We start from the raw sequence: 56,515 nt of genomic DNA on the forward strand, positions 1-56,515 counted from the left end.
GGACACGGATTATAAAGTCGAACTGGCTGCGCCGGGAATGACCAAGGATGATTTTTCGGTGAAAATCGACGCCGATAACCAGTTGGTCGTTTCGATGGAGAAAAAAGAAGAACACAAGGACGAGGACAAGAAGGGCAGGTACCTGCGTCGCGAATTTTCGTACAGTCGTTTCCAGCAGGTGATGATCCTGCCGGAGAACGTCGAAAAAGATAAGATCGACGCGAAAGTGCAGAACGGCGTGCTGACCATCGACATTCCGAAAAAACAGGAAGCCGTCGAAGCGAAGAAGGTGAAGGAGATCGCCGTCAAATAACGGCCGGCGGTTTCCCTGTACCGAAAGCGGAGAAAATTTCCATGCGGAAGTTTTCTCCGCTTTCCGTTTTCGGCCGGAGAAGTCGCGGGGCAGGGACGGGAGTGCGGCCGGCCGCGCGATCTGTGCAGGAAGAAGCTGTGGGAGACGGGCGGTCCGCCCCGGAAAAAGATCGGACGGAGACGGAATAATGTATTGCATTTCCGTATTTTAATTATTAACTTCGCCAAAAGGCGGTGTGCGTTTGAATGGGGGCGGGAATTGCCGCGTAAGAATTGACGCTAAAACCTATAAACCTGAAATACGATGAACAATCAAGAACGCATTTCGCGAAGCGAATTTCTGAAACGCTCGTCGCTCGGATTGTGCGCCCTGTTTGTGGGACTCAATGAAAAAGTGTTTGCCGGAAGCGCACCGGCGAAAGCCTTGCCCGAACCGGGCGAACATCTCTATAACTGGGGGCAGGCGTGGCATCCCGAATCGCCGAAACGTCTCAGCGATATCACGCACCACTTGGCGCAAATGGGGCTGTCCGGTCAGCACGGCCGCAACATGCCTACCGTCGACTGGGAATTTCCCGAAGGGCGCGATGAAAAATTGTCGAATAACCGCAAATACGGCTATGCGGCTCTGAGCGTGGCGCGGAATGCTCCGTTGCGTATTCTGCCGGGCGAACTGATCGTCGGGTCGGCCACGCTGCGCGAAGCGGCGCAACACCGCATTCCGGCGCTGAACATGGGCTCGGTCAGCCATACTACCGTCGGATTCGCCAAAGTGTTGCACCAGGGGTATAAGGGGCTACGGGCCGAGATCGACGAACGGCTGAGCCGGGGCGGGCTGGATTCGCACGGAACCGACCTGCTCGAATCCATGCTGATGACTCTCGATGCCGCTGCGCTGTGGCAGCAGCGCAACATCGCTCTGCTCAAGGAGATGAAAGGGAATGCGCCGGACAGCGAACGCCGGTTTTACCAGAATATCATCGATACGCTCGAAAACGTCCCCGAGAATCCGCCGCGTAACTTCCGCGAAGCGGTGCAGTCGCTATGGTCGCTGTACGCTTTTCACCGGTTGATGGGCAACTGGTCGGGGATCGGGCGTTTCGACCAGATGTTGTGGCCTTATCTGGAGGCCGACCTGCAGAAAGGGAAGATCACGCTGGACGAAGCCCGCGAACTGATCGCCCATTTTTGGATCAAAGGAACCGAGTGGATCGGCGAATTCAACGGTTCGGGGGATGCCCAGTTCTATCAGAACATTATCCTCGGCGGGATCGACAAGGACGGGAACGAAGTGACCAATCCGATTACCTACCTCGTCCTGGATGTCGTCGAAGAGTTGCATATCAGCGATTATCCGATCGCCGTGCGTATCGGCGACCATACGCCCGAGAAACTGTTCCGTCGGATTGCCGAGGTGCAACGTTTCGGTGGCGGGATCGTTTCGATGTACAACGAGAATACCGTGATCGACGGGTTGGTGCAGTTCGGCTATCCGCTCGAAGAAGCCCGCGAGTTTACCAACGACGGTTGCTGGGAAGCGATCATTCCGGGCAAGACCGCGTTCATCTATTCGCCTTGCGACATGATGCAGCCGTTGTTCCGCGCACTGAACCTCGATAAGGACGTTCCGCTCGAAGCGGACGATTTCGAAACGGTCTACGGCCGTTTTACGGCGGAACTCGGCCGGGAGATCGACAATCTGCAAAAAGCGCTGGACGGCAGTTGGAACGATCCGAACAACCCCAATCCGCTGGTGTCGATGTTCGTCGAAGGATGCATCGAGAAGGGACGCGGTTATTACGAGCGCGGCCCGAAATATACGGTCAACGGTATCCACTACGGCGGAGTCAGCGATACGGCCAACAGCCTGCTGGTGCTGAAAAAGCTGGTTTTCGAAGAAAATTACATCGGGCTGAACCATTTCGTCAATATCCTTCGTCACAACTGGGAGGGCAACGAGGGCCTGCGGCGACTGGTGCAGAACCGTTTTACGTTTTACGGCAACGACCACGCCGAGGCCGACGATATGATGAAACGGGTGTTCGACGACTATACCTCGATCGTCGGCCGGGTCAAGGAGCGCAACGGACTGAAACGTCCGTGCGGAATCAGTACGTTCGGTCGCGAGATCGACTGGCGGATGGCGCGGCGGGCGACACCCGAAGGCAGTCGCGTCGGGGATATCCTGGCGACGAACTGTTCGCCGACGCCCGGCAGCGACCGCAAGGGGCCGACGGCCGTGCTGAATTCGTACTGCAAACTCGATTTCACCCGCTGTCCGAACGGCGCTACGGTCGAACTGAAAGTCCTGCCCGATTCGGTCAAGGACGAGAACGGGATCGCCGCGCTGGTCGCGCTGGCCAAGACGTTCCGCGAGAAGGGCGGTTTCTACATGCACATCGACGTAGTCGATTCGGCGACGCTGATCGACGCGCAGATGCACCCGGAGAAGTACCCGAACCTACCGGTGCGCGTAGCCGGATGGTCGGCCCGTTTCACGACGCTCTGCAAAGAGTGGCAGGACATGGTCATCCAGCGGACGCAGCAGATCGTGTAACGGGCGATGTTTGTGAGCGGCGATTAAAAACGGTATGTTGTTGATCCGTATTGTTTTAAGTGTCGGGTTAAAAATATTCCGTCGAAGAGACTGAGTGTAAATCGCATAAAAGGCTTTTTTCTTGATAGAAAAAGCCTTTTATGCGATTTTTGTTGACAAAATATTGTTCAAGAAATATTTCGATGCTATATTTGATAGTATAAATACGATATTTTACCTTATTCAATAATCTTAAATTTTACAAAAATGAAAAAGAATTTACTCTTTGCCGTTATGGCTGCCGGCGTTGTCGCTTTTTCTGCGACCGTTTATTTTCAGGGCAATTCCGCTTCTTCGGATCTGCTGCTTGCCAATGTCGAAGCGTTGAGTGGAGATGAAGGGGTGGATGATTGTGATATCTTTACATACGTGCGTGATGCCGTGGAAAATTATTCCGAGCCCACGAGAGTAACTACTTCCTTAAGTACAGGTGGAACAATTGTCGTTACTATTGGAGGAATAGATTTTCCCATCTCTGGAGGTGGAGAAGTCGGTGTTACTAAGACAGTGCGTTATGGGATATGTCCTTCTAAAGACAATAACTGCTGTGCTAAATCACATTTGAGTGTAATACAGGAATTATAATTCATAAATTAATGAAACAATTTCTTATCATCGTGAGCCTGTTTTTACTCGGATGTAATGATTCAGTAAAAACAGGCTTATTGGAGGTCAGCGTTATTGATGTAGCAGAATGTCCTGTTAAAAATCCTTTTCTGAAAGACAGCGTTCCGCATAAATGGCGTTTCGTAAAGCTTGAAACCAGCGATAGCTGCCTTATCGGGCAGATCAAAAAAGTTGCTATTTGTAAGGATCTTATCTTTATTCAGGATGATCAGCATGTTTTCGTCTTCGATTCCGCGGGAGTATTCCGAAATCGGATCGGGCAAAAAGGAAGAGGCCCCAAAGAACAGTTGAGTATCGACGCTTTTTATGTGGATAAAGAACGGGAATTCGTAGGTATTTACGATGCTTTGCTGCACAAAATTTTCCGTTATGCTTTCGACGGCGATTTGATCGAGAAGGTCGATTGCGATAAAGAGTTGGATTTTATTGCGGATTTATGCAAAGCCGACGATAAGCATGTAGTCGTTCAATTCAGGAATGCCAATGATTATCCCAATGAATATGCGGTTTTCAAAGAACGGAACTATGCGTTCCGTTCTTACGCATTGCCTTTTCGTGTCATGAGTGAAATAGCATCCGACGTGGCGAGACCCTCTTTCGGTAAAAACGACGCGACTCTTATGGTCACAGCCGTTTTGTCGGATACTCTGTACGCTTTTTCGCAGGGAAAACTGGTGCCTTCGCTGTTGGTTAAAACAGGCAAAAAAACGATTCCGCAGAAACTGATAGATAACGGAGGGCCTTACACCTGCTATCAGAAAGTGGTTGACAAAGCCCAACGGGAAGGTTATTCCAGCGGAATTGAACGGGTCTGGTTGACCGAGAAGTTCGGTTGTGTGGAATATCACATCTATCGAGGGACAGGGTCATTTTATATGAATAACCAATTGCACGAAATGATATTTCATGCCGTCAATTATCTGATTTGGGATCTGAAGACCCATCGGGCCATTCATTACTCCCCGGCGGGGACGTGGGGCATCAACTTGTTTTATCCCGGCCAAAAAAATTTTTGCACGGCTACCGAAAATGAGTTGGTGAGTTGCATCCCCGCTTACGAGATTGCGGGGATCGACCGGGCGAAGATGGACGGCGACCCGATTTATTCCGATTCCCGGATCCGCGAGATCGTTGATTCGACCGAAGAGAACGACAATCCGGTTATCGTTTATTATCCTTTGGACAGTATCTGATGAAAACGGTGAAAATCGCATGTTTTTTTGAAGAATGACCGAGTTGGTCGGAAACTCTAAATTAAAAGAGATTGTTATTGTGAAGTATGCCGTATTGGTTTTAATATTATTAGCAGTAGGATGTAATCAACCGAACGATCGGGTTCTTTCCGGGGTGACGGTCTTCCGTACGAAAGATTGCCCGGTAAAAAATCCGTTTTTGAAAGACAGTCTTCCCGATAGGTGGAGATTTGTGAAATTAGAGACCTCGGACGATTGTCTGATCGGTCAAATCCAAAAGGTTGCCGTCCATAAAAACTTTATTGTCGTTCAGGATGACAAACGTACTTTGGTTTTCGATTCGACCGGCGCATTCAGAAATCGGATCGGGCAGATCGGCAGAGGTCCCCAAGAACAGTTGAGTATGGGGGCTTTCTATGTCGACGGTCAAGGCGAGTTTATAGGCGTATATGATATTTTGCGTAAAAAGATTTTCCGTTACGGCTTCGATGGAAAATTGCTCGAAAAGGTCGGTTATGCCGAGGAGATGGATTTTATCAAGGATATGTCTCTGGCCGACGATCAGAACCTGGTCGTACTATTCACGAATGCTCAGGATTATCCTAATGAATACGGGGTATTTAAGGCGGGTAATTACGCGTTTCGGGATTATGCGTTGCCTTATCGGGTGACAGGTGCGACGTCATGCGGAGTAGCGCAACCGTCGATGGCTAAAAACAACGGTATGTTCTTGATGACTTCCGTCCTGAACGATACATTATACACGTGGCACGACGGACGCGTAGACCCTTTGTATGTAATACAGACCGGTAAACAAGCGTTCCCTCAAAAGGCGATTGACGATGGCGGTCCCTATGATTATTATCCGGAAGTGGTCAGTAAGGCTCAAAAAAAAGGTTATTCCAGCGGAATCGAACGGGTCTGGTTGACCGAGAAGTTCGGTTGTGCGGAATATCACATCTATCGAGGAACAGGAACGTATTATTTGAATAACGAATTGAAAGAGATTACATTCCATGCCGTCAATTACCTGATTTGGGATCTGAAGACCCGCCGGGCCATTCATTACTCCCCGGCGGGGACGTGGGGGAGCAGTCTGTTTTATCCCGGGCGGAAAACTTTTTGCACGGCTACCGAGAATGCGTTGGTAAGTTGCATCCCCGCTTACGAGATTGCGGGGATCGACCGGGCGAAGATGGACGACGACCCGATTTATTCCGATCCCCGGATCCGCGAGATCGTTGATTCGACCGAAGAGAACGACAATCCGGTTATCGTTTATTATCCTTTGGACAGTATCTGATGAAAACGGTGAAAATCGCATGTTCTCTTTTGGGGATTGCCGGGGTGTGTCTGGGCTGGCCGGGATGCGGGAACGGTGCGGCGTCCGCGTCTCCGGAGATCGAAACCGATACGTTGATCGACTTGGGGAAGTTCCCGATCAGCCGGGATACCGTGTTTAACGTGGTTTACAGAAACGCCGGTACGGAGCCTTTGCAGATCGACCGGATCGAAACGACCTGCGGCTGCCTGTCGGTAGTGAGTCTGCGTCCCCGTCCGCTGGCTCCCGGCGATACGGCTTCGGTGCGTTTGCGCGTACACCCGGTCGTTCCGGGGTACTTCGAGCAGGAGGCCGATTTGATTGCGGAGGGGTACGATCTGCCTGTCAGGATATCGGTAAAAGGATTCGGACAGAACAAATAAAAGCATCGTTTCTATATCGTATTTACGCTACGGCCGGTCGGTTCGGCGTCGGGAAGTGAAGCCGTGGAGATCTCGGATAAGGGGGAAATGACTTTTAATCTATTTGTGGAACGTTTGAAAACGCCTGCCGTGGAAAATGACGTGTAAAAGTTTTGCAGAATGACTTTTTTATGCTACATTTGCACTGCTTTTACGGCTACGGGGTGTAGCTCAGCCCGGTTAGAGTACACGTCTGGGGGGCGTGTGGTCGAAGGTTCGAATCCTTTCACCCCGACAAGTTAAAAATCAACAGGTTAGATTAGGTTTCTAACCTGTTTTTTTATTCTTATTTTTTTATTACTGACGTTTTACTGACGCTATTGCGTAAAACAAATACAAATGAAAACGAACAAAAAATCATCGTAGATACTTAATACATAATGGAAGGTTTATTTCGCTCCGAGAGGAGATGACTGGACGGATGCGGAATTTTCACCTGTTTTATGATAAACTATACTTTTCATAGAGACTGTTCGTCGTTTGTAAATCGGTACTGCACAGCAAGCTACTAAAGCCGGAAGCATTGGAGAAAAATATGATTAAGGTCTGAACTGAATAGAAGAGCTCCAGAATTTGCTGTTCTCGAAGTGTTTTATTGCCTTATTATCAGTTGTTTGATAGTGTGAATCCAAAAGCAAAACACGGAAAATAGAACCGTTGCTTTTTCGTTACCTCGTCCTATTATAAAAAATGTAACAGCCCTATTTATTAGGCTGTTACATCAATTTTAAGGCGTTCCGGAAAGGCGGCGGAATCTTTTTTCGAACTCCTGGCCAGAGCCGGCGTCAGCCGTGTTTTACAGCGGATATTCGTCGAATGCGTAGAGTAGGGTCGACAGGTAGCGTTCGCCGGTGTCCGGCAGCAGGACGACGATGTTTTTCCCTTTGTTTTCGGGCCGCAGAGCGAGTTGCGTCGCCGCCGCCGCCGCCGCTCCGGCCGATATGCCGACGAGCAGTCCTTCTTCGGCGGCCAGCTCGCGGCTGGTGCGGATCGCATCGTCGTTGCTTACGGGGATTATTTCATCCACTACGCCAGCATCGTAAATTTTGGGGACGAATCCGGCCCCGATGCCCTGTATTTTGTGCGGGCCGGGCTTTCCGCCGGAGAGTACCGGTGAGTCCTGCGGTTCGACCGCCACGATCCGGACGGCCGGATTGTGCTTCTTCAACGCTTTCCCGACACCGCTGACGGTTCCGCCCGTTCCGACTCCGGCGACGAACAGGTCTACCTTTCCGTCCGTGTCGCGCCAGATCTCTTCGCCGGTCGTGGCGACGTGGACAGCCGGATTGGCCGGGTTTTCGAATTGTTGCAGGATGATCGCCCCCGGATGCTCCGCTTTCAGCGCTTCGGCTTTTGCGATGGCTCCTTTCATGCCTTCGGCCCCTGGCGTCAGGACGATCTCCGCGCCAAGGGCTTTCAGCAGGTTTCTGCGTTCGACGCTCATCGTGTCGGGCATCGTCAGGATCAATCGGTATTTGCGAACGGCGGAGACGAGCGCCAGGCCGACTCCGGTGTTGCCGCTGGTCGGCTCGATGATGACGCTGCCCGGTTTGAGCAGGCCTTTTTTCTCTGCGTCGTCGATCATGGCCAACGCTATGCGGTCTTTCACGCTGCCGGCCGGATTGAAATATTCGAGTTTTGCAATGATCCGGGCGGGAAGGTCGTGTTTGCTGCCGTATTGGTTCAGTTCGAGCAGCGGAGTGTTGCCGATCAGATCGGTCAGTCGTTTGGCAATTTTTTCCATCGTATTGTTTTTTATGTCGTTTATTCGTTGGGCGGCCGGGCCGCCGAAACATTACAGTCGCAAAACTGCTATTTTCATACCATAAATCGGTTCCGCCGGAAAAATCGGCCGGGGTTCGTATTTTTGACCGGTCAGAGATCCGCGATCGTTTCCGGGTCTCCGCCTTCGGGCGGCCGGGGCGGAATCGTAAACCAGAAAGTCGTCCCTTTTCCCTCCTCGGATTCGACGCCGATTTCGCCTCCCAGTTTGTCGATGATCGTTTTACAGATAGAAAGCCCCAATCCCGTTCCCTGAATGAAAGCGTCGAACTTGGCGAACCGTTCGAATACGTGAGGAAGATTTTCCGGGGCGATGCCCTTGCCCGTATCCGTGACGAAACAACGGATGAGACCGTCGGAGCATTCGTATCCCATCGTGATCGATCCTTCCGTCGTGAACTTACAGGCGTTGCTCAGGAAGTTCGACACGACCTGCGTGAGCCGGTTCCTTTCCGAATGGGTGACGAACGTTCGTTCGGGCAGGTTGCAGATCAATTGCACCGTTCCTTTGAGTCGGAAAAGGTAAATTTGCTCCAGGTTCCGGAACAGTTCGTTCATGTCGATGTCCGAGTAGACGAACTCGAGCTGTCCGGCTTCGATTTTCGACAGGTCGAGGATATCGTTGATCAATTGCAGCAACAGTTCGTTGTTCGTTTCGATAATTTTGCAGAATTCGGCGATCTCTTCGGGATTCCGCGTTTGGGCGATCAGGTTCGAAAAACCGACGATCGCGTTCAGCGGAGTGCGTATCTCGTGACTCATGTTGGCGAGGAACGCCGTTTTGAGACGGTTCGCTTCCTCGGCCCTGTCGCGCAGAACGATCAACTCGTGCGTCATGTTTTTCAGGTCGGTGATATCGCGCCGCAGCCCGGTTATCTTGGTGATCCGTCCGTTCGGGTCGCGTTCGAAAGCTACGCCGTGAATATCCGCCCAACGATATCCGCCTTCCTGTTGGATATTGATTCTAATTTGGTGGTGAATCGTTTCGTCTCCCCGCTCGATCATACCTTGTAGGGCTTCTTTGAAGCGGTTCGCATCTTCCGGATGGATCAGTTTCAGATAAGTTCCGATCGGCAGGCCGTCGCGCAGGAATGCATTTTGGTTCGGCGAAGAGATGATGCCGGTCTGAACGTCGTAATCCCACTGGACGATGCCGCTCGATTTGATCGCCAGATCCGATTTGAAGTTGTAGGCTTTCAACTTTTTTTCCGCTTCGAACGATTCGGTGATGTACTTCCGGGTTCCGACGATTTTCCGGGCCCGTCCGTTCGAATCGCGTTTGAAGGCTTTGGCGGCGATCTGAGACCACTCTTGCTTTCCGGAGGCCTGCTTGAACAGGAAAACGGCGTCGATCGCCTGTGTCGTGCCGTCGATCAGGTGCCCGATCGCTTCGAGGAAAGAGGCCCTGCGGTCGTCGGGCATCAGCACCTGCACGGCTTCCTGCAACGAATACCGGTGTCCGTACAGTACCGATTTATCGCTCGGAGAGGTAAATTCGTCGTTCTCGACGTCGTAAGACCACGGCGTAATGCCCGCGGCGTCGAATGCCAGCTCCAATTGGAGCCGGTACTCCTCTTTTTTCTGTTGCTGCTCGATTTCGTCGCTGATGTTCCGTTCGGTTCCGACGATCCGCACGACGCGTCCCGTACGGGGTGATTTCTGGGCGATGGCGTACGTTTCGTACCATCCGTACTGTCCGTTGCGCATGAAACGGAATACGCCCCGGCGCTTCGGCTCCCTGCCCGAAAGCAGGGCTTCCATGAATTGGTCGAGGTCGGCGCGGCTTTCCGGATGCGCCATGTGTTGAATGACGTCCGGATTGGGCGAACCGTCGGAAAGCGTGTTGCTGTACAGCGACATGAATTTCGCCTCCTCCACATCGTAAATCCATGCGGACAGCGATCCCGCATCAAGGGCGATCGAGAGTTCGTTGCGGATGTTGTCCAGTTCGGTCTCCTTTTTATGCAGGTCGGTCATATCCGCGATGGTCGTGATGATATACCGCGAACCGTCGTCGCGGATCAGCCTCGATTTGGTTGCGACGCCGAACCGGTAGGATTTCGTCTCTTTATCGTACATAACCCGATCGAACACCAGCGGCGTTTCGCTTTCCAGCGCTTTTTCGTCCTCTTCGCGGTATTGCCGGGCTACCGGACTGTCTAGTTCGTAATCGTTCTTACCCAGCTTGACCTCCTTCTCCTCTTTGTAGAAGTCGTTCGCTTTTTTGTTGTAGAACAGGTAGCGGAACTGGTCGTTGGCGTCCTTTACGGATACGCCGACCGGAAGGCTGTGGATGATCGACTGCAGGAAATCTTTCAGCATGACCGCTTTTTTCTCGGCCGCGACCCGTGTCGTCGTATCGTGGACGAAAAGCAGCACCTTGCGGTCTTCGAACGGTACGGAACGGGCCTCGAAGTACAGCGTTTTGTTCCGGGTCGTGGTGACTTCGTAACTGAAATCGCGGGCCTGTTTCGTTTTTTCCGTCGAAGTTACATGGGAAATCAATGTGTCCGCCGCTTCGGAAAATGTCGGAAAGTTTTCTTGCAGACGGTATAGGTTGTTGCCTTTCAGTTCGTCGACCGTCTTGCCGAGCATGATGACCCGGTCGGGATTGAGGATATCGACGATGTTCATCTCCCGGTCGAAGATGACGACCATGTTGGGCATCGATCCCAGCAGGTGCTGCATCTTCTGCGAGTTTTTTTTGTATTGTTGCTCGCGTTTTCTGCGGTAGACCAGCGCGAAGATCGCGCTGGCGGTCAGTAGCAGCAATAGACAGCAGACGAGAGCGACTTCGACCGGATATCTCTCCAATAGCGTGGGGTCGGTGTTGTGCAGTACCGTGTCGGCGGGGAGCCGCGACGGATCGATCCCCATTTTGAGGAGCGTTTTGTAATTGACGTGATGCCGGGGCGACGACGGGGTGGGGCCGAATGCCGGGCTGTTTTCGATCCCTTCGGTCAGTACGCTGTAGGTCAGTCCGGCGATGTCTCGGCCGAGTTCTTTGCCGGAAACGAAGTAGCCCCCGATGTAGTTGGCTTCCGTCAGATCCTGCTCCTGCAGTTGGTACATGTTTTTTGTCGAATGTCGGGTCAGTTCGTTGTGAAGCATCGAATAGGCGTGCGGGTAACGGTTCCGGTCGGTGTACCATCCTCCGGTCAGCAACGCGTAGCTGCTGTCCATCGCGAAGATACTTTTCAGCAGTTCCTGGGTCGACAGCCGGCTGCCGACCAGGTAATCCAGTTCGAGCGGCGGGTGGGAGGCGACCAGTTGCGACAGGTACGGTTCGAAAAAATCGTGCGCGTAACGGTCGTCGTAGCAAAATGCGATGCGGGTGACCTCGGGTTGCAACCGTTTGATAAAATCGATGTTCTCGTTGAAATAATCGGCGTAATAATAACCCGTCACCCGGAAACCGTCGAACGTCGAATCGATGGGGGAGATCTGCCGTATATCGGTTATTTTCTTTTTCTCCCGGGCTACGTAATCGATGTACCCTCTTTTTACCAATCCCAGGACGACCGGAACGTCGCGCCAGGTATCGGGGACGCATTCCCGATAGGTCGTCCATGCTTCCCCGCCGAGGATCACGACCGCTTCGGGCGTTTCGTCGTGCGCCCTGAACATCGAGTTCATCCATGATTTCCACTCCGCCAGTTCGGGCGAATTTTCACAATCCATGTATTCGACGAACAGGTTCCTGTCGGTTTCTTCCCGGAGCGCGCCGACCAGGGACGCGATGACGTGGTTGCCGTTTTCTTTCAGCGGGGAATAGGAGCTGATGACCAGGATACCGTCTTTCGAGCGAGCGGAGCCGTGTATGCAATCGCCTGTCAACAACGCAATACACAGCAGCAGATATATTCTTATACGCATTATCGTCCGAGTTAAAATAGCAATGAACGGTATCTTCCTGTCTGTCGGCGATATCAGTCGGATAGAAAGTATCGTTTAATATAGCAAAGTAATGATTTTTTTTGCATTTTAAAAAATGCGGAAAGGGGGCGTCCGTGTCTTTTTCGATAATTTTCCGCAAATAGGAACGGTTTGTTTATTACCGGAATAAAAAACCGGAACAGTAATCTATACTGTTCCGGTTTTCGAATATGCAAAGTCCGACGGAATTTTCGCCGGTTGCGGACGATTTTACAGTTCCTTAACGCGGATGTTGCGGAACCATACGTTGTTGCCGTGATCCTGCAGACCGATGTATCCTTCGTGGTTTTCACCGCCGCAGTTCAGCAGCAGTTCGTAGGCTTCCGGCCATTTGTCCTTGCTGAATTTGCTGTTGTCGAGCATCTCTTTCCACTTCGGGGTCCACAAGTGGTATTCCACGACCTGCGTACCGTTCTGGAAGTGAGCCACGGTTCCGTCGTATACGAGGATTTTGGCCGTATTCCATTCGCCGAACGGTTTCGAGTTCTGCGGTTTCGCAGGGATCATGTCGTACAGCGAAGCGGACTGGCGGTTGCCGTCGACGCCTAATTTGGCGTCGGGATGGTTCTCGTTGTCCAACACCTGGTATTCCGGAGCGGAGATGTAAATCGGTTGGTTCGGAATCTCCTGAGCCAGGTAGAAAACGCCGCTGTTTGCTCCCTTATCGACTTTCCAGTCGAATGCCAGTTCGAAGTTCTTGAACTTCTTGTTGGCGAAAATGATATCGCCTCCGTCCTTGGCGCCGGCTTCGCCCATGCCCGACTCGTTGATCTTGATGCAGCCGTCTTCGATGGTCCATGCCGAGGGCACGTCGGTACGGTTGTAGCCGCGCCATCCGTCGAACGTTTTGCCGTCGAAGATGGCAACGAAGCCTTCTTCTACGTCGGCAGTCTGGGCTGTGGCCGTGCTGTCGGCCGCGGCTTTCTTATTCGGATTCGATACGCAGGAAGCTGCCATTGCGGCAACGGCCATGCAACTGATAGCACACATTAATCGTTTCATTTTCTTGTCTTCGTGTATTAATTAATAATTCGTTGATTACTTGGGCATGGCCGGCAGTTCCCAGCCGTCGCGGTAATTGTGCTTGATCATCTGTTCTGCAAACTCTTTCGCGTTGAACGGATCGGTGTAGCGTTTGTTGAAGGTCGGGTGCCCGTTGTGGATCGTGAACCCGTCTTCGATCATGATCTGCATCGTTTCGTTCGCGCCGATGTTCTTGAACTTCATCTTTTCGCCGTCCCATTCCAGTTCGCGGTTCAGACCCTGCAGACGTACTGCCAGCACGCCCATTACGACCATTTCGTTGAACGGACCCGCTTCGCTGAAGTCGGACGAGGTCTGTACGCGCGATTGAGGATTCTCTTTGCAGGCGCGGATCCAGTCCTGTTCGTGGCTGGCGGTGATTTCGCGGTTCATCTTCGGAACTTCCGGTTTGCGGCCGGATACCAGCCACGGGTTCACGCCGTAGCAACCGCAGATCAGCGTATCTTTCGTTCCGTAGAAGATAGCGCCGCCGCCGCTGTCGTTCAGCGATTTGCCTGCCGGTACGCCTGCCGGACGCGGCGGGGTCAGACCGCCGTCGTACCAGGTTACTTCCACTTCGGGCATGTTGACTTTCTCTTTTTTCGCACGGGCCGGGAAAACGTATTTCACCATCTGGGCGTTCGGGGCGCAATCGGTCAGCAGGGCCGTCGAACTGCCCTGTACGCGGTCGGGATAACCCAACTGCAGACCTTTGAATACCGGGTGCAGGATGTGGCAGGCCATGTCGCCGAGGGCTCCGGTGCCGAAGTCCCACCAACCGCGCCAGTTCCACGGGGTATAGATTTTGTTGTACGGACGCATCTGAGCCGGTCCGATGAACAGATCCCAGTTCAGCGTTTCGGGAATTTGATCCACTTCGCTCGGGCGCATCAGCCCTTGCGGCCAGATCGGACGGTCGGTGAAGGTGTCCACGCGGGTCACTTCGCCGATCTCGCCGTTCCAGATCCAGTCGCAGACCTGGCGTACGCCGGCTCCCGACGCGCCCTGATTGCCCATCTGCGTAGCTACTTTGTATTTCTTGGCCAGTTTGGTCAGCAGACGCGATTCGTAGACCGAATGGGTCAGCGGTTTCTGTACGTAAACGTGCTTGCCGAGGGTCATGGCTTCGGCGGCGATGATACAGTGGGTGTGGTCGGCGGTAGCCACCAGCACGGCGTCGATGCTCTTGCCCATGTCGTCGAGCATCTTACGGTAATCCCAGTACCGTTTGGCTTTCGAATAGCGGTCGAAAGTTCCTTTCGCATATTGCCAGTCCACGTCGCACAGGGCCACGATGTTCTCCGTTTCCATGTTCGACAGGTTGGCTGCGCCCATGCCGCCGATACCGACGGCCGCGATGTTCAGTTTGTCGCTCGGGGCGGTTTGTCCGGCCGCTTTACCGAAAACGGAACTCGGAACGATGGTCAGTCCGGCCAGGCCGACTGCGCTCGTGCGCAAAAAGTCTCTCCGGGATATTTTTTCTGCCATAAGATATAAAGGTTTTAGTTTGGTTGGTTATGTCGATTATTTAACGAATTTAGCTGCGCTGAGGTATTCGGCGCTCTTTTCGGCGCACTCCATCGGCGGGATGTCGTTGGCTTCGATCTCCACGTAGTAAGCTTCGAGCCCCTGTTTGTAGGCGGCATTGAAGATCGCTTCGAAGTCGATGGTCTGGCTGGCTCCGATGACATTGTCGTCCTTGATGTGCAACAGCGGGAAACGCCCTGCGTATTTCTGGATGTAAGCCGACGGGTTGACGCCGCCCTTGCTGGCCCAGTAAACGTCCAGTTCGAACATCACTTTCTCGGGATCGGTATGTTCGAGCAGGTAGTTCTCGATCACGTATCCGTCCTGTTTGTTGAATTCGTGGGCGTGATTGTGATAGCCGAATTTCAAGCCGGCGGCATTGGCGATGGCTCCCACCTTGTCGAAGTATTCGCAGGTTCTTTTCAGATCGGCTTCCGTCTTCCCGAAATCGATGCCCGGCAGTACGATGTACTTGCCGCCGACGGCAGCCTGCGCGTCGCAAGCCTGCTTCCACCAGTCTTCCCATCCGGCGTCGTATCCGCGGCCGAGGTGCGCTCCGGTGACCCGGATGCCGACGTCTTCGGCCATCTTGCGGAATTCGGCGGGCGTGCGGCCGTAGAATTTACCGTCTCCGTATGAAGCGGTTTCGGCGGCCGAATAACCCATGTCCGATATTTTTTTCAACGATCCGGCGGCGTCTTTGCCCATATCGCCCCCGATCGAATAGAGCTGGAGCCCGATCGTTTTTTTCTTCCCGGCGGCGCTTCCGCTTTGGGCGGCCGACAGGGTCGCTTCGGAAAACAGGGAACCGCCGACCATGGCTCCGGCGGTCAGCAACATTGATTTCTTGAGGAATTCTCTTCTGTCCATAATGGCTTCAAATATTTAGGTTTTGTTTTAAAGTTAGCAAGTTAAGTCGGGTCGTTGAAACTATCAGGCCTTTAACCTATATACATATAGTTGTGTAAAGGTATAAAAAAAAGTTTTTGATGCAAAAAATATTTCGGCATTAATTTAATAAATTTAAAAACGGCCTTTTCTCCGGCCGGCGGAATTTCCGTTTCACATGCGGGATACGGTTCTGCGGGCCGGCGGGCTGGAACATTCGTTCCGGAAAGCGCAAACGTAAAAAACGCAGGCGTTTCGCGGCGGATGCCGGATGCCTGCGTCGTTTTTCGTACGGAGATCGTTAACGGATGTCTATCTCGACTACTTTACTGCCCGGAAGATCGGGAACGTACAGTTTTTTGCCGTCGGTCGACAGCCGGGCCGGCCCTTCGATTCCGACGCCCGGAGTCAACAGTTCGGTCTTTCCCGTTCCGAGATCGTAATAGCCGACTTCCGAATCGACCCAATTGGTGAAATACAGGCGGCCCCCGTCGCCGCTCAGCGCGAGGCCGTCGTACTGTCCCGGACGGTCGAACAACTTGGTGGCTACCGGAGTGGATATGTTGTCGATGCGGTAGATCACGTTATCCTGCGTGGTGACGCCGTCCGGCGGATACGATGCGATATACATCGTGTCGCCCCGGATGACGATCCCGTTCGCTCCGGGTACCGTCACGTAGGGTTTCAGTCCCGCGGTGTCGAGTTGCGACGGCCGGGCGACGTTCAGCGCGTAGATGCTGCCGGTGTTGGTCACCGTCACGTAAAGGGTGTTCCCGTGCAGGGCCATGTCGTTGACGAACAGTTCGCCTTCGGGGAACGGAACGATTTTCGGCTTCTCGTTCGGCGCGGCGAGGTTGTAGACCGCCATTTTGCCGACGTCGGCGATGAACAGGTAACCGTCTTTTACGAGCAGTCCCTTGGGCGCCGACAGCGTGCCGTCGGCCGGAATCAGCACCCGCGAAACCGTGTCGGTGAATTCGAGGATATAGCCTTTACCCTCGGTGTTCAGCGGATTGAACTCGTCGGAGCCGAAGCTGCCGACCAGCAGTTTGCCGTCCAGCGGCAGCGTGGCTTCGCAGAATACGATCTTATCGGTGAGAACGGGCGTTGTCGGCGTTTTTTCTGCGGACGAGCAGGCGACAGCCGCTACGGCAACCGCCGCAAGGAAAATGCGCTTTTTCATAACTTTTATTTTTCGGTAAACGGTTCGTATTGCGAAAACAGATCTCGGAAGTCTTCGTGCTGTGCGGCCAGGTAGGTGTTGAATCCCAGCGAAGCGGCCGTTCGGATGTTGGCTTCGGAGTCGTCGATGAACAGGCTTTCGGCAGGCAGGATACCCGATTCGTCGATCATTTTCCGGTAAATCTCCGGATACGGTTTCACCAGCTTCATCCGGTAAGAGAGGAACAACCGGTCGAAATAGGCGTCGATGGTCAGCCCCTGTTGTTTGAAGCGGTGTTCCATCATGAAGCGCATCATGATCGGGTTCGTATTGCTGAGCATGAAGACCCGGTAGCCCTGCCGGCGCAGGTCGAGCAGCATGTCGAGCTTGTACTGCGGCAGGTCGAGCAGGAAACTGCACAGCGCGTCGTCGATCGCCTGCGGGTCGACCGGGCGTCCGATTTCCCGGATGATCGCGTCGTGGAAATCTTCGGGGCGGATCTCCCCGCGTTCGAGTTGCAGCAGCACGCCGGACTGTTTGTACGGATTGATGAATTCGGCGGCGTTCATACAGCCGATCTGTTCGAATTTGCGGACGGTCGCTTCGATGCTGTAATTGATCAGTACGCCGCCCAGGTCGAATATGATGGTTCTTATCTTTTTCATTGGATTATTCGCTGTTACCGGACAAAGATAGGAAATTTCGAAATAATTCATATATTTGACTTTCGGTAAACCGTATAGACAAAGACATCATGAGCCGCAACGTGTTCGTTCGTATTTTCCGTTTCTACCGGGATGGTTTTCGCGAGATGACCAGCCTGGGGCGGACATTGTGGGCGGTGATCCTCGTCAAACTGTTTATCATGTTCGCGATCCTGCGGCTGTTCTTTTTCCCGGACGTGATGGGAAAATTCGATACCGACCGGGAGCGGAGCGAGTATATGATGGAACGATTGTTGAATACAAATCATTGATATTATGATTCTTACTGCAAATGAGTTGGCGGAGGTGGTGGATTGGTCGCGGGCCCAGTTTGCGATGACGGCCATCTACCATTGGCTGTTCGTGCCGCTGACCCTCGGGCTGGGTTTCATCTGCGCCATCATGGAGACCGTTTACTACCGTACCGGCGATCCGTTCTGGAAACGGACGGTCAAGTTTTGGATGCGCATTTTCGGGATCAATTTCGCGATCGGCGTGGCCACCGGACTGATCCTCGAATTCGAGTTCGGGACGAACTGGTCGAATTACTCCTATTTCGTCGGCGATATTTTCGGAGCGCCGCTGGCAATCGAAGGAATTATGGCCTTTTTTCTGGAAAGTACATTCATCGCCGTGATGTTTTTCGGCTGGAATAAGGTGTCCAGAGGTTTTCACCTTACGGCGACTTGGCTGACGGCCATCGGCGCGAACCTGTCGGCGTTGTGGATTCTGGTGGCCAACGCGTGGATGCAGTATCCGGTCGGAACGGCCTTCAACCCCGAAACGGCCCGCCAGGAGATGACCTCGTTCTGGGATGTGCTGTTTTCTCCGGTGGCGATTAACAAGTTTTTTCATACGGTGACTTCGGGTTATGTGGTGGCCGCCGCGGTGGTTATCGGCATCAGCGCCTGGTTCCTGTTGAAAAAACGCGAGCGGAAGATGGCCCGCAAAAGCATGGCGATCGCTTCGTGGTTCGGCCTGTCCGCTTCTCTATTGTTGGCGATGACCGGCGACGGGTCGGCCGTACAGGTGGCCCGGACGCAACCGATGAAACTGGCGGCGATGGAAGCGCTCTACGACGGTAAGAAAGAGGCCGGACTGGTCGCGTTCGGGATATTGCGTCCGGAAGTGAACAACCGGGAGCTGATCATGTCCAACGAAAGCGCTTTTTATTTCAAACTGGAGATTCCCAAGATGCTGTCGCTGTTGAGTTTTCGGGATGCGGATGCCTATGTCCCGGGCATTAATGACCTTGTATACGGCAATTTCGATCCGTTGATCACTCCGGTCGGCGTGAAGATGGAAGCCGGGCGGGAGGCTGTGCGGGCCATTGAAGATTATCGGGAGGTCATGGCCGGGGGCGATGCGGTCGCCAAGGCCCGTTACAAGGCCCGATTCGATCCTCAGACGGAAGAGGGGGCCAGGTTTTGTAGCTGGGAACTGAAATATCTCGGTTACGCATACCTGAAAAATCAGACGGACGTGATTCCGAATGTGCCGCTGGTGTTCTATTCGTTCCGCGTTATGTTCATGCTGGGCGTCTATTTCATTCTGTTTTTCGCCGGGGTGCTTTTCTTCGTGTACCGGAAGGAACTGTACGACAGGCGGTGGTGGTTCCGCGTGATGATGTGGTCGGTTCCGCTGGCCTATTTGGCTTCGGTTTCCGGATGGATCGTCGCGGAGGTTGGTCGGCAGCCGTGGACGATCCAGGATTTGCTGCCTGTTTCTGCGTCGGTGTCGGATATCGCTCCGGGGCCGGTCAAGGCGACCTTCTTTATCTTCCTCGCACTGTTTACGGTGCTGTTGATCGCCGAACTGATGATCATGTTCAGGCAGATCAAAATCGGGCCTAAACCGGCGGAAACGGCGGAAACGGCGGCCGAAAACGAATTGACGGAATAAAAAAGAGCGATTTTATGGATACGGTATATATTTTTCTGCAACACTACTGGTGGTTTATCATTTCGTTGCTCGGCGCGCTGCTGGTGTTTCTGCTGTTCGTGCAGGGCGGCCAAGGGATGCTCTACCTGATCGGGCGTACCGATACGGAACGCAACCTGATCGTCAACACGCTGGGACGTAAATGGGAGTTGACTTTCACGACGCTGGTCACGTTCGGCGGCGCGTTCTTCGCATCGTTCCCGCTGTTTTACAGCACGAGTTTCGGCGGCGCGTTCTACGTGTGGATGTTGATCCTGTTGGTTTTCGTAATCCAGGCGGTAGCCTATGAATTCCGGCGCAAACCGTCCAATTTCCTTGGCGAGAAAACTTACAACTGGTTCCTGCTGATTAACGGCGTGCTCGGAGCCTTCCTCCTCGGAACGGCCGTGGCGACGCTGTTCACCGGCGCTCCGTTCACGGTCGACCGCGCCAACTTCGGCAATCTGGAAGGTTTCAATACGATTTCGCGTTGGTCCACTTCCTGGTACGGGTTGGATGCGCTGGCCGATCCGCGCAACATCCTGCTCGGCTTGGCGGTGCTGTTCTTGTCGCGGGTGCTCGGCCTGCTCTATTTTATGAACAGCATCGACGACGAAACGATTTTCGCGCGATCGCGGCGTTACCTGAAGTGGAATGCGGGGCTTTTCCTGTTGTTCTTCCTGCCGTTTCTGCTGTTGCTGCTGCTGTCGGAAGGCGCAGCGGTCGATCCCGTCTCCGGCGTGATTTCCGTCGAGCCGTACAAATACCTGCACAACCTGCTGGCCATGCCGCTGGTGCTCGTCGCACTGCTGGCCGGCGTGGTCGGGGTGCTATGGGGTATCGGAGTCGGTATTTTCAGAGGGTGTCGCTGCGGGATTTGGCCTGCCGGAGCGGGAACCGTACTGACGGTGCTCGCGCTGCTGCTGACCGCCGGATACAACCATACGGCCTATTATCCGTCGCTCACCGACCTGCAGAGTTCGTTGACGATCTACAACAGTTCTTCGAGCCGGTTCACGCTTTACGTGATGGCGATCGTGTCGATACTCGTCCCGTTCGTGGCGGGGTACATCTGGTACGTATGGCGCGCGATGGGCCGTAAACGCATCTCCGAACAGGAACTGCAAGAGGAGGGCGACCATCTGTATTGATTTGCGGGCCGTTCGGCCCGGATCGCTGATACCCGAAAGAGGCCGCATTCGGATTTCCGGTCGGAAATCTCGTTTTGTCAGTATATCAGCGAATCGGGCAGCACGGGCGTGCCGCCTGCCTGAGTACAGACGAAGGCGGCGGTTTCGGTCGCCCGACGGTGCGCTTCGTGTAGCGGCCGGCCCTGCAGGATGCCTGCGACGAAGGCGGCGGTGAACGAGTCGCCTGCGCCGACCGTGTCGGCGACTTCGACCTTTGCAGTTTCCATGACGGAAAAGTCGTCCGGGGCCGTCACCCGGCTGCCCCGGCTGCCGAGCGTGTAGACGATGTACCGCAGGTCGTAGCGTTGTCGGAGTTGTTCCAGTTGGCTGTCGGCATCCCCGTGCAGCGACAGCATCCCCGCCACGACGGGCAGTTCGTCCTCGTTCAGTTTCAGGATGTCGGCCTGTTCGAGCGAGGCGCGGACGGTCTCTTCGCTGTAAAAATCCTGCCGCAGGTTGATGTCGAACACTTTGAGACACTGCTTATTCACATGCGACAGCAGTTTTCGGATCGTCGCGGCGGACGTTTCGCCGCGTTGCCCGAGCGTACCGAAACATACGGCGTCCAACTGCGGAGCCAGTCGTTCGAGTCCTTCGTTCCATGCGATGAAATCCCAGGCTACCGGCTTGTGGATCGTGTACGACGGAACGCCCCGCGCGTCGAGCCGCACGTCGACGGTGCCGGTCGGATAGTCGTTTTGCTGTACGTATGCGGTGCCGAGCTGAGCTTCCTGGAGCTTTTCGAGAATTTGGAGGCCATACGGATCGTTGCCGACCGCGCTGACGACTGCCGACCGGCAGCCGAACTGCGCCGCATGGAATGCGAAGTTGAGCGTCGCTCCGCCCAGTTGCTTGCCCGAAGGCAGCAGGTCCCACAGGAGTTCCCCGACGCCTGCTATGGTGAATGTCTGTTTCATACCTGCAAATTTAGCAATCCGCGAGGGAACTGCAAGCGTCGGCCGACTTTTCTGTTTACCGGTTTTTGCGGTAGCTCAGCACGGCCCATAAGTTGATCGTCACCGTGAAGACGGCCAGCGCTGAGAACTGCGTCAGCAGATCGGCGAATCCGCTCCCTTTGAGGTAAACCATTCGCATGATCTGGATGAAGTACCGCAGCGGATTGAACAGCGTGATCTTTTGCGCCCAGCCCGGCATACTACTGATCGGGGTGAACAGTCCGCTCATCAGAATCAGCACGATCATGAAAAAGAACATCACGAACATCGCCTGCTGCATCGTGTCGGAAGTGTTCGATACGAGCAGGCCGAGGCCCGACACGGTCAGCACGTACAGCGCCATCCCGGCGTAGATCGTCAGCAGGTTGCCCGCCGGTACGAGCCCGTAGACGAGCCATGCCAATACGAAACTGATCGACAGCACGACGAATCCGATTACCCAATACGGAATCAACTTGGCGAGGATGAACTGGAATTTGCCGACCGGCGACACGTTGATCTGTTCGATCGTCCCGATCTCTTTTTCGCTGACGATGTTCAGCGCCGGCATGAATCCGCAGACGATCGTCAGCAGCATTACCATGAGCGCCGGAACCATATAGACTTGGTAATTCAAATGCGGGTTGAACTTGTACTGCGGGGTGATCCGAACGGCCGGCGCGGCCGAAATCCGAGACTGCGCGGCGGTTTCGTTGCGCAAGTCGGCCGAGAAGTCGTTCACGATGGCCGTGAGGTACGAACTGCCCAGCCCCCCCTTCGTTCCGTTGACCGCATTGGCCGCAATGAGCACCTGCGCGGCGCCTTCGGTAGTCAGCCTGCGTTCGAATTTTTCCGGGATTTCGAGGATGATGTCGGTTTGTCCCGATTCGACGCCTTTCATCGCTTCTTCGTACGAGGACGCGACGTCGACGAGGTTGAAATAGGCCGACGCCGAGGCTTTTTCGGTCAGTCGCCCGGAGTAGGCCGAGCGATCGTTGTCGACGACGGCCAGGTTGATGTTGCGTACCTCCATACTGGCCGCCCACGGCAGTACCAGCATTGTCAGGCACGGCATGAACAGGATCAGCCGGGGCAGGAACGAGTTGCGGCGGATCTGTTTGAACTCTTTTTCGATCAGGTATTTCAACATGGCTATTCGAGTCTGTATTTGAATTTCTTAAGACTTACGACGACCAGCACGACGGCCATTGCGCTGAGGATCGCCACCTCTTTGAGCGCGTAGGTGATGCCGAGTCCTTCGATCATCACTTTTTTGACCGCTTCGATGTACCAGCGCGCCGGGATAACGGCCGACAGTCCCTGTAATACGCCCGGCATACTTTCGATCGGAAACATCATGCCCGAGAGCAGCGTGGTGGGCATCATCAGCACCATCCCCGAAGCGAGCATCGCGGCTACCTGCGTTTTGACGAGCGTCGAGATCAGCAATCCGAGCGCCAGCGCCGTGATGACGAACAGCAGTGAGATCACCGACAGCCAGAACAGGCTGCCCGCTACCGGAACCTGCAGGATGTAAACCGCCACGAGAATGATCGTCGCCAGGTTTACGGCCGACAGCGCGAGGTAGGGGACGGCTTTGGCGAGGATGATGTAGATCGGTCGCATCGGCGACACGAGCAGCACTTCCATCGTTCCGCGCTCTTTTTCGCGAACGATCGAAATGGCCGTCATCATCGCGCAGATCAGCATCAGGATCATACCCATCACGCCCGGCACGAAGTTGTACGCCCCTTTCATCTGCGGATTGTACAGCAGTTTCACTTCCGGAACGATTTGTAGCGGGGCGGGGGTGCCGGCCGACAGCTCGGCCTGGTATGCGGCCAGGATGTTCGATGCGTAACTTGTCACCAGCGTCGCGGTGTTCGGGTCGGTTCCGTCGCAGATCAACTGGACGTTCCCCGTTCCGCCGTGCAGCAGGTTTTGTTGGAAATTCTCCTCGAAGACCAGCGCGAGGTCGGCCCGGTTCGAACGGAACGCTTCCTCGATCTGTTGCGGGGTGCGGAGCGTTTCGACCAACGAGAAGTAGCGGTTTGCGTCGAAACGCTCTACGATCTGCCGCGTGGCGTCATCGTTCGACGGGTCGTAGACGGCCAGCCGGACGTTGTTGACGTCTGTTGAGATAGCGAATCCGAACAGGATGATCTGCACGATCGGCATTACCAGCAGAATCAGCACCGTGCGGCTGTCGCGCAGGATGTGGCAGAACTCTTTATAGACGAAAGACAGAAATTGTTTCATGGCGTTATTCTCCCCGTTTAGCTTCGCGGGCGAGGCGGTGGAACACCTCGTCCATATTCGGCGCGTCGAAAGTTCGTTTCAGGTTGGCCGGAGTATCCAGCGCCCGGATCGCCCCGTCGACCATGATCGAGACGCGGTTGCAGTACTCCGCCTCGTCCATGTAGTGCGTCGTGACGAAAACCGTGATGCCCCGTTCCGACGCGTCGTAGATCAGCTCCCAGAACTGCCGCCGCGTAGCCGGATCGACCCCTCCGGTCGGCTCGTCGAGGAAGACGATGCGCGGCTCGTGGAAGATCGCTACCGAGAAAGCCAGTTTCTGCTTCCAGCCGAGCGGCAGCGCGCTTACCAGCGTGTTGCGTTCTTCGGCGAATCCGAGCCGGCGCAGCACCCGGTCGGTCTTTTCGGCGATCTGCCGGCTTCCCATGCCGTAGATGCCGCCGAACAGCCGGATGTTTTCCCACACTTTCAGGTCTTCGTACAGCGAAAAGCGCTGGCTCATGTAGCCGATGTTGCGTTTGATCTGCTCGCTTTGGCGCACGATGTCGAACCCGGCGACCGTACCGCCGCCCTCGGTCGGGCGGCTCAGGCCGCACAGCATCCGCATTGCGGTCGTTTTGCCGGCGCCGTTCGCGCCGAGGAATCCGAAGATCTCGCCGCGCCCGACCTCGAAACTGATGTGGTCGACCGCCGTGAAGCTGCCGAACCGCTTGGTCAGTCCTTTCGTTTCGATTACTTTATCATTCATTGGTACGGTCCAGTTTCATGTAACAATCTTCGATACCCGGTTCGATCGCCTCGATCCGCAGATTGCGGTATCCTTCCGCGGTCAGGTAAGCGGCCAGTTGCTCTTCGGTCAGCGTCGCGTCGGGCGTCGCGTGGTGCGTGTCGCCGAACGCGAAGGCCGAGGTGATCTGCGGATGACGGCGCAGCGTTTTCAGCATGGCCGGCATCCGGTCGCCCGATACGGCCCACAGCCGCTCTCCGAATTTTTCGATGATGCGTTTCGGCGTGTCTATATCGAGGAACCGGCCGCCGCGGATCAGCGCGATCCGGTCGCAGCGCGACGCCTCGTCCATATAGGGCGTCGATACGAGGATCGTGATGCCCTGGCAGCGCAGTTTGGCGAGCATCTCCCACAGTTCCTTGCGCGATACCGGGTCGACGCCGGTCGTCGGCTCGTCGAGGAACAGTACCGACGGTTTGTGGATCAGCGCGCAACTGAGCGCCAGTTTCTGCTTCATACCGCCCGAAAGCGCTCCGGCCCGCCGCGTGCGGAACGGTTCGATCTGACTGTAAATGTCGCGGATCAGGTCGTAGTTCGCCTCGATGGTCGTCCCGAAAAGCGTTGCGAAAAAGCGCAGGTTCTCTTCGACGCTCATGTCCTGGTACAGCGAGAACCGTCCCGGCATGTAACCGACCCGCCGCCGGATCTGTTTGTAGTCGGCCGCCACGTCGAGTCCGTCGACCGTCGCCCGGCCGCTGTCGGGCAGCAGCAACGTCGTCAGGATGCGGAACAGTGTCGTCTTGCCGGCCCCGTCTGGGCCGATAATTCCGAAGATCTCGCCGCGTTGCGCATCGAAGCTCACTCCGCGCAGCGCTTCGATGCGCCCGTAGCTTTTCGTGAGGTCGCGTATGGTTACTGCGGAAGCCATTATTCGGAGAATTTGACGTCGGCGTACATGCCGATTTTCAGTAGGCCGTCGTTGTGGACGGCGATTTTGACCGGATAGACCAGGTTCGCGCGTTCGTCGCGGGTCTGGATCGTTTTCGGCGTGAACTCGGCTTTGTCCGAGATCCAGATCACTTCGCCGTCGTATTCGCGGCTGCCTTTGTCGCCCGAATCGGCGAACACGCGCACCCTGTCGCCGAGTTTCAGGCCTGTCAGTTGGCCCGATGTGATGTAGGCGCGGAGTTCCATGCGATCGACGTCGGCGATCTTGAACAGCGGTTTGCCTTGGGCGGTCACTTCGCCCGTTTCGGCGTATTTGACCAGTACCGTCCCGTCGATCGGGTTTACGATGCGGCATTTGGCGAGCTGGTCTTCGATCTGAGCCACCTGGATTTCGATGGCCGAGCTCTCTTCGTTGACGCCGCGGTTGCTGTTTTCGAGCGTCGAGAGCTGCGCTGCGAGCTGTTTTTCGAGTACGGCGATCTGCGCGTCGATATCGTCCAGTTGTTTGGTGTTCGCGGCGTCGGCTTTCAGCAGGTTTTCGACGCGCCGTTTTTCGCGCTGCTGCGTGGCGATCTGCTGTTGCGTGGCGGCGATCTGTTTGCCGATGTCGGACGTGCGGCTGCGCGTCGCCCCGAGCTGTTTTTGGAGTTGCAGCTTTTTCAGGTAGAGCTGGACGCTGTCGACCGTGCCGACGGTTTGTCCGGCCGCGAGCCGCCGGCCTTCTTCCACGCCGAACGAAGTAATTCGTCCGTTGGCTTCCGAGGATACGATCACTTCGGTCGCCTCGAACGTCCCGGAGGCGTCGTAACCGTTTTTATTGCCGCCGCAGGCCGTCGCCCCGGCGCAAAGCGCGAGAATCAGAAATCGTTTCATATCAGTTGTTGGTTATATTTTTCAGGTTGTATGTCGTCATGATCAGTTGCATCCGGTGCAGTGCGCGGTTCTGCCGCGCCGTTTCGGCTTTGGTTACTTCCTGCATGTAGTCGGTAACGCTCATCGTGCCCTCCGCGACCTTCGCCTCCGACGCGCGTTTGATATTGTCGCGCAGCGCTACGATCCGGTCGTCGTCGGAGAGCGTGCGGCGGTATTTTTCGAGTTCGCTTTGCGAGGATTCGACCTGCTGGTTCGTATTGAACAGGAACGTTTCGCGTTGTGTGCGGAGCGCGTTGCGCGCGACGTCTATCTTGGCCGCGTCGCTTTTATGCGTGTAATAATTGCCGAAATTCCATGAAAACCGCACGCCGCCGATCGCGAATGCTTTGAATTTGTCTTGCAGCATGTTCAGTCCCGGTTTGCCGTAGGCTCCCTGTACGAACAGACCGAGGGTCGGGCGGTTCCGGGCGTTCAACTGTTTCAGTTGGGCGTCCAGCAGCGTGTTGCGGGCGTCGAGCAGGCGCAGCTCCGGACGGTTCACGTCGGTAGGCGCCGGCTCGCTTCCGACTTCCGGGCAGATCAGTTCGGCGCTGTCGGCGTTTTCGCCGATGAAGGCTCCCAGCATCTGCCGGTACGCGCGGTTGGTCGCTTCTAGCGAGACGCGCTGCTGTCGGTTCGAGAGCTGTTCGACCTGCACCGCGTCGAGGTCGGCTTGGTTGGCGACCCCGTTCTCGATGAAGCTGCTTATTTTGCGGTAGTTGCGTTCGAGCTCCTCGTCGTACAGCCGGTTCAGTTCCAGTTGTTCCTCGGTCAGTAGAATGCCGAAGAACAGCGAATTGACCCGTTCGCGGATCGCGTACATATCGACCTGCTGCTGTTGCAGGTCGACTTCGGCGGACGCTTTGACATTCTGTTTTTTCGCACGGATGTTCCCGCCGTCCCAGATTACCTGGTTCACCTCGGCTACGACCTGATACTGGTCTTTGCTGAGGGTCGGGATGTCGATGCCCGGCAACGAGAACGGGATTTTCGTCACGTCGGTCTGGTAAGAGGCTTTGGCCGACAGCGACAACTGAGGCAGGTAGCCTTTGTTGGCGTTTTCCAGGTCGTACTGTTCCGATTGTCGGATCAGTCCGTACTGGGCCACGAGCGGATAGTTGGCCTGCGCTTTCTGCTGGCAGGCGTCGATGGTCAGTTGCGCCTGTGCCGGCAAAGTTCCGAAACCGACGGCCAGCAGCAGGATGGATCGGATTATTTTCATCGTTTTACTGAATTTATGCATGAGTGAAGTGAAGGTTTTCCGATGTTTTACGGCTTGAGGCTTTGCAGGATGATTTTCACGTTCTCCTCTTTGCGGTGCTCGAGGAAGCCGTCCATCGCTTCGTCCGTCAGGCCGAGAATGTTCTGCAGTACCGGTCGGACCAGGAACGTGGCGAGATTCAGCGACAGCGCGCTGAACATCAGGTCGAGCGCATTGGTTTCGCGGACTCGTCCCTGCGCGATCTCTTTTTGCAGATCTTGTTCGAATGTAGCGTAAACGCTCAGCGGCAGTTCGCCGATGCTGTCGCGCAGCGATGCGATCCGTTCCGGGTTCGTCGTGATCTCGTTGATGACCAGAAAGGGGATTTTCGGATTCTTTTTCAGGATTTCGAAATGCGCTTCGATTTTGCGCCGCAGTTTCTCTTCGAAAGTTCCGCCTTCCCGGTCGATCGAAAATATGTTCGAGATCAGCATCCGTATTTTCTGTTCGAAAATTTTCTCGAAAAGGTTCTCTTTCGTGCGGAAATAGTAATGAACGAGCGCCTGGTTGCAGCCCGCTTCCCGGGCGATCTCGGTCGTTGAGGTCAGTGCGAACCCTTTGTCGAGGAACAGCCGTTCGGCCGCCCGCAGGATCGCCTGTTCCATCGGTTCGGTTTCGTTTTTCGCCGTTTTTTCCGTCTGTTTCATGTGTTAATAGTTTAATTTAATATATCTATTAATACCGCAAATGTAGGAATAAATACGAACCTTGCAAATTTCAACGCTGTTTTTTTGTGGATAAATCGTTCAATGTATTTATAATGAATGCTTTGAATCTGTGTGTTTCCGGGCTCTACGCAAACGGGCCGGAATATGTGCCGGCAGCCGGCAAACGGCGCGACTTACCGTATTTCAGGTTTCCGAAATCGTCGTCCGGTCTGTTGCAAGAATCAGACCTATATTGCTTTCTCGGGCCTTTTCGCTTTTGAACCGAGGCCGTTGCGGGTGTTGCGACCGGGGTTCTTCGCGTAAAAACGGAGCGGTAAGGCGGCCGGCGGAATTGCCGGAAAAGTTTCTTTTAGTTATATTTGAAAGTACCCGGTCGGACGCATCGGGCGTTCTAACGTTATTCTATCGTTTATGAAAAGGTTTTTTTTGTGGTCGCTGACGCTCTTTTCGTTCGTTTTCGGAGCGGGCGTATGCAGTGGCGCTGCGGGCGGCGGAATCCGTCTGGACAAGGCGGCGTTTATGATCGACAGCGGGGATAAGATGAAAATCCGCCTGGCGGAGGCTCCTGCCGGCGGCGTGCAGTGGACGTCGAGCGATGAAAAGGTGGCGACGGTTTCCCGGAGCGGCGTGGTGACCGGCGTTTCGAAAGGCGATGCCGTAATTACGGCTTCAGCGGCCGGTTCGAAAGCCGAATGCATCGTGTCGGTCGGTTACGAGGGACAGAATCCGATCCTGCCGCCGACGTGGGGACTGTTTATCGCCGACGGCGAGCCGCACGTTTTCGACGGACGGATGTATATTTTCGGGTCGCGGGACGTGACGAACGGTTTTCTGCCGAACGGCGAACGGGATTTCTGTTCGACCGACTACCATGTGATCTATTCCGACGACCTGATCCACTGGACGGACGCGGGCGTCAGCATCTCGATCGACAGTATTCCGGCGGAGATCCGCGGAAATACGCGGCGGCTGTGGGCGCCGGACGTCTTCAAAAGCCCGACCGAAAAAGACAAGTATTACCTGCTGTTTTGCGGCAACGGCCAGCCGGTGTATATCGCCGAGGGGACGAGCCCGACAGGGCCTTTCGGCAACGTCCGGCTCGTAACGCTGAACGGCGAGCCCATCCCGCAGATCGATCCGGGCGTACTGGTCGACGATGACGGCAAGGTGTACCTGGCGAGTCCGAAATTCTTTATCTGCCGGCTCGACCCGTCGGACTACTCGCGGGTGATGCCCGAAACCTGCCGCGACGTGACGCAGTATATGCCGGTCGGCGACGAGCCGTTCGAAGGGCCTTCGCTGCGGAAACGCAACGGTATTTACTATTACATCTATATTCAGAATAAAGGCAATATCGAACGCGACGGCGCGGTTCCGACGCTGATGGGGTATATGACGGCCGAAAATCCGCTCGGCCCGTATACCTACCGCGGCGTGATCGTTACCAATTACGATTATCCGGCTTCCGGAAACATACACGGCTCGATCGAACCGTTCGACGGACAGTGGTACGTGTCGTACCATATGCCGGTGTCGGAGCTCGGTCTGACCCGTGCCGCCTGCCTCGACCGGATCGAATTCGACGATGACGGGACGATCCGGCGGGCCGAGCCGACTTCGTCCGGCGTAAAGGGCTGTTTCGTACCGGGCGAACGGATCCGCAGCTCCAGCGGGGTCGTCTATTCGGGCGGCCGCAACGACCGCAGGCTGGTGACGCGGCGCGAGCCGACTGCCAATCCGTATGTTTTCCGGTATGTCGGTTATCCGTACACTTTTTACAACGAGCCGGGACAGTGGATCGGATACCGTTTTATGGATTTCTCACCGGAAATTTCGACAGTCGGCATGAGCGTCTGCACCGAAGCCGCCGGCGGGTCGCTCGAAATTCGCCGGGGCTCTGCGGACGGAGAGTTGATCGCCGCCGTCGATCTGCCGAATACCGACGGCGAATGGAAGAAGGTCGAAGCCCCGGCTTCCGTAACCCGCGACGGGAAGGATGCGTTCTATATCTTTCTGAAGACGAAGCCCGGCAGCGGGGATGTTCGGGTCGATTGGCTGGAATTCGGCGCGCGGCGGTAATTTTTTCGACCTCTGTCCGGCAACCGGCGTATTCGGCCGGAATATATCTTATGAAAACGCTTCCGTTGCGAACAGTTTCTTCGCAACGGAAGCGTTTGGCGGAAGCGCGTTTCGGTCAGCTCTTTTTGGCCAGCGAGAACAGGAATTCGAGTCCCCCTTCTTTCCGGTTTTTGGCCGAAATGCGTCCTTTGTGGTACAATACCGAGTTGCGGACGATCGACAGTCCGAGTCCCGATCCTCCGTTTTTGCGACTCCGACCTTCGTCGACCCGGTAGAAACGGACGAATATTTTTTCCAGATCGGCCTCCGGTACGCCGCAGCCGTTGTCGTGGAACGAGAAGTAGTAGAAATCGTCGTCCTCGGCGTATTGCTCGATCGTGATCGTGACGCCTTCGCCGGCGTAATTGACCGCATTGTCGGTCAGGTTCCAGAAGATCGAGTAAAGCAGCGTGTGGTTTCCTTCGACCGTCGTTCCGCGGCTGATGCGGTCGACGATCTGCACGCGGTGAGCGTCCAGCGTATTTTTATGGTCGGCGATCACCTCTTCGACGACCTGTTTCAGGTCGACCGGTTTGCGCTCGAACAAGTCGGTCGCCTCTTCGATCTTGGTGATTAGCGCGACGTCGCGGATCAGGTCGGACAGTCTCAATGCCTGGGTATAAGCCCGGTCGAGAAAGAAGCGCTGTTTGTCCGGACTGATCTCGTGCTGTTGCAGCAGGGTTTCGAGGTATCCCCGGATGCTGGTGACGGGGGTTTTCAGTTCGTGCGCGATGTTGTTGGTCATCTCCTGTTTCAGCAGCCGATTTTTCTCCTGCGCGGTGATGTTATCGAGCGTGATTTCGAAACTGTTGTCGTTGAAAATCAGTAGCCGGACGGCGAAATGACGGCCTTCCCGGGTAAGCTTGGTTTCGTAGATCGGGATCGAGGCCGACTGCGGGTTGACCGGCCGGTGCCGTTGCAGGAATTCGCGCAGGTCGCCGAAATCTTTGGCCCGGAGAATTGCGGTCGCGTCGGAGGTCGGTTCGTCGAGGATCGTGTTGAGGTGCTGTATGAAGTGCGAGTTCGCATAAATTTTGTCTCCGTCCGGCGAAAAGATGCAGATTCCCTCGTCCGAATAGTGGAAGTGGCGGATCAGTTTTTCACGTTCCGTATCGAGCAGGTTGCGGCTTTCGCGCAGCAGCCGGTAATTGGTGACGATGCGGTTGCCTATCTCGCCGAGTTCGGTATCCGGGAATCTGACCTTGTCGAAATCGGGACGGTTGTTCTCGGTCGAGACCAGAAAGTCGCGCAATCCGCTGACCGCCTTGCCGAAACGGTCGGACAGGTACAGCAACGAGATCAGCGCGACAAAGAAAAGCAGCAACATGAAATAAAGAAAGAAATCGTCCGCTTTCAGGCTCAGTTTCGCCGCGTTGTCGTAAGGCAGCGCCACCCGGACGAAATCGTTGCCGAACAGCCGCGCATAGTAATAATAAGTTTTTCCGGTGGTTGCCGAGTGCCGAATGTGGCTTCCGCCGCCGCGGATCAGCGCTTGGGCGATTTCGGGCCGCGACAGGTGGTTCTCGACGATCGGTTTTCCGTCGGAGCCGTTGTCGAACAGCACGTTGCCGCGCCGGTCGATGATGCTTATCCGCAGATCCCGGGGCAGCAGCGGCAGCAGGCTGTCAAGCCGGGACATCGAATCCGGAGCGGTCAGATGGTTTTCGGCGATGTATTTCGAGATCAGCGTCGCGTAAACGTCCATTCCCCGTTTGAACTCGTCGTTTCTGAAGGTTCGTTCGCGGTTTTGCTGGACGAAGACGACGATCGCCGCGAAAACGGCGAATACGATCAGGAAGTAAAAAAACAGTTTTTTTCGATAGCTCAGGCGCATGGCGGTATCGGTTATCGGGTTAAAATTCGATGCAGTATCCATATCCGGAACGGTTCGTCAGGCGTTCGCCGAACGTTCCCAGTTTTTTACGCAGCCGTGTGATGTGCACGTCTACGGTGCGTTCGAGCACGTAGGACTCCTTTTTCCAGACGCGTTCGAGAATATCCTCCCGCGAAAAAACCTTGTTCGGAGTCCGCGCCAGCGTCATAAGGATTTCGAACTCCTTTTTGGTCAGCAGGATGTGTTCGTTGCCGAGCGTCGCGCTCTTGGTTTCGGGATCGATCGTCAGTTCGCCCAGTTCGATCGTACGGTTCGTATCGGCCGGCGCTGCGGCGCTCCGTTTCAGCACGGCCTTTACGCGGGCCGTCACTTCCTTGATCGAGAACGGTTTCGGAATGTAGTCGTCCCCTCCGAGGCTGAATCCGGTGAGCAGGTCGTTTTCGGTGTCCTTGGCCGTCAGGAAGACGATCGGAACTTGCAGTTTCTGCTCCTTGCGCACCTTTTCTGCCATCCGGAATCCCGACATCCCTTCCATCATCACGTCCAGCAGGATCAGGTCGTAGCCGTCCGGCAGCATTTTCAGGGCCTGCTCGGCCGATTCGGCCGTTTCGACGGCGAACCCTTCGCATTCGAGGTTGAAGCGCAGGATCTCGCACAGATCCTGTTCGTCGTCCACGACCAGTATTTTCTCGCGTTTTGCCATTTTTACAACAGGTTTTTGTCCGTGTGCTTGATGTCTTTCCCTTCGGTAACGAAAATCACCGCCTCGGCGATGTTCGTCGCCTGGTCGCCGATGCGTTCGAGGTTGTTCGCGATGCCGAAAACCGACAGCATCCCTTCCATCTCTTCGGCCGTCAGCGTCCGCTGGGTTCCCGTGCTTTTCAACTCGCCGGAAATCCGCCGCCACCATTCGTCCACGCGGTCGTCGCTGCGGATCACTTCGCGCGCCAGCCGTTCGTCGCTGCAGTTCATCGCAAAAATAACGTTTTTCACCATATCCGCCGCCAGGTCGAACATTTTGAGCAGTCCGTCGCTTTTGCGGCGGTACAGTCCGGTGCTGACGGCCGTGCCGCCGGTGAATTCGTAGACGTTGTGGATCAGGTCGCCGATGCGCTCCAGATTCGAGGTCGTATCGTAGCAGGCCATGATGATCCGCAGGTTCGAGGCGCGCGGCGCGTGCAGTACGATCACGTTGACCACTTCGTCGCGGATCGAGACTTCCAGGCCGTCGATCGCGCTTTCGTTGCGGTTCAGTTCGTCGCGCAGTTCGGCGGACGAATTTCCCGCGAGCAGTTGCCGGGTGATGGAGAGTTGTCTCAGGATGAGTTCGGTTAGCCGGTCGAACTGGTCGCCTACCGGTTTTAAAACGGTGTCTTTCAATCGGTTCATAATAGGTGTGTTTTTATCCGAACTGGCCGGAGAGGTACTCTTCGGTCCGTTTGTCTTTCGGTGTGGTGAACAGGGTTTGCGTGCGGCCGGATTCGACCAGCTCGCCGAGGTACATAAACAGCGAGTAGTCCGAGATCCGCGCCGCCTGCGCCATATTGTGCGTTACGATAACGATCGTGAACTCTTTTTTCAGTTCGAGCATCAGCTCTTCGACGCGGTGCGTCGCGATCGGGTCGAGCGCCGAGGTCGGTTCGTCCATCAGCAGCACTTCGGGTTTCAGCGCGATCGCGCGGGCGATGCACAGCCGTTGCTGCTGTCCGCCGGAGAGGAATCCTCCTTTGCGGAACAGCGAATCGCGCACTTCGCTCCAGAGTCCGACGCTCGTAAGGCTCGTTTCGACGATCTCGTCCTTCTGCGCTTTCGACAACCGGATGCCGTTCAGCTTGTATCCGGCCAGCACGTTGTCGTAAATGCTCATCGTCGGGAACGGGTTCGGCCGCTGGAACACCATGCCGGCCATCCGTCTCACCTCCATCGGATTCATTTTGAAGATATTTCGTTCGTCGAGCAGGATTTCGCCCGTCACGCGGATGTCCGGATAGAGCTCGTGCATACGGTTGATCGCCCGCAGCAGCGTGCTTTTACCGCAGCCCGACGGGCCCATGATCGCCGTGATCGTCCGTTCGAGGATACCCGTCGTGACGTGTTTCACGGCCAGTTTCTCCGGAGTGTAGGCGACCGACAGGTCGTTTATTTGCAGTTTCAGATTTTCCATTTTGCAGCGATTCGTTTGGCAATGATATTCAGCAACAGCGTCAGGATCAGCAGCAGCAGCGAGCAGCCCCAGATCAGGTCGACGAGGTTCGGATCGTTGTAGAACTCCCAGATCAGCAGCGGAACGGCCGAAGTGGGGTGCAGCGGGTCGAAGTTCAGCGTTGCGCAGCCCAGCGCGGTCAGCATCAGCGGGGCGGTTTCGCCCATCGCCCGCGATACGGCCAGCAGGATGCCGGTGAACATCCCGCCGAAAGCCGACGGCACCAGAATACGCATCACGACCGAGCGGTAAGGCGCTCCGAGCGCCAGCCCGGCCTCTTTCAGCGGTGAGGGCAGCATATTCAGCGTCTCCTCGGTCGAGCGGACGATCAGCGGCAGCATGATTCCGGCAAGCGCCACGCTGCCGGCCAGCATCGAGTAACTGCCCAGCGGTACGACGATCCAGGCGTAGGCGATGATCCCGATCACGATCGACGGGGTGCCTTGCAGCAGTTCGGTCAGAAAACGTACGATGCCTGCGAACGCCGTTTTACGCTTTTCTGACAGGTAAACTCCTGCGAGAATCCCCGACGGGATCGCGATCAGCGCCGCGATCAGCGTCATCGACAGCGTGCCGAGGATGCCGTTCGCGATGCCTCCGGGGATCGACTCGCCGGCCGTTTTGGCCAGCATCGCGTCCAGCGTGCTCGGCGCGTTCTCGGTGAAGAACGACAGCGAGATCTGACGGTATCCCTTGCGTACCACTTCCCAGATAATCAGCAGCAGCGGGACGGCCGTGAGCAGTGAGAATCCGCAGACCACGTAGAAGAACGCCCGTTCTTTCGCCTTGCGGAACCGCGTCCGCGATTTAGGAACCGTTATCGTCATAGTTATCGGAATTTACGAAGAATGAGCCGCCCGATCAGGTTGATTACGGCGGTGATAATGAAAAGCAGCAGCCCGATGGCGACGAGCGAGCTGAGCTTCAGCCCGTCGGCCTCGCCGAACTGGTTGGCGATGACGCTGGCCATCGTGTTGCCGGTGGCGGTCAGGCCGGTCGGAATCAGGTTCGTGTTACCGATCAGCATCGTGACGGCCATCGTCTCGCCGAGCGCACGCCCGAGCGCCAGTACGTAACTGGCGAAAATACCCGACCCGGCGACCGGAAAGACGACGCGGCGGATCACGTCGAGCCGCGTTCCGCCGAGGCTGTACGCTCCTTCTTTCAGTTCGCGCGACACCATCGAGATAAACTCCGAACTGAGCGACGCGGCATACGGGATCACCATGATCGCCAGTACGACCGATGCGGTCAGGATGCCGAATCCCTGCGACGACAGTCCCAGGTCGACGATCACCGGCCGGATCACGTAGAATCCCCACAGCCCGTAGACGATCGACGGGATGCCGGCCAGCAGGTCGATCACCGTACCGATTATTTTCGCGATCCGCCGGCCCCGGAAATATTCGCCGGTGAAAAGGGCGACCGGCAGCGACAGCGGAAGGCAGAACAGCATGGCCAGCAGCGAAGTCAGCACGGTCCCCGCGATGAACGGCAGCGCCCCGTAGCTTTCGGAGCCGGTCTTCGGGTTCCAGTCCGACGAGGCGATGAAGCGGAAAAAGCCGAAATGGTCGAACGCCGGCGCCGCTCCGCTGATCAGCGAGTAGAACATTCCCCCGCAGATCAGTATGATGGCGGCCGCCGCCGCCAGTAGCAGTCCTTTGAAAATACGGTCGCGTGCGGCTGTGCGGATCATTACTTCAGCAGTTTTTCTCCTTTATACGTAACTGTGCCCAGTTGTGCGCGCCCGTTGTTGATCACCTGTTGCGGCAGCGGGGCGTAATTGACCTTGCCGGCCAGATCCTGCGCTTGGCTGCCGAGCATCCATCCGAGCAAGTCGACGAGGGCTTCGCTCTGTTCGCGGGTGCGCTTGTCGTAGCCTTGTTCCTTGTACAGCAGAATCCACGTAAAGCAACTGATCGGGTAAGCGTCCGCCGCGTCCGGATCGGTAATCATGCAACGCGTGTCGGTCGGCAGGTCGCCCGCGGCCGCTGCCGAGATGCTTTCGAGGGTCGGGTCGATGAAGCGACCCGCCTTGTTTTGCAGGCTCGCGTAGCTGATATGCTGTGCAAAAGCGTATTCCGACCCGATGTAGCCGACGGCCCCTTCGGTCTGGCTGACTGTCCCCGATATGCCGGGATTGCCTTTGGCGGCGAGGCCGGCCGGCCATTCGAGCGATTTGCCGGCCCCGATCGTCTCTTTCCATGCGGGGCTTACTTTTGTCAGGTAATCGCTGAATACGAAAGTCGTGCCGCTGCCGTCGGAACGGTATACCGGATGGATCTCCAGATCGGGAAGCTGTACGCCGGGGTTGATCCCGCGGATGCGGGCGTCGTTCCAGCGGGTAATTTTACCCAGGTAGATATCGGCCACCAGTTCGCCGGTCAGTTTCAATTTTTCCACGCCCGGCAGGTTGTAGGCCATTACCACGGCGCCCATGCAGGTCGGGATGTGGATCACGCTGTCGGGCATCGCGGCCATTTCCGCATCGGTCAGGTAGGCGTCGCTGCCGGCGAAATCGACGATCCGGTCTTTCAGGCTGCGGATGCCGCCGCCGCTTCCGATACCGCCGTAGGAGACTTCCGCCGGAACGCTGTCGCGATAGGTCTTGAATGCAAGATTATAGTACGGCAGCGGGAACGTTGCGCCCGCGCCGGCCAGTTTTTCCCGGCCGCTCCCTTTCGGAGATTGTCCGCAGGCGGCCAGAACGGCGGCCAATGCGATGAGAATCAATTTTTTCACTTCTCGAAATTTTAGTCGTTAAATTGATGTTGCAATATTAGGGGTTTGTTGTTACGCTCCCGTTAAGCGATTGTTACGAAACGGTTACTTTGCGAAACGCCCTTTTTACGGCACTCTTTTCTAAGGCGTTGGTAATGCAAGGAACGGACCTCGGTTGACGGTTTTAGGTATCGGGGCTCTCTTTTTTCGCTTTTTCTGGGTATTTTTCCGCCGGGGCCGGTTTGCTACTTTTGCATCAAACGAAAAACAAATTTGGAAATGAAAGGAATATTTTACGGAAGCACTACCGGGACTACCGGTTCTTTGGCCGGCCGCATCGCGGAGGAGTTGGGAATCGCCGCGGCGGACGTGCACGATGTGGCCGGCGCGGCGGCGGATGCGGTTCAGCGTTACGATTGCCTGCTGCTGGGCTCCTCCACATGGGGATGCGGGGAGTTGCAGGACGATTGGTTCGGTTTTCTGGAAGGGCTCAAAGGGCAGGATCTGTCCGGGAAGAGCGTGGCACTGTTCGGATGCGGCGACAGCAGCATGTATCCCGATACGTTCTGCGACGCCGTCGGGATTCTGCGCGAGGAGCTCGCCGGGACGGGATGTCGGTTCGTCGGAGCCTACGCGCCGCAGAACTATTCCGTTACCGATTCGAAAGTGTGCGAGGACGGAAAGTTCGTCGGATTGGCTATCGACGAGGCGGACTCGGAAGCCGTTTCGTCGGAACACCTGAAGCAATGGATCGCGGTACTGAAAGAGGAAGGGGTATGAGCGAACAGGATTACGTCCGTTTCGGCGAACTGAAAATCTTCATGCACCAGATTTACGAATTCAAGAAAGGAGTTCGGAATCTGGTGCTCTGCACGATGTGCCCGACCTGCGCCGCGCTGGTGGCAGAACGGCTTCGGGGGCAGCGGATCGAGTACCTGATTCAGGAAGTGACGGACAATAAAGTGAACCTTTATTTCGGAAAACGCGCCTGTTTGGATGCGGTGCGGGCCTTTATCGACAAGCCGCTGAACCGGCTCACCCCGGAGCAGGATTTCATGCTGGGGGCCATGCTCGGTTACGATATCATCCAGCAGTGCGAACGCTTTTGCCGGCAGCGGAGCCGGTTCGCCCTATGACCGGCGGAGGCGGCGTGCCGGACTTCGCGTTTCCGGAGAAAAACGCTATCTTTACGCCGAATGCTCCCATCCGTCAAAAGACTCATGCCATGTACAGACTCAGTCAATATAAGGAAACCGACAAAATGGGCGACCTGATCTGTGAAAACTATCCGATTCTTCTGGTAGTTAGCAGGTTCGGTATTTCGCTCGGGTTCGGCGACAAGGATATCGCGCAGGTGTGCGCGGACAACGGGGTCGATACGCCGACTTTTCTGGCCGTCGTGAACCTGCTGTTGGACGAGGACGAATCAGCCGCTCCGGCCGATGCTCCGCTGTCGGTCGGAGCGCTCGTACGGTACTTGCAGAATTCGCACGCCTATTTCCTGGATTTTCGTCTGCCGGTGATCCGCCGCGAACTGGCCGATGCGCTCGGCAGCGATCACGGCGACGTTTCGTTCGCCGTGCTCCGTTTTTTCGATGAATATGCGGCTGAGGTGCGCAGGCACATGCTTTACGAAGAAGAGAAAGTTTTTCCTTATGTCCGTTCTTTGCTCGAAGGGCGTAAGAAGGGACGGTACAGGATCGATATTTTCCGGAGACAGCACGATCAGGTGGAGGCCCGGCTGACGGAGTTGAAGAACATCCTGATCCGCTACTATCCGGGCAGCGGCAGCAACGAACTCAACAGCGCGTTGTTCGATATTTTTTCGTGCGAGCGCGACCTGGCTTCGCACAATCGGATCGAAGACCACCTGTTCGTTCCGGCGGTCGTGGAACTGGAGCGTAAAAACGGTTCGCAATGATGAGCGTTTCGTTGAAAATAGCCGTAGCCGAGTCTTCGCAAATTATCCGCAGCGGTCTTCTTGCGGTGCTGAAACGGCTACCCGGACTGAATGTGAGCGTCGTGGAGATCGCCGATCCCGAACAACTGGTCAAGTCGCTTTGCTGGCAGAAGCCCGACATCCTGATCGTGAATCCGGCGTTGCCGGGGCTTTTTTCGTTGCAGCGCATCCGGCACGAATCGGGGTGCGAGACGATGAAATGCGTGGCCCTGCAATGTGCGCTGGCCGACGCCCTGTCGCTGAGGATCTACGACGAGACGATCTCCCTGTACGATACGGCCGAACAGATCCGGCTCAAACTGTCCCGTCTCGCCAACCGGGACGAAAAACCCGAATCCCGGCGCGACTTGCTGAGTCCGCGGGAAAAAGACGTTGTGGTCTGCGTGGTGAAGGGGATGACCAACAAGCAGATCGCCGAGCGGCTGTGCCTGTCGGCGCATACCGTGATTACCCACCGCCGCAACATCGCCGGCAAATTGCAGATACACAGTCCGGCCGGGTTGACCATCTATGCGATCGTCAACAAGCTGGTCGAACTCGACGAGATCGGAGAGACCGTCGCGGCCGGGTAATTCCCCGCCGCCCGGAATCGCCGTTTCGTCCGGATCGTTCCGATTTTTCGTTTTGTTTTTGCTTTCACCGAAAAATTGGTGAAATATTTGCGGAGTGATCCGCAATATCCATTCTTAGAGCTATGACAGACGGAACGATAGGGAAAAACAACGCTTTTTTCCGGCAACTGCTTTATATCGGCATCCTGATTACGATCGGGCTGGTAATTTTCACACAACTCCAATTTTTCGTAGGATCGTTCCTCGGGGCGATCACGATGTACGTCGTGTTGCGGACGGTGCTGTTCCGGTTGACCGAGCGCTGGAACTGGAAGCCCTGGGTCGCCTCTCTGATGCTGGTGTTGGCTACGACGCTGCTGCTGTCCGGGCTGGGATTTCTGATTTTCGAGGTGATCGCCTCCGAGATCCCGAACGTGGACACCTCGAAAATCGTCGACGTTTTCAACGAACTGCTCCGGCGGGCGAACCATCTGCTGGGCTTTGCGATCGTGCCGGAAAATATCATCAAAGGTTCCGGAGGGACGATCACGAAAATGGCCTCGATGCTGCTCAATACGACTTACAGTTTCGCAGCGAACGTGTTCATGATGCTCGTGATCCTTTATTTCATGCTGCTGCACGCTCGGACTATGGAACGAAGCGCGAACCGCTACCTGCCGTTCCGCGGTCATAGCCAGCAGGTGATTCGCAGCGAAGTCAAGAGCATTATTTTCAGCAATGCCGTCGGCATTCCGCTGGTCATGTTCGCGCAGGCGGCGGCCTCCTTTCTGGTCTATTGGGCGCTGGGCGTCAACAATGCGGTCTTCTGGGCCTTCGTGACGGCCGTCTGCGGGTTGATACCGATGGTCGGCACCGCGATCGTCACCGTGCCGATGGGCGTTTATATGATTTTCGACGACAGCGTCTGGATGGGGATCATCATGATCGCGTGCGGCATACTGATCGTGGCCAACGTAGACAACCTGTGCCGGATCATCCTGATGAAGAAGATCTCCAATACCCACCCGCTGATCGTGATTTTCGGGGTGATCCTCGGGATTCCGCTTTTCGGCTTCTGGGGGATTATTTTCGGGCCGCTGCTGATCTCCGCCTTCCTGCTGTTGATTCGGATCTATTACAAGGAATACCGGTTGCTGCCGCCGTCGGAATCCTGAACCGGCGGACGGCCGCTTATCGCCGGTCGTCCCGGTGGCGGTGTCTTTTGACGACCGTTCCGTGTCCGACGACCGTCTGTTTGATACCCGGCATCAGCGACTTCCACAGGTAGTTGAACTGCGAGCGGTAGGGATCCCGTTCGGTCGCGCCTTCGCCGGTGCGGGTCACTCCGTCTTCCGGATTGCCGGTGCGGATCAACAGGTCGTCTACGATGGCCGAAAGCAACCGGCGGGCCTTGGGCCCGTCTTTCTCCTGTTTCATTAGCGAGACGTTCAGGCTGTCGTACAGCAGTAGTAATTGTACGTCGGCTTGGCGAGAGTCTCCTGCGATGCGGAAATTCATTCCGTCGATTCGCCCCGTATTGATTCGCGCGTTCACCAGCGGTTCGATCGCCCGGTTCATCGCCTGTAGTTCCATCGGGCCGAGCTTTCCGTCCACTTCGAAACGGTCGTCCAGCGAATCGGCCGGCAGCAGGAAGGTCGCCTGTAAGACTCCCCGGTTCATCAGTCGCCCGCTGGCTTTCAGGGTGATGCGCGGATGTTCCGGCGAGGCGGCGTTGGCGAGTCCGTACAGGTCGCCTCTCAGACTGTCGAAGGTGACGGTACCCGGAACGGTTCCCGTCGCCGACAGTTCTTCGTACACGGCGCGAATGTCGCTGAAACTTATTCTACGAACTTCCACTCCGAAAGAGAGTTTTTGCAGGGATTGGTAAAAGAGCGGTTTGATGCGCTGTTTTTGCGGGATCTGTCGGTTCTTGAAGCTGCCGATTTCCACGTTGCCGATCCATACGCTGTCGATTTTCAGCTTTTTGTTCCGCGCGATCTCGGGATAGTCCACTCCCGTGCACGCGATCCGGCCTGCGACGACCTGCGTCCAGTCCGGATGGCCTGCTACCAGCGAGGCGAATTCGCTTTTCGGGTATTGCGGCAACAGGCGGACGCCCGCTACCGAGCATTCGCCTTTGCGGGTGTCGATTATCAGCGTATCGGCCTGCAACGCGACCGCTCCTTCGTCGAGCTGATAGTTTACCGATTCGACGGAAGTGCGGATGCCGTTGTCGAGCCATCCGCTGTCGTTCGCATTCCCGGCGTTCAGGCGGAAATCGTCGGTTTGTATGGAGAGTCCCCGCAACGTATGGCATGTCTGCCGTCCGTTCCGGATCTCGCAGTACGTTACCGAGCCGTCCGCGATCCGGAGCCGGCCGATGCCGATCGTCCGGACGGTCTGTCCGGATGCCCGTTGCAGCGAGTCGACCGGTGGAACCGAGTCGCTGAAGTTGCGGACGATGTCGACGTGCGGTGCCGACACTTCGATTTCGGCGATCGTCGGCGTCCGGTCTCCGTCTTGTTGCGTCAGGCGGATTCCGCCGATCGAAAGCTGTGCTGCGGTGAGCCGGAACATCCGCAGGCCGGGATGTCGTTTTGCGAGCAGCAAGCTGTCGGTCGTCAGGACGATGCCTTTGAGCCGCATCGACCGGCCGACCGGATTGAAACGCACCCGGTCGATGCTGATCCGGCACATTCCGCCGGTCTGCTCGGCGACCTCTTTTTCGATCTTTTGCCGGACGATCCGGCCGATCCAGAGGTTTGCGCCCGCAAGCAGCAGCAGGACGGCGACGACGACGATCCCCGCCGTCCGGACGATTTTTCTGAAACGCGGTTTTCTTTCGGTAGTTTCCATAATTCTGTGCATTTTACGAATAAAATGCATAGCTTGCAAATTCCTGTCCAAATCGCCGGTCGATGGATGAGATATTCGACGATGCGGATTATCTGCCGAAGATTTTATTCTCCGGTTCTCCCGCTCCGGTGCCCGTAACTGAAATAGAAATCTTTGAGTTCGTTGCGGGTCGCCCGCCTGACGGATACGTATTCGGGAGGGACGCAGGCGTCCCTGTAAAATCGGGTCAATCCGTCGGTCATGACCTCCAGAACGACGTTCCCGTTTTCGAGTTTGTCGAAAATTCCCCACAGGCAGCGGTCCGGGTCGTGGTGCCGGGGATCGAGGGAGAAAAGATACAGCTCTCCCGGAACGAAATGGAAATCCTGGATCGCCATAGCCGCTGTCGGTCGGTTTTATTCCTGTTCGACCAGAAGTTCTTCGAGACAACTGGTGTCCACGCGCATGTAACGCAGGAACGTATCGTAGTTGAAGCCGTATTTAGGAAATACGTGTTTCAGCCAAACCTGTTTGTAACATTTGTCGTGCCGTCCCGGTTCGTAAAATTGTGCTGCAAAGTCCTGGATTTCTTTTGCTCTGATTAAATAACTGATAGAATGCATACATATCGATAATTGGTCGGATCGGTTTCGGTCCGAATTTCTTAAGTATTTGGATCTAAATGAAAAATAATAGTGAAAGTGACTAAAATTTTTAGCGCTGTACGGTGTCGGGGATACTGCATTCGGTCCGGGATAAATGAGTTTTCTGTCGGTCGGGACCGTTCTTTCGGAACGGGGCCGTGACGGTTTCCGTTTCTAAAATAGCATGTTATGCGGCGAGGGTATTTCCCGGAGACGGGAGTAAACAGCGTCCGGATAAAATACAAATATCCGTACAATTTGATTATATTTGTACAAAATGCTTTGGTACGGCGGAATTGCGAGATGTCCGGGCGGTTTGGAAAACGGGTATGGCGGTAATGATCGTTTCTGTACGGTGCCGTATTCGAGATTTGTGGATAATTGATTTGCAGCGAGTTGAGTGATTGTAAGATCGGACGTATGATTTTTCCGGGGGGGCGGATAAACTATGAGAAGCGGGTCGTCGAGCGGATGATCCGTTTTTACTGTATCCACCGGGAAGGGAACCGGGAGCTTTGTCCGGAGTGTCGGGAATTGCTCGCGTATGCTGTTGTCCGGTTGGATTGCTGTCGGTTCGGCGACAGGAAACCGGTTTGCAAGAAATGCCCCGTTCATTGCTACAAAATATCCATGCGGGAACGGATGCGGTGCGTGATGCGTTATGCGGGTCCCCGCCTGCTGTGGTATCGTCCGCTCGATGCGTTTGGGCACTTGCTCTGCCGTCTGCGGCTTTTCGGCGGCCGGTAATTTTCCGGGTCGTAGCGGCTTTTCGTAAGGCGATGTCCTGCGGCGGGTATCCCGTTTTCGGAGATCGCGGGGGACGGTTTTCCGGAACGAACGGCATAAAGAACCGGCACCCAGCGATTTTTCGATGGATGCCGGTTTGAATTATTCAGCGGATTTGCCGGAACCTATTGCCGGTAGATTATGCAATAGTGATGCCGGGATCGAGGTAAACGTCCTGAATCGCGTGCAGCAACGCGATGCCCTCTTTCATCGGGCGTTGGAACGCTTTGCGTCCGCTGATCAGCCCCATGCCGCCGGCGCGTTTGTTGACGACGGCCGTAATGACGGCGTCTTTCAGATCGGATACGCCGTGCGATTCGCCGCCGGAGTTGATTAGTCCGACGCGGCCCATGTAACCGTTGGCCACCTGGTAGCGGCACAGGTCGATCGGATGGTCGGACGCTAACTCTGTGTACATTTTTTCGTTCGTTTTGCCGAAATGCAGCGCGGTGAACCCGCCGTTGTTGGTCGGCAGTTTCTGTTTGACGATGTCGGCCTTGATCGTGACGCCCAGGTGATCGGCCTGCCCGGTCAGGTCGGCCGACGCGTGGTAATCGGCGCCGTCTTTTTTAAAACTGCCGTTGCGCAGGTAACACCACAGGATCGTCGCCATACCCAGTTCGTGCGCCCGTTCGAAGGCTTCCGAAATTTCGACCAACTGCCGTCGGCTCTGCTCCGAACCGAAATAGATTGTCGCGCCGACCGCGACGGCTCCCATGTTCCACGCCTCGTCGACCGATCCGAACAGCACTTGGTCGTACGTGTTCGGGTAGGTCAGCAACTCGTTGTGGTTCAGCTTGACGATGAACGGTATCTTATGCGCGTATTTGCGGGCCACTGCGCCGAGGTTGCCGAACGTCGAGGCTACGGCGTTGCAGCCCCCTTCGATTGCCAGTTTGACGATGTTTTCCGGATCGAAATAGACCGGGTTCGGAGCGAACGACGCGCCGGCCGTGTGTTCGATGTCCTGATCGACCGGCAGGATAGACACGTAGCCCGTGCCGGCCAGCCGGCCGTGGCCGAGCAGCGTTTGCAGGCTGCACAGCGTGCGGACGTTGCGGTCGGACGGAATCCATGTCCGGTCGACCGTGTCCGGCGACGGGATGTGGATCAGCGACTTGTCGATCGTCCGGCAAACGTGATTCAGGTAATATTCGGTTTTGTCTCCCAATAAATTGATGATCTGGCTCATATTCTATAACGGTTTAAATTTATTGTTGTTTTTTACCCTGGCGGGCGACGGCTTCCATCAGTTTGCGGATCTCTTCCGGGTCGCCGAGAAAATAATCCTTCGTAAGATTCAGCCGGTCGTCGAATTCGAAGACGTACGGTACGGCCGTCGGCAGGTTCAGGTTGACGATGTCGTCGTCCGAAATGCGCTTCAGATGCTTGATAATCCCCCGCAGACTGTTGCCGTGCGCGACGACCAGCAACTGGTCGGCCGTTTTCAGGTTCGGAAAGATCGCGCACTGCCAGTACGGCATGATCCGTTCGATCGTCTCTTTCAGGGATTCGGTGCGCGGCAGTTCCCCGTCCGGAACCAGCCGGTAGCGCGGGTCGAAACGCGGGTTGCGCGGATCGTCCTCGGCGAGCGGATCGGGTGCGATGTCGTAGCTGCGTCGCCAGACGAGCACCTGTTGGTCGCCATATTTGGCGGCTGTCTCGCTCTTGTTGAGTCCTTGCAGCATACCGTAATGCTTTTCGTTCAGCCGCCAGCTCTTTTCGACCGGGATCCAGTCTTGGTCGAGCTTGTCCAACACGCGGTCGAGCGTTTTGACGGCGCGTTTGAGGTACGAAGTATAGGCTTTGTCGAATGCGAAACCCTCTTTTTTCAGCAATTCGCCGGCCCTGTCGGCTTCGGCGATGCCTTTTTCGGTCAGGTCGACGTCCGTCCAGCCGGTAAAGCGGTTTTCCCGGTTCCAGGTGCTTTCTCCGTGTCGGAGCAAAACGATTTTTTTCATAGTCTTATGCGGTTTGATTTTCCATGTCGGACGCGGTTGCAGGCTGGCGTTCCGTGCCCGTGCGGCGGATGCGCGGCTCTCCGTCGCCGCGACGCTCCGGATATCGGTTCTGTGCAAATAGTGTGCAATAACCTGCGGCCCCGTTGTTTTAAGGAGTAAAAAAAGTAAAATCGTCCGTTTAAAGCAATACCCGGAGGTAGGTATTGTTGCCGGCGAGGGAGAACGATAGGGTAGGTGCGCGCGGGCGGATCAGCCTTCCCGGATGTCGGCGAACCAGTAGGCGTAGTTTTTTACCGTGCCGTCGTCCAGTTTGACCGGGTACCTGCGCTGCAACGGTTCGCCGAGCGCGAACTGCACGGGCGTGCGGAACGGACCGCCGGCGTAGCAAAATGTGTGGTACTCGCCGTTTTCGCCGCATACGTCGACGCCGTCGGGCAGGTCCCGTACGAACGTTTCGTCGATTCGCCGCCCGATGAAGTCGCGGCCGAGCCGGTCGGCGGTCGTCGTGACGATCACGGTTTGCAGGCCCGAGGCGAGAAATTCCCGCATGATTTCCGCGGAAGATTTGCCCCACAGCGGTTCGACGACCGTGATGCCGTAGGGCGACAGTTGCTTTTCGCGGTAGGAGCGCACGTCGTGCAGGAAAATATCTCCGAAAATGAAACGATCGGCGCCCGTATCCCTGAAGTGTCCGACCGCCGCCGCCATCGCCTCTTCGTAGTTCTCCATCGTGCCGTCCGGCGCGAGGTCTATCGTGTAGAGCGGCAGGCCGATGCTGTCGGCCTGCCGACGAAGCAGTCCGACGGGGATGCCGTGCATCGACGAGCGCGCGTTGTCGCGGTTCACGGTCGTCAGCAGCGATACGATTTCGTAGGCTTCGCTCTGTTGCGCCTTGTACAGCGCCAGCGCGGAATCTTTTCCTCCGCTCCAGTTGAAAACGGCTTTTTCGCGCTTCCCGCTTACCATGATCCGTCGTTTGCGGGGCGGCTGGAGAAAAAGCCGCTGACCAGTGTGAAATATTCGGGCAGTCCGGACGATCCGGGTTCGCTCCACTTCAGTTCGATGCCCAGCAGTTCCGACGCGGTTTTCCCGATGTCGAAACCGAGGGATTCCAGCGAAGGGCGTATCCGGTCGGGATAGCGGCACGGCCGGCCTTCGCTCCGGGCGCATGTCCCTTCCGGGCACAGGTGGCAGGTTCCGGCATAAAAAGCGCGGCTGCCCGGATATTTCCGTTCGAGTTCCAATAGCCGGGCGTCGAGCGTCCGCCGGACTTCGACGATCATCCGCTGTCCCGCCTGCCGGCCTTGTTCCGGCGTCGCGCATTCGGCGCGGGCGGACGGCTCGGGGATGATCCGTGTGCCTATGATCAACGCCGTGCGGTATCCGGACAGGTATTCGTCCGCATCGAATCCGTGCGGCGGACAGGCCCAGCAGGCGCCGTAGCGGGAACATGCTTGGCAGAATACGATGAATTTTTCAGCGTTCCGGTAGCGGGCGACGTACTCCCCGGCCGGGATCGTCGCGGCGGTCTCTTCGGTTCGGTACATGTCAGTCGTTTTTCGAAAGCCGGATCAGGATCACGCCCGAGTCGGAAACCGTCCCGATCTTCAACGGACCTGCCGTCCGCCCGGTTTCGAACACCCGGCTCAGGTCGTGCGTTTCGTCGAGCAGGAATACTTCGGTTCGGGCGAATTTCCCGATGCCATCGATGTCCAGCGTGAACTCGCGGGGGCCCGATTTCCAGCAGGCGGCGAGGATCGCCATGTTGCCCAGGCTGTCCGTGCCGGCCAGCACGCGGCTTCCGGCGGGCATACCGTCCGTTTCGGTGCGTACCCGTTCGGGATAGGCGGTCAACTCGCCGAACGCTTTCATGCCGTAGTAAGTTTTGACCGGCGTCCGGTTTTCAAATACGCCCCAGCGCGTCGTGGTGACCGTGTAGTAGAATCCTTTGTCGAGCGGCGTATCCTGCCAGCCGATCATCACCGTGTTCAGGAAAGCCGCCGATTCCAGTCCGCGCATGAACCGGATCGCTTCGTTCTGCTCCGCCGGGCCCATGTTCCACAGCGCTCCGCCGTACGGGTTGTAGTGCCATTCGTTCAAGTGGATCTCCGTCTCGGGATAGCCGCATTCGTCCAGATACCGGCGTGCGTCTACGGCCATTTGCAGTAATTCGGTATCGGTGGGCGAGTAGTAGTGGAACGAGTAGAAGTCCAGCGGCGCTTTGTGACGGGCGCAGTTCCCTGCGAAATCCCTGACCGCCTGTTCGCCGAAGGCGCAATGCCCTGGCCCGCCGAATTTCAGGTGCGGGAAGCGTTTTTTCAGTTCGGTCGCCGCCTGCGCATAGAAGTCGTTGAACTGCTGCAACGTCCCGGTCCACATTTTCGGGCCCAGATCGGGTTCGTTCCATATCTCCCAGTAACGGATGTCGTAACGGAACCCGTTCCATTTTCCTTCCGTGTAGTGACGGATGACGTTCGATGCGACGTCGACCCATTTTCGCACGTCTTCGGGCGGGTGCACGAAATATTTGTTGACGCTGTGCTCGATCGAGGTTCCCAGCCGGTAATAGACTTCCGTGCCGCACGCGATGCAATTCGCAATATAGTCGTCCGTCTGGGCGAAATAGTAGTTGTCCGGATCTTCCGCGTCCGCTTCGGGATTCGCGAAGATCAGCGGAAGATCGACCAGTCTCATGCCGGGATTCTCCAGCGGAGCGTCGTGTAGCCGCGTGATCGGGATGTGCATTCCGGCGAACGCTTCGCGGAGGTTGCATCCGGGCATCTCTTCGTCTTCGAGCGGCGGGGCCAGGTTGCCGCCGTTCACCGGTTTGATCTTTCCGGCGGACTCTCTCGGATAGACCCGGATCGTCGTCTGCCGGTCTTCCCCGGGAACGGCGTCCTGCAGGGCTGCCCGTGCGGCGGCTGCGAATCCGGTGCACGCCAGAACGGCGAGCAGGTATTTCAGGATCGTCTTCTTCTCCATGCGGCGGTTTTTCATTGTTCCGGATTTGTCGCAAAGATATGGAATTTCATTCGTTCCGCGAAACCGAAGCGATAGGGCTTTTACGGAAATTTTGTATGGAGAAAACCCGTTTAAAACATATTCCGACTTTATTGCGCCCGAACACCCGGGCGGCACGCTTCCGGTGGATTATAAAAAACTCGTATCGTGCGTTTTGCAGGAATAAAAGGTATATATTATATTTGTATGCCATATTGTGCGCGAACAATGAAGTTGAATGTTAAATGGTTTGTATATAGTTTATTATGATAGATAGGCCTGATGTCCGTTTGTTTCGCCCGATAAAGGGCGGATTGCTTTTTGTTTTTTGCCTGCTCGCGGTTTTTCCCGGATTCGGAAAACAGCAGGGTCGGGGAACCGATTATATGCTGGTCGTCAGCGTTTATGCCGAGGCCTCCGCATGGAGCAACGACATCATTATTCCTGTCATCAACATGGCCGCCGGGATCGAGAACCTGAACGTGTATTCCGAATACATGAACATGTTGTTGATCGACAACGATACGCTGGCGACCGAGTTCAAGCGGAGGCTGTTCGCGAATTACCGGGAACACCCGCCCCGGATGCTGCTGTTGATCGGGAACCCGGCGAAGATATTGTTGGAAGATGTAAAAAAACACTGGGGCGACATTCCGATCCTTTTTTGCGCGGACAAGGAGTATGTGGGAACGGACAGTCTGTATCTGAAGCGAAATCCGATTCCGCCCGATCTGAGAACCCCGTTGTCCGAATTGGTTTCGGAGTACAACCTGACGGTCTTGCAAACGCCCGTTTTTCTGCGACAGAGCGTCGATCTGATGCGCCGGATGATTCCGGGAATGAAAGAGCTGGTATTCCTGGGCGACGACTTGTATATCAACCGGCAGGACGAACAGGAACTCTCCGAACTGATGCGGACGGATAATCCGGAACTAAGCTACCGTTATTTTTCCGCGGCGGACATGACGACCGGGCAGTTGTTCGATTCTTTGAAAACGATCGACAGGAAAACCACGGGCGTACTCTATTCGTCCTGGTGGTATAAAAAAAACTTCGTGGGCAATACCGTGCTGATGACGGACGCTTACCGGGGAATCACCACGTTCGCCCTGCCGTTTTTTTCATTGCATCCGTCGGGGATCAGGGATTCCAACGGTATCGTCGGCGGTTTCGTTTACAGTCAAGAAGCGTTCAATAAAAAGTTGATCGAAACCATTTCCGGGGTGCTGGCCGGTCGTCAGCCGCGGGATATTCCGTTTTATTTTCCGCGGGGCATTCCTACGTTCAATTACGAATCGCTGGTCGGCAACGGGTTTTCTCTGGCCGATACGCCGAAAGGGGCGGTGGTTTACAACCGGCCTCCCTCTTTTTTCGAGCAGTACAAGTACGTCCTTTTCGGGACGGTCGTTCTTTTCGTCGTCGCCCTGCTTCTTTTTCAGTCGAAGCGCAACCGCATGTTACAAAAACTCAGTAAGGCGCAACTGCGGGAGATCCAGATCGGTGAAAACTATACGAACTTGTTCGACAACATGCCGATCATATACATGCAGGAGCGTGTAGTGCTGGACGAATCCGGCGATCCGGTCGATACCGTGTTCTGCGACGTGAACCGGTCTTTCGAACGGTCGTTCTATCCCAAGGAGCGAATTATCGGCAAGAAGGGAAGCGAAATTTTTCCCGAGTCGATGCCCGAATTCCTGCATTTTATCCGGATCGCGATCGCCGAACGGCGGAGCATTACTTTTACTTACTATTTTAAGTCGATCGACACGTTCTACGAGGTGGTGCTGTGCTGTTCGCATATGCCGGGAATTATAGACGTATTTTGCCTGGACAGCACCCAGCTTCACGACGTGCAGCAGAAACTTTCCACTACGAACAAGAAGTTGTCGATGGCCCTGGAGATAGCCAGCATCGTTCCGTGGAAGTGGAACCTGCGGGAACGCACCATTCTGTGCGATGTGAACCGGCCGATCGAACTGGGCGGACTGGACGGCGATGTCCGGGAAGAACAGCTTTCCGTGCCGGATACGCAGTATTTCGCCAAAATCCGCCGGGAAGACCGGGAAAGGGTGCGCCGCGCTTACCGGGATTTGGCGGAAGGCCGGGTAGCGAAAGTGAAGGAGGAGTACCGGGTGATCGTCGGCGAAGGCCGGGGTAGGCGGCAGGAGTGGGTGGAGGCGCAGGCGGCCGTCGAGACATGGGATGGATCGGGCAAACCGCTGGTGCTGGTCGGTTCGTCGCAGGTGATTACCGAGCGGAAGAAGATGGAGCAAGAGTTGATGTCGGCCAAAGACCGGGCGGAAGAGTCCAACCGGCTCAAGTCGGCTTTCCTCGCTAATATGAGCCACGAAATCCGGACGCCGCTGAATGCGATCGTCGGTTTCTCGGGGATTCTGGCATTGTCCGATTCGGAGCAGGAGAAGCAGGAGTACGTCGGCATTATCGAGAACAACAACGCATTGTTGTTGCAGTTGATCGGCGACATTCTCGATCTGTCGAAGATCGAAGCCGGAACGCTCGAATTCGTCTATTCGGATTTCGATCTGAACGAACTGATGCAGGAGAAGGAACGCGTGATGCGGATGCGCCTGAAGACGGATCGGGTGGAGCTGGCGTTCGAACGGCCCTTGGCCGAATGTCCTATTCGCTCCGAAAGAAACCGGCTTTCCCAATTGTTGATCAATCTGATATCCAATGCGATCAAATTTACCAAGCAGGGAAGTATCCGGTTCGGCTACGAACTGCGCGGTCAGGAGATCTATTGTTACGTGACCGATACCGGCTGCGGAATTCCGCAGGATAAGAAAGACAGCGTTTTCGGACGGTTCGTCAAGCTGAACCACTTCGAACAGGGCACCGGTCTCGGCCTTTCGATCTGCCATACGATCGTCCGGCACATGGGCGGACGGATCGGCGTGGAGTCCGAAGAGGGCAAAGGTTCGACGTTCTGGTTCACGATCCCTTATACGCCGGCCACGCTCCGGCCGGAGGACGAGCCGGAAGAGCGTCCGCTCGTGGCGGTCGAAAAAGACAAACTGACCGTCCTGATCGCCGAGGACGACGACAGTAATTACAGACTGTTCGAAACCATTCTCCGGCACGATTACCGGCTGGTACATGCGTGGAACGGAAAAGAGGCCGTCGAATTATTCGAACAATACCGGCCGCACCTGGTGCTGATGGATCTCAATATGCCGGTGATGGACGGTTACGAAGCCACGCGCGAGATCCGTAAAATATCTTCCGACGTGCCCGTGCTCGCTGTCACCGCCTTCGCTTTCGCGTCGGACGAGCAGAAAGTGATGCAGAACGGTTTCGACGGTTACATGCCCAAGCCGATCAATGCGAAACAGTTGAAAGGGCAGATACTGGACATGTTGCAGTCCCGGATGACGCTGATCTAAAATTTCCGTACCGCTTTCCGCATCCGGCGTCCGTCCCGGTTCAGGTGTTTCCGCAGCGGAACCGGAACCAGGCAAACGATCAACTGAGCCCGCTGCCACCGGTAACATTGCTGGAACAGCAGCATTGCCGCGGCGATAAACAGGGCTGCGCCGGCGGCGATCTCGAAGGGCAGTAGCGGTAGGTCTTCCTGCGGCACGATCATCGGGATCAGCGCGACCGCTCCGGCCGGAGCGAAAAATTTGCCGATGCGTTCGAACAGCAGGAACAGGCTGGTGAAGACCGCGAGCGCTACCGCCCATTCGGGCCATTGCATACGGACGTGCCCGGCCCACTGGAACAGCGTGCCCAGGAAAGCGGCGGCCGTCAGCAGCAGGAAGATCTGAACCGGCCGGTTTCGGAAGCCCGCTTTCGATCCGGCGAATTCGACGTAGGTGACTATCAGCGGCGGCAGAATGAAATAGAGGTTCGACGTATAGACCGGAACGGCCGCGACGACTAGAATCGTGCTGAGCAGGAACAACCAACGGAGCGTCTCTTTTTTCCACTCCGTTGCAGCCGGCGTAAAATCGGCTGCCGTCCGCAGGCGGCCCCGTTCCATCAGGCGTTGCCCGGCCGCTACGGTCAGGGTCATCGTCAGTACGGCCGCCGGATAGATCCAACTGTCGGTGCCAAGCAGGATCGGCAGCATGCCCGCCGAGATCAGCGGGGGCAGCGAAGCGCGGAACAGCATCAGGCATACGGCCGTAAAGGCGAACGAAACCGCGATGTCGGCTATCAGCGGCAGCGGCGAGTAGCGCACGATGCAGACTCCGGCTACGGCGCCTGCGGTCATCAGCGCCACCATCCGCGCGCGGCTGACCCGCCATACCTGCTTGTCGACTATCCACATGCCGATCGTGAGGGCTGCCATTTCCGGGAAAATGATCTCTTTTTCGCCGGACAGTTCGGCGACCGCTACCATCAGCAGGATCATTGTCAGGGCGAAAAGGTATCTTTTTCTTTTCGTCGGATCTGCAAACAGCCGGGTTTCGGGGGGGCGAATGTTCATAGCCGTGTTTTTCGGGAACGACTGCAAAGGTAATCATTTTCGCCCGAATGGGACGTTTTTCCCGCAACGGAGGGTTGCGCTGTCCCGAAAGATGCGGTTTTATCGGCGGATTATGCTTATCTTTACTATCGGAAAACAGCAGCCCTATGGATTACAGCGTTACCACCCGTCTGAAAGGAGTCGTCGCGATGACCAGCAGCTTTCATGCCGATCCGGTGCTGCGCCGGGACCGGAGCCTGTATAAATTCATCTGGGTGCAGCGCGGGACGCTAACTCTCGTGATCGACCATGTGGAAACGCAACTCGCCGCCGGCGAGATCGTTTCGCTCACTCCGTTGCACCGGATCGAATTCGGGGAGTCCGGCGCAGAGTATCTGGCGTTGCTGTTCAACAGCGATTTTTACTGCATCTACGGGCACGACGACGAAGTGTCGTGCAACGGCCTGCTGTTCAACGGATCGTCGGACGTTATGCGGCTGAAGTTGACCGCCGGACAGTCGGAAGCGCTGCATGAGATCACCGACCGGATAGCTGCCGAGTACGCCGTCGCCGACAACCTGCGCGAAGAGATGCTGCGCATTCTGTTGAAACGTTTTATCATTACTTGTACGCGCATGGCGCGGGAACGGTTCGCAGCCGGGGCGGGCAGCGAACGGCAGTTCGACATCGTCCGCCGGTACTATGTGCTGGTCGACCGGTACTTCCGTGAAAAGAAGCAGGTGCAGGAGTATGCCCTTCTGCTGCACCGCTCCCCGAAAACGCTGTCGAATCTTTTCGCCGTTTACGGCCTGCCGTCGCCGTTGCAGGTCATCCGCGACCGGACGCAGGCCGAAGCCCGGCGTTTGCTGCTCTATACTTCGAAAAGCGCCAAGGAGGTCGCCGGTATCCTTGGATTCGAAGACGCGGCCTCTTTCAGCCGGTTCTTCAAAGGGGCGACCGGGAAAAGCATTTCGGAATACCGGAGCCGGAAATAGGGAATAATTGCCAACACATCCGGCAGAATCGCCATTTACCGGCCGGCGTAAACGGCGGATCTTTGCATCATCGTTAAACCTCAAAAGAGAAATGATGATGACGGAACTCAAAAAACTTTACGTCGGTTCGCTGAGATTGACTGCCGGCTGCCGGAAACTGGGCATCGGCCTGATGCGTGTCGCTATCTTCGTGATCTTCGTCTGGATCGGCGGCCTGAAATTTTGGAATTACGAGGCCGAAGGGATCGTCCCTTTCGTCGCCAACAGCCCTTTCATGAGCTTCTTCTATACGAAATCCGCGCCCGAATACAGGGATTACAAGCTCCGCGAGGGCGAATTCGACCCGGCTAAACGCGACTGGCATACGGCGAACAATACGTACGGGTTCTCGCGCGGACTGGGCGTCCTGATTATGGGGATCGGGGTGCTGGCGTTTCTCGGCATGTTTTTTCCGAAAGCGGGCCTTGTTGGTGCAATCCTTGCAATCCTGATGACTGTCGGCACCCTGTCGTTCCTTGCGACGACTCCCGAAGCGTGGGTTCCCGACCTCGGGGCGGAGCACGGATTTCCGCTGCTGAGCGGGGCGGGGAGGCTGGTCGTCAAAGATATCGCGATTTTGGCCGGGGCGGTGATCCTGCTCTCCGAATCGGCCAGAAGGCTATTGAACGAACAAAAAAACAACGGCGATGAAGACTTATGATGCGATTATTATCGGTTTCGGCAAAGGCGGAAAGACCTTAGCCGTCGAACTGGCCAAACGCGAATGGACGGTGGCCGTAGTCGAACGTTCCGAGAAGATGTACGGCGGAACTTGTATCAATACCGGATGCATTCCGACCAAAACGCTGATACACCAGGCGAAAGCGGCGGCCATGCGCCTCGAACTTCCGTTCGACCGGAAAAAAGAGTTTTACCGCCGGGCCGTCGCGGTCAAGGAAGAGGTCGTTTCGTCGTTGCGCGACCGGAATTACCACAACCTGGCCGACCGTCCGGGGATCGCGGTCTATACCGGCGTCGGCTCGTTCGTCTCCCCGGACGAGGTTTCGGTGGAGGGCGCGGAAGGCAGGCAGGTGCTGAAAGCGAAATACATCTTTATCGATACCGGGGCCGAGACCGTCCTGCCGCCGATCGACGGGCTGTCTGCGAGCCGTTTCCTCCATACGAGCGCGTCGATCATGGAGCTGAAGGAGTTGCCGCGCCGGCTGGCGATCGTGGGCGGCGGGTACATCGGGCTCGAATTCGCCTCCATGTACGCCTCTTTCGGCTCGGAAGTGACGGTGTTCGAAGGGGGGCCTGTGCTGATGCCGAGGGAAGACCGGGATGTCGCCGACAGCGTCCGGGAGACTCTTGAGAAAAAGGGGATCGTTTTCCGAACGGGCGCCGACGTATTGTCCGTGCGCGATTCCGGCGGGGCGGCGAAGGTATCCTGGCGGCAGACCGGGGAGGGCCGGGTCGGGGAACTGGAAGCGGACGCCGTACTGATCGCTGCGGGCCGCCGGCCGGCGACCGAAGTACTGAATCTCGAAGCTGCCGGCGTAAAGGTCGATTCGCGCGGGGCCGTCATCGTGGACGATCGGCTGAGGACGTCCAATCCGAATATCCGCGCGATCGGCGATGTGAAGGGGGGACTCCAGTTCACTTACATTTCGCTGGACGATTACCGGATTATCCGGGACGACCTGTTCGGCGCGGCGGTGCGGAAAACCGGCGACCGCGATCCGGTGGCCTACTCCGTATTCATCGACCCGCCGTTGTCGCACATCGGCATTACCGAAGAGACGGCCCGGCGGAACAACCTGGATGTCCGGGTCAACCGGATAGCCGTCGCTTCGATTCCCCGGATGCGGACCATCGGCGAGACGGACGGCCTGTTGAAAGCGGTGATCGACGCCCGCACGAACCGGATTCTGGGATGTACGCTGTTTTGTCCCGAATCGAGCGAGGTCATCAATACGGTCGCCGTGGCGATGAAATCCGGACGCACTGCCGCTTTTCTTCGCGATTTCGTTTTCACGCACCCGAGCGTCAGCGAAGCGCTGAACGACCTGTTCGTCTGAAATCCGCCGGACGTTTCGGCTTGCCTGCCGGTTCTGAGTCCGATAACCGCAACGTTTTCCGATGTGAGGCGGCCGTCCGCAGGCGATCGCTTCCCTTTTCGTACG

Annotated in this window: 51 protein-coding genes and 1 tRNA gene (1 of these 52 running past the window's edge); 21 read left to right on the forward strand and 31 right to left on the reverse strand. The window is 56.2% G+C overall.

Going from position 1 to position 56,515, the window contains the following annotated elements:
• From PGR91_RS07745 to PGR91_RS07775, 7 genes are all read left to right on the forward strand, one after another.
• On the forward strand, nucleotides 1–313 hold the 3' portion of the coding sequence (locus PGR91_RS07745) for an Hsp20/alpha crystallin family protein (protein ID WP_055203750.1). 116 nt of this gene lie to the left of the window's left edge; 313 of the gene's 429 nt are visible here — the last part of the coding sequence; its start codon lies off the left edge, out of view; the stop codon is at nucleotides 311–313.
• A gap of 303 nt (nucleotides 314–616) precedes the next feature.
• Complete coding sequence (locus PGR91_RS07750) at nucleotides 617–2,869, forward strand: pyruvate formate lyase family protein (RefSeq protein ID WP_055203752.1); 2,253 nt, start codon at nucleotides 617–619, stop codon at nucleotides 2,867–2,869.
• 246 nt (nucleotides 2,870–3,115) lie between these two features.
• The gene (locus tag PGR91_RS07755; protein ID WP_147387384.1) at nucleotides 3,116–3,493 is read left to right on the forward strand and encodes a hypothetical protein; all 378 of its coding nucleotides are present in this window, start codon (nucleotides 3,116–3,118) and stop codon (nucleotides 3,491–3,493) included.
• Between the two features lie 11 nt (nucleotides 3,494–3,504).
• Nucleotides 3,505–4,728 (forward strand): 6-bladed beta-propeller, encoded by a 1,224-nt coding sequence (locus PGR91_RS07760; RefSeq protein ID WP_118656171.1) that lies wholly within the window; start codon nucleotides 3,505–3,507, stop codon nucleotides 4,726–4,728.
• Between the two features lie 34 nt (nucleotides 4,729–4,762).
• A complete protein-coding gene (locus PGR91_RS07765; protein WP_118656173.1) occupies nucleotides 4,763–6,031 on the forward strand; it encodes a 6-bladed beta-propeller in 1,269 nt (422 codons plus the stop codon).
• Nucleotides 6,031–6,432 carry a DUF1573 domain-containing protein gene (locus PGR91_RS07770; RefSeq protein WP_118656175.1) on the forward strand — a complete coding sequence of 134 codons (402 nt, stop codon included), beginning with the start codon at nucleotides 6,031–6,033 and terminating at the stop codon, nucleotides 6,430–6,432. Before PGR91_RS07765 ends, PGR91_RS07770 begins: the two co-directional genes overlap by 1 nt.
• 199 nt (nucleotides 6,433–6,631) lie before the next feature.
• Nucleotides 6,632–6,706 (forward strand) — tRNA-Pro (locus tag PGR91_RS07775).
• 561 nt (nucleotides 6,707–7,267) lie between these two features.
• Here PGR91_RS07775 and cysK read toward each other — a convergent pair.
• From cysK to PGR91_RS07810, 7 genes are all read right to left on the reverse strand, one after another.
• Complete coding sequence (gene cysK, locus PGR91_RS07780; RefSeq protein ID WP_101572831.1) at nucleotides 7,268–8,215, reverse strand: cysteine synthase A; 948 nt, start codon at nucleotides 8,213–8,215, stop codon at nucleotides 7,268–7,270.
• A 131-nt stretch (nucleotides 8,216–8,346) separates the two neighbouring features.
• Nucleotides 8,347–12,129, reverse strand: coding sequence for an ATP-binding protein (locus tag PGR91_RS07785; protein ID WP_118656177.1), 3,783 nt, complete (start codon nucleotides 12,127–12,129; stop codon nucleotides 8,347–8,349).
• Between the two features lie 270 nt (nucleotides 12,130–12,399).
• Nucleotides 12,400–13,191 (reverse strand): 3-keto-disaccharide hydrolase, encoded by a 792-nt coding sequence (locus tag PGR91_RS07790; protein ID WP_101572827.1) that lies wholly within the window; start codon nucleotides 13,189–13,191, stop codon nucleotides 12,400–12,402.
• A gap of 36 nt (nucleotides 13,192–13,227) precedes the next feature.
• Nucleotides 13,228–14,700, reverse strand: a complete 1,473-nt coding sequence (locus PGR91_RS07795) for a Gfo/Idh/MocA family protein (RefSeq protein ID WP_055204896.1) — start codon at nucleotides 14,698–14,700, stop codon at nucleotides 13,228–13,230.
• Between the two features lie 36 nt (nucleotides 14,701–14,736).
• On the reverse strand, nucleotides 14,737–15,609 hold the full coding sequence (locus PGR91_RS07800) for a sugar phosphate isomerase/epimerase family protein (RefSeq protein ID WP_259336719.1): 873 nt from the start codon (nucleotides 15,607–15,609) through the stop codon (nucleotides 14,737–14,739).
• A 319-nt stretch (nucleotides 15,610–15,928) separates the two neighbouring features.
• Nucleotides 15,929–16,810 carry a hypothetical protein gene (locus PGR91_RS07805; protein WP_055204898.1) on the reverse strand — a complete coding sequence of 294 codons (882 nt, stop codon included), beginning with the start codon at nucleotides 16,808–16,810 and terminating at the stop codon, nucleotides 15,929–15,931.
• Nucleotides 16,811–16,815: 5 nt separating this feature from the next.
• Nucleotides 16,816–17,454, reverse strand: a complete 639-nt coding sequence (locus tag PGR91_RS07810; RefSeq protein ID WP_055204901.1) for an HAD family hydrolase — start codon at nucleotides 17,452–17,454, stop codon at nucleotides 16,816–16,818.
• Between the two features lie 89 nt (nucleotides 17,455–17,543).
• Here PGR91_RS07810 and PGR91_RS07815 point away from each other — a divergent pair, with 89 nt between their 5' ends.
• Genes PGR91_RS07815 through PGR91_RS07825 form a run of 3 tightly spaced genes read left to right on the forward strand, consistent with a single transcriptional unit; the run spans nucleotide 17,544 to nucleotide 20,564 of the window.
• Nucleotides 17,544–17,765, forward strand: a complete 222-nt coding sequence (locus PGR91_RS07815) for a DUF4492 domain-containing protein (protein WP_055204903.1) — start codon at nucleotides 17,544–17,546, stop codon at nucleotides 17,763–17,765.
• 4 nt (nucleotides 17,766–17,769) lie between these two features.
• Nucleotides 17,770–19,395, forward strand: coding sequence for a cytochrome ubiquinol oxidase subunit I (locus PGR91_RS07820; RefSeq protein WP_118656181.1), 1,626 nt, complete (start codon nucleotides 17,770–17,772; stop codon nucleotides 19,393–19,395).
• A gap of 14 nt (nucleotides 19,396–19,409) precedes the next feature.
• Nucleotides 19,410–20,564 (forward strand): cytochrome d ubiquinol oxidase subunit II, encoded by a 1,155-nt coding sequence (locus PGR91_RS07825; protein WP_055204908.1) that lies wholly within the window; start codon nucleotides 19,410–19,412, stop codon nucleotides 20,562–20,564.
• Nucleotides 20,565–20,641: 77 nt separating this feature from the next.
• Here PGR91_RS07825 and PGR91_RS07830 read toward each other — a convergent pair whose 3' ends face one another.
• Genes PGR91_RS07830 through PGR91_RS07865 form a run of 8 tightly spaced genes read right to left on the reverse strand, consistent with a single transcriptional unit; the run spans nucleotide 20,642 to nucleotide 28,289 of the window.
• Nucleotides 20,642–21,520 (reverse strand): carbohydrate kinase family protein, encoded by an 879-nt coding sequence (locus PGR91_RS07830; RefSeq protein ID WP_055204910.1) that lies wholly within the window; start codon nucleotides 21,518–21,520, stop codon nucleotides 20,642–20,644.
• A gap of 55 nt (nucleotides 21,521–21,575) precedes the next feature.
• Nucleotides 21,576–22,688 (reverse strand): ABC transporter permease, encoded by a 1,113-nt coding sequence (locus tag PGR91_RS07835; RefSeq protein WP_118656183.1) that lies wholly within the window; start codon nucleotides 22,686–22,688, stop codon nucleotides 21,576–21,578.
• Nucleotides 22,689–22,690: 2 nt separating this feature from the next.
• Nucleotides 22,691–23,797, reverse strand: a complete 1,107-nt coding sequence (locus PGR91_RS07840) for an ABC transporter permease (RefSeq protein WP_055204914.1) — start codon at nucleotides 23,795–23,797, stop codon at nucleotides 22,691–22,693.
• A gap of 4 nt (nucleotides 23,798–23,801) precedes the next feature.
• A complete protein-coding gene (locus PGR91_RS07845; RefSeq protein WP_118457567.1) occupies nucleotides 23,802–24,542 on the reverse strand; it encodes an ABC transporter ATP-binding protein in 741 nt (246 codons plus the stop codon).
• Nucleotides 24,535–25,449 carry an ABC transporter ATP-binding protein gene (locus tag PGR91_RS07850; RefSeq protein ID WP_118656185.1) on the reverse strand — a complete coding sequence of 305 codons (915 nt, stop codon included), beginning with the start codon at nucleotides 25,447–25,449 and terminating at the stop codon, nucleotides 24,535–24,537. Before PGR91_RS07850 ends, PGR91_RS07845 begins: the two co-directional genes overlap by 8 nt.
• Complete coding sequence (locus PGR91_RS07855; protein ID WP_101572809.1) at nucleotides 25,449–26,342, reverse strand: HlyD family secretion protein; 894 nt, start codon at nucleotides 26,340–26,342, stop codon at nucleotides 25,449–25,451. The genes PGR91_RS07850 and PGR91_RS07855 overlap by 1 nt, the downstream gene beginning before the upstream one ends.
• 1 nt (nucleotide 26,343) lies before the next feature.
• Nucleotides 26,344–27,603 carry a TolC family protein gene (locus PGR91_RS07860; protein ID WP_101573152.1) on the reverse strand — a complete coding sequence of 420 codons (1,260 nt, stop codon included), beginning with the start codon at nucleotides 27,601–27,603 and terminating at the stop codon, nucleotides 26,344–26,346.
• Nucleotides 27,604–27,650: 47 nt separating this feature from the next.
• Nucleotides 27,651–28,289 (reverse strand): TetR/AcrR family transcriptional regulator, encoded by a 639-nt coding sequence (locus PGR91_RS07865; RefSeq protein ID WP_101572807.1) that lies wholly within the window; start codon nucleotides 28,287–28,289, stop codon nucleotides 27,651–27,653.
• 432 nt (nucleotides 28,290–28,721) lie between these two features.
• Between PGR91_RS07865 and PGR91_RS07870 the strand changes: the two genes are divergently transcribed.
• Entirely contained in the window at nucleotides 28,722–30,389 is a 1,668-nt protein-coding gene (locus tag PGR91_RS07870; RefSeq protein WP_081032596.1) for a family 43 glycosylhydrolase, read from the forward strand.
• Between the two features lie 115 nt (nucleotides 30,390–30,504).
• Here the strand turns inward: PGR91_RS07870 and PGR91_RS07875 are convergent, their stop codons facing one another.
• Genes PGR91_RS07875 through pstS form a run of 7 tightly spaced genes read right to left on the reverse strand, consistent with a single transcriptional unit; the run spans nucleotide 30,505 to nucleotide 37,207 of the window.
• A complete protein-coding gene (locus tag PGR91_RS07875; protein ID WP_259335507.1) occupies nucleotides 30,505–32,304 on the reverse strand; it encodes a sensor histidine kinase in 1,800 nt (599 codons plus the stop codon).
• Complete coding sequence (locus PGR91_RS07880; RefSeq protein ID WP_101572805.1) at nucleotides 32,282–32,965, reverse strand: response regulator transcription factor; 684 nt, start codon at nucleotides 32,963–32,965, stop codon at nucleotides 32,282–32,284. Before PGR91_RS07880 ends, PGR91_RS07875 begins: the two co-directional genes overlap by 23 nt.
• 2 nt (nucleotides 32,966–32,967) lie before the next feature.
• The gene (locus tag PGR91_RS07885; RefSeq protein WP_055204928.1) at nucleotides 32,968–33,651 is read right to left on the reverse strand and encodes a phosphate signaling complex PhoU family protein; all 684 of its coding nucleotides are present in this window, start codon (nucleotides 33,649–33,651) and stop codon (nucleotides 32,968–32,970) included.
• A 13-nt stretch (nucleotides 33,652–33,664) separates the two neighbouring features.
• Nucleotides 33,665–34,426, reverse strand: coding sequence for a phosphate ABC transporter ATP-binding protein PstB (pstB, locus tag PGR91_RS07890; RefSeq protein WP_055204930.1), 762 nt, complete (start codon nucleotides 34,424–34,426; stop codon nucleotides 33,665–33,667).
• Nucleotides 34,414–35,292 (reverse strand): phosphate ABC transporter permease PstA, encoded by an 879-nt coding sequence (pstA, locus tag PGR91_RS07895; protein ID WP_118656187.1) that lies wholly within the window; start codon nucleotides 35,290–35,292, stop codon nucleotides 34,414–34,416. Before pstA ends, pstB begins: the two co-directional genes overlap by 13 nt.
• A gap of 2 nt (nucleotides 35,293–35,294) precedes the next feature.
• Nucleotides 35,295–36,161, reverse strand: a complete 867-nt coding sequence (pstC, locus tag PGR91_RS07900; protein ID WP_118457572.1) for a phosphate ABC transporter permease subunit PstC — start codon at nucleotides 36,159–36,161, stop codon at nucleotides 35,295–35,297.
• The gene (pstS, locus tag PGR91_RS07905; RefSeq protein WP_118656189.1) at nucleotides 36,161–37,207 is read right to left on the reverse strand and encodes a phosphate ABC transporter substrate-binding protein PstS; all 1,047 of its coding nucleotides are present in this window, start codon (nucleotides 37,205–37,207) and stop codon (nucleotides 36,161–36,163) included. The genes pstC and pstS overlap by 1 nt, the downstream gene beginning before the upstream one ends.
• A 258-nt stretch (nucleotides 37,208–37,465) precedes the next feature.
• Between pstS and PGR91_RS07910 the strand changes: the two genes are divergently transcribed.
• From PGR91_RS07910 to PGR91_RS07930, 5 genes are all read left to right on the forward strand, one after another.
• On the forward strand, nucleotides 37,466–37,966 hold the full coding sequence (locus tag PGR91_RS07910; protein ID WP_055204938.1) for a flavodoxin: 501 nt from the start codon (nucleotides 37,466–37,468) through the stop codon (nucleotides 37,964–37,966).
• Nucleotides 37,963–38,322: a DUF2023 family protein gene (locus PGR91_RS07915; RefSeq protein ID WP_055204940.1), complete on the forward strand. Its 360-nt coding sequence runs from the start codon at nucleotides 37,963–37,965 to the stop codon at nucleotides 38,320–38,322. Before PGR91_RS07910 ends, PGR91_RS07915 begins: the two co-directional genes overlap by 4 nt.
• 89 nt (nucleotides 38,323–38,411) lie before the next feature.
• Nucleotides 38,412–39,107 (forward strand): hemerythrin domain-containing protein, encoded by a 696-nt coding sequence (locus PGR91_RS07920; protein WP_101573151.1) that lies wholly within the window; start codon nucleotides 38,412–38,414, stop codon nucleotides 39,105–39,107.
• Entirely contained in the window at nucleotides 39,107–39,718 is a 612-nt protein-coding gene (locus PGR91_RS07925) for a response regulator transcription factor (protein ID WP_101573149.1), read from the forward strand. Before PGR91_RS07920 ends, PGR91_RS07925 begins: the two co-directional genes overlap by 1 nt.
• A 122-nt stretch (nucleotides 39,719–39,840) precedes the next feature.
• The gene (locus PGR91_RS07930; protein ID WP_055204941.1) at nucleotides 39,841–40,872 is read left to right on the forward strand and encodes an AI-2E family transporter; all 1,032 of its coding nucleotides are present in this window, start codon (nucleotides 39,841–39,843) and stop codon (nucleotides 40,870–40,872) included.
• A 16-nt stretch (nucleotides 40,873–40,888) separates the two neighbouring features.
• Here the strand turns inward: PGR91_RS07930 and PGR91_RS07935 are convergent, their stop codons facing one another.
• From PGR91_RS07935 to PGR91_RS07945, 3 genes are all read right to left on the reverse strand, one after another.
• Nucleotides 40,889–42,553 carry a hypothetical protein gene (locus tag PGR91_RS07935; RefSeq protein WP_118656191.1) on the reverse strand — a complete coding sequence of 555 codons (1,665 nt, stop codon included), beginning with the start codon at nucleotides 42,551–42,553 and terminating at the stop codon, nucleotides 40,889–40,891.
• Between the two features lie 104 nt (nucleotides 42,554–42,657).
• A complete protein-coding gene (locus PGR91_RS07940; protein WP_118656193.1) occupies nucleotides 42,658–42,930 on the reverse strand; it encodes a hypothetical protein in 273 nt (90 codons plus the stop codon).
• An 18-nt stretch (nucleotides 42,931–42,948) separates the two neighbouring features.
• Nucleotides 42,949–43,155: a hypothetical protein gene (locus PGR91_RS07945; RefSeq protein WP_055204947.1), complete on the reverse strand. Its 207-nt coding sequence runs from the start codon at nucleotides 43,153–43,155 to the stop codon at nucleotides 42,949–42,951.
• 441 nt (nucleotides 43,156–43,596) lie between these two features.
• Here PGR91_RS07945 and PGR91_RS07950 point away from each other — a divergent pair, with 441 nt between their 5' ends.
• Nucleotides 43,597–43,923 (forward strand): nitrous oxide-stimulated promoter family protein, encoded by a 327-nt coding sequence (locus tag PGR91_RS07950; protein WP_055204949.1) that lies wholly within the window; start codon nucleotides 43,597–43,599, stop codon nucleotides 43,921–43,923.
• Nucleotides 43,924–44,101: 178 nt separating this feature from the next.
• Here PGR91_RS07950 and PGR91_RS07955 read toward each other — a convergent pair whose 3' ends face one another.
• From PGR91_RS07955 to PGR91_RS07975, 5 genes are all read right to left on the reverse strand, one after another.
• Complete coding sequence (locus PGR91_RS07955; protein ID WP_055204951.1) at nucleotides 44,102–45,154, reverse strand: class I fructose-bisphosphate aldolase; 1,053 nt, start codon at nucleotides 45,152–45,154, stop codon at nucleotides 44,102–44,104.
• 19 nt (nucleotides 45,155–45,173) lie between these two features.
• Nucleotides 45,174–45,923, reverse strand: coding sequence for a 2,3-diphosphoglycerate-dependent phosphoglycerate mutase (gene gpmA, locus PGR91_RS07960; protein WP_118656260.1), 750 nt, complete (start codon nucleotides 45,921–45,923; stop codon nucleotides 45,174–45,176).
• A gap of 249 nt (nucleotides 45,924–46,172) precedes the next feature.
• Nucleotides 46,173–46,889, reverse strand: coding sequence for an ATP-binding protein (locus tag PGR91_RS07965; protein WP_101572796.1), 717 nt, complete (start codon nucleotides 46,887–46,889; stop codon nucleotides 46,173–46,175).
• Nucleotides 46,883–47,470 carry a DUF2284 domain-containing protein gene (locus PGR91_RS07970; RefSeq protein ID WP_055204957.1) on the reverse strand — a complete coding sequence of 196 codons (588 nt, stop codon included), beginning with the start codon at nucleotides 47,468–47,470 and terminating at the stop codon, nucleotides 46,883–46,885. The genes PGR91_RS07965 and PGR91_RS07970 overlap by 7 nt, the downstream gene beginning before the upstream one ends.
• 1 nt (nucleotide 47,471) lies before the next feature.
• Nucleotides 47,472–48,905, reverse strand: coding sequence for a GH39 family glycosyl hydrolase (locus PGR91_RS07975; RefSeq protein WP_270399319.1), 1,434 nt, complete (start codon nucleotides 48,903–48,905; stop codon nucleotides 47,472–47,474).
• A 284-nt stretch (nucleotides 48,906–49,189) separates the two neighbouring features.
• On the opposite strand from PGR91_RS07975, the gene PGR91_RS07980 reads away from it, so the two are divergent.
• Nucleotides 49,190–52,330, forward strand: coding sequence for an ATP-binding protein (locus PGR91_RS07980; RefSeq protein WP_182424232.1), 3,141 nt, complete (start codon nucleotides 49,190–49,192; stop codon nucleotides 52,328–52,330).
• Here the strand turns inward: PGR91_RS07980 and PGR91_RS07985 are convergent.
• Entirely contained in the window at nucleotides 52,327–53,379 is a 1,053-nt protein-coding gene (locus PGR91_RS07985; protein WP_055205150.1) for a hypothetical protein, read from the reverse strand. The genes PGR91_RS07980 and PGR91_RS07985 overlap by 4 nt on opposite strands.
• Before the next feature lie 146 nt (nucleotides 53,380–53,525).
• Here PGR91_RS07985 and PGR91_RS07990 point away from each other — a divergent pair, with 146 nt between their 5' ends.
• The 3 genes from PGR91_RS07990 to PGR91_RS08000 all read left to right on the forward strand — a co-directional run bounded on the left by PGR91_RS07990 (nucleotide 53,526) and on the right by PGR91_RS08000 (nucleotide 56,410).
• Entirely contained in the window at nucleotides 53,526–54,353 is an 828-nt protein-coding gene (locus PGR91_RS07990) for a helix-turn-helix domain-containing protein (protein WP_118457580.1), read from the forward strand.
• Nucleotides 54,354–54,447: 94 nt separating this feature from the next.
• Nucleotides 54,448–55,053, forward strand: a complete 606-nt coding sequence (locus tag PGR91_RS07995) for a DUF417 family protein (RefSeq protein WP_055205151.1) — start codon at nucleotides 54,448–54,450, stop codon at nucleotides 55,051–55,053.
• Complete coding sequence (locus PGR91_RS08000) at nucleotides 55,040–56,410, forward strand: FAD-dependent oxidoreductase (protein ID WP_118656197.1); 1,371 nt, start codon at nucleotides 55,040–55,042, stop codon at nucleotides 56,408–56,410. The genes PGR91_RS07995 and PGR91_RS08000 overlap by 14 nt, the downstream gene beginning before the upstream one ends.
• Nucleotides 56,411–56,515: the final 105 nt, after the last annotated feature.

This window comes from Candidatus Alistipes pullistercoris (assembly GCF_027665465.1).
GTDB classification, from domain to species: Bacteria; Bacteroidota; Bacteroidia; order Bacteroidales; family Rikenellaceae; genus Alistipes_A; species Alistipes_A hominis.

What these genes read in the sequence shown, in the direction of transcription:
- PGR91_RS07885 (WP_055204928.1), bottom strand. Translation starts at nt 33,651, where the DNA reads ATGAACCGATTGAAAGACACCGTTTTAAAACCGGTAGGCGACCAGTTC.
- PGR91_RS07875 (WP_259335507.1), bottom strand. Translation starts at nt 32,304, where the DNA reads ATGGATACTGCATCGAATTTTAACCCGATAACCGATACCGCCATGCGC.
- PGR91_RS07755 (WP_147387384.1), top strand. Translation starts at nt 3,116, where the DNA reads ATGAAAAAGAATTTACTCTTTGCCGTTATGGCTGCCGGCGTTGTCGCT.
- PGR91_RS07870 (WP_081032596.1), top strand. Translation starts at nt 28,722, where the DNA reads ATGAAAAGGTTTTTTTTGTGGTCGCTGACGCTCTTTTCGTTCGTTTTC.
- PGR91_RS07805 (WP_055204898.1), bottom strand. Translation starts at nt 16,810, where the DNA reads ATGAAAAAGCGCATTTTCCTTGCGGCGGTTGCCGTAGCGGCTGTCGCC.
- PGR91_RS07800 (WP_259336719.1), bottom strand. Translation starts at nt 15,609, where the DNA reads ATGGACAGAAGAGAATTCCTCAAGAAATCAATGTTGCTGACCGCCGGA.
- gpmA (WP_118656260.1), bottom strand. Translation starts at nt 45,923, where the DNA reads ATGAAAAAAATCGTTTTGCTCCGACACGGAGAAAGCACCTGGAACCGG.
- PGR91_RS07995 (WP_055205151.1), top strand. Translation starts at nt 54,448, where the DNA reads ATGATGACGGAACTCAAAAAACTTTACGTCGGTTCGCTGAGATTGACT.
- pstA (WP_118656187.1), bottom strand. Translation starts at nt 35,292, where the DNA reads ATGACGATAACGGTTCCTAAATCGCGGACGCGGTTCCGCAAGGCGAAA.
- PGR91_RS07920 (WP_101573151.1), top strand. Translation starts at nt 38,412, where the DNA reads ATGTACAGACTCAGTCAATATAAGGAAACCGACAAAATGGGCGACCTG.
- PGR91_RS07970 (WP_055204957.1), bottom strand. Translation starts at nt 47,470, where the DNA reads ATGTACCGAACCGAAGAGACCGCCGCGACGATCCCGGCCGGGGAGTAC.
- PGR91_RS07910 (WP_055204938.1), top strand. Translation starts at nt 37,466, where the DNA reads ATGAAAGGAATATTTTACGGAAGCACTACCGGGACTACCGGTTCTTTG.
- PGR91_RS07760 (WP_118656171.1), top strand. Translation starts at nt 3,505, where the DNA reads ATGAAACAATTTCTTATCATCGTGAGCCTGTTTTTACTCGGATGTAAT.
- cysK (WP_101572831.1), bottom strand. Translation starts at nt 8,215, where the DNA reads ATGGAAAAAATTGCCAAACGACTGACCGATCTGATCGGCAACACTCCG.
- PGR91_RS07810 (WP_055204901.1), bottom strand. Translation starts at nt 17,454, where the DNA reads ATGAAAAAGATAAGAACCATCATATTCGACCTGGGCGGCGTACTGATC.
- PGR91_RS07835 (WP_118656183.1), bottom strand. Translation starts at nt 22,688, where the DNA reads ATGTTGAAATACCTGATCGAAAAAGAGTTCAAACAGATCCGCCGCAAC.
- PGR91_RS07925 (WP_101573149.1), top strand. Translation starts at nt 39,107, where the DNA reads ATGAGCGTTTCGTTGAAAATAGCCGTAGCCGAGTCTTCGCAAATTATC.
- PGR91_RS07785 (WP_118656177.1), bottom strand. Translation starts at nt 12,129, where the DNA reads ATGCGTATAAGAATATATCTGCTGCTGTGTATTGCGTTGTTGACAGGC.
- PGR91_RS07935 (WP_118656191.1), bottom strand. Translation starts at nt 42,553, where the DNA reads ATGGAAACTACCGAAAGAAAACCGCGTTTCAGAAAAATCGTCCGGACG.
- PGR91_RS07820 (WP_118656181.1), top strand. Translation starts at nt 17,770, where the DNA reads ATGATTCTTACTGCAAATGAGTTGGCGGAGGTGGTGGATTGGTCGCGG.
- PGR91_RS08000 (WP_118656197.1), top strand. Translation starts at nt 55,040, where the DNA reads ATGAAGACTTATGATGCGATTATTATCGGTTTCGGCAAAGGCGGAAAG.
- PGR91_RS07955 (WP_055204951.1), bottom strand. Translation starts at nt 45,154, where the DNA reads ATGAGCCAGATCATCAATTTATTGGGAGACAAAACCGAATATTACCTG.
- PGR91_RS07840 (WP_055204914.1), bottom strand. Translation starts at nt 23,797, where the DNA reads ATGAAACAATTTCTGTCTTTCGTCTATAAAGAGTTCTGCCACATCCTG.
- PGR91_RS07860 (WP_101573152.1), bottom strand. Translation starts at nt 27,603, where the DNA reads ATGAAAATAATCCGATCCATCCTGCTGCTGGCCGTCGGTTTCGGAACT.
- pstC (WP_118457572.1), bottom strand. Translation starts at nt 36,161, where the DNA reads ATGATCCGCACAGCCGCACGCGACCGTATTTTCAAAGGACTGCTACTG.
- PGR91_RS07790 (WP_101572827.1), bottom strand. Translation starts at nt 13,191, where the DNA reads ATGAAACGATTAATGTGTGCTATCAGTTGCATGGCCGTTGCCGCAATG.
- PGR91_RS07980 (WP_182424232.1), top strand. Translation starts at nt 49,190, where the DNA reads ATGATAGATAGGCCTGATGTCCGTTTGTTTCGCCCGATAAAGGGCGGA.
- PGR91_RS07765 (WP_118656173.1), top strand. Translation starts at nt 4,763, where the DNA reads ATGACCGAGTTGGTCGGAAACTCTAAATTAAAAGAGATTGTTATTGTG.
- PGR91_RS07940 (WP_118656193.1), bottom strand. Translation starts at nt 42,930, where the DNA reads ATGGCGATCCAGGATTTCCATTTCGTTCCGGGAGAGCTGTATCTTTTC.
- PGR91_RS07930 (WP_055204941.1), top strand. Translation starts at nt 39,841, where the DNA reads ATGACAGACGGAACGATAGGGAAAAACAACGCTTTTTTCCGGCAACTG.
- PGR91_RS07915 (WP_055204940.1), top strand. Translation starts at nt 37,963, where the DNA reads ATGAGCGAACAGGATTACGTCCGTTTCGGCGAACTGAAAATCTTCATG.
- PGR91_RS07845 (WP_118457567.1), bottom strand. Translation starts at nt 24,542, where the DNA reads ATGAATGATAAAGTAATCGAAACGAAAGGACTGACCAAGCGGTTCGGC.
- PGR91_RS07990 (WP_118457580.1), top strand. Translation starts at nt 53,526, where the DNA reads ATGGATTACAGCGTTACCACCCGTCTGAAAGGAGTCGTCGCGATGACC.
- PGR91_RS07865 (WP_101572807.1), bottom strand. Translation starts at nt 28,289, where the DNA reads ATGAAACAGACGGAAAAAACGGCGAAAAACGAAACCGAACCGATGGAA.
- PGR91_RS07950 (WP_055204949.1), top strand. Translation starts at nt 43,597, where the DNA reads ATGATTTTTCCGGGGGGGCGGATAAACTATGAGAAGCGGGTCGTCGAG.
- PGR91_RS07830 (WP_055204910.1), bottom strand. Translation starts at nt 21,520, where the DNA reads ATGAAACAGACATTCACCATAGCAGGCGTCGGGGAACTCCTGTGGGAC.
- PGR91_RS07825 (WP_055204908.1), top strand. Translation starts at nt 19,410, where the DNA reads ATGGATACGGTATATATTTTTCTGCAACACTACTGGTGGTTTATCATT.
- PGR91_RS07770 (WP_118656175.1), top strand. Translation starts at nt 6,031, where the DNA reads ATGAAAACGGTGAAAATCGCATGTTCTCTTTTGGGGATTGCCGGGGTG.
- PGR91_RS07985 (WP_055205150.1), bottom strand. Translation starts at nt 53,379, where the DNA reads ATGAACATTCGCCCCCCCGAAACCCGGCTGTTTGCAGATCCGACGAAA.
- PGR91_RS07965 (WP_101572796.1), bottom strand. Translation starts at nt 46,889, where the DNA reads ATGGTAAGCGGGAAGCGCGAAAAAGCCGTTTTCAACTGGAGCGGAGGA.
- PGR91_RS07975 (WP_270399319.1), bottom strand. Translation starts at nt 48,905, where the DNA reads ATGGAGAAGAAGACGATCCTGAAATACCTGCTCGCCGTTCTGGCGTGC.
- PGR91_RS07850 (WP_118656185.1), bottom strand. Translation starts at nt 25,449, where the DNA reads ATGGCTTCCGCAGTAACCATACGCGACCTCACGAAAAGCTACGGGCGC.
- PGR91_RS07880 (WP_101572805.1), bottom strand. Translation starts at nt 32,965, where the DNA reads ATGGCAAAACGCGAGAAAATACTGGTCGTGGACGACGAACAGGATCTG.
- PGR91_RS07855 (WP_101572809.1), bottom strand. Translation starts at nt 26,342, where the DNA reads ATGAAACGATTTCTGATTCTCGCGCTTTGCGCCGGGGCGACGGCCTGC.
- PGR91_RS07815 (WP_055204903.1), top strand. Translation starts at nt 17,544, where the DNA reads ATGAGCCGCAACGTGTTCGTTCGTATTTTCCGTTTCTACCGGGATGGT.
- PGR91_RS07750 (WP_055203752.1), top strand. Translation starts at nt 617, where the DNA reads ATGAACAATCAAGAACGCATTTCGCGAAGCGAATTTCTGAAACGCTCG.
- PGR91_RS07795 (WP_055204896.1), bottom strand. Translation starts at nt 14,700, where the DNA reads ATGGCAGAAAAAATATCCCGGAGAGACTTTTTGCGCACGAGCGCAGTC.
- PGR91_RS07945 (WP_055204947.1), bottom strand. Translation starts at nt 43,155, where the DNA reads ATGCATTCTATCAGTTATTTAATCAGAGCAAAAGAAATCCAGGACTTT.
- pstB (WP_055204930.1), bottom strand. Translation starts at nt 34,426, where the DNA reads ATGGAAAATCTGAAACTGCAAATAAACGACCTGTCGGTCGCCTACACT.